At 68.1% G+C, this 55,631-nt stretch carries 56 protein-coding genes and 4 tRNA genes (2 of these 60 running past the window's edge); 17 read left to right on the forward strand and 43 right to left on the reverse strand.

The features are described from left to right. From ACQ3HE_RS06355 to ACQ3HE_RS06370, 4 genes are all read left to right on the forward strand, one after another. Positions 1-580 carry the end of an SDR family NAD(P)-dependent oxidoreductase gene (locus ACQ3HE_RS06355; RefSeq protein ID WP_064294305.1) on the forward strand. Its footprint begins 914 nt before the window's first position, so only the last 580 of its 1,494 coding nucleotides appear in the window; its start codon lies beyond the left edge, outside the window; its stop codon occupies positions 578-580. 16 nt (positions 581-596) lie between these two features. Next, on the forward strand, positions 597-866 hold the full coding sequence (locus ACQ3HE_RS06360; RefSeq protein ID WP_430891725.1) for a putative acetyltransferase: 270 nt from the start codon (positions 597-599) through the stop codon (positions 864-866). A gap of 9 nt (positions 867-875) precedes the next feature. Beyond that, positions 876-1,181 (forward strand): hypothetical protein, encoded by a 306-nt coding sequence (locus tag ACQ3HE_RS06365; RefSeq protein WP_159877855.1) that lies wholly within the window; start codon positions 876-878, stop codon positions 1,179-1,181. Positions 1,182-1,263: 82 nt separating this feature from the next. Next, the gene (locus tag ACQ3HE_RS06370; protein WP_430891727.1) at positions 1,264-1,926 is read left to right on the forward strand and encodes a pentapeptide repeat-containing protein; all 663 of its coding nucleotides are present in this window, start codon (positions 1,264-1,266) and stop codon (positions 1,924-1,926) included. Between the two features lie 242 nt (positions 1,927-2,168). Here ACQ3HE_RS06370 and ACQ3HE_RS06375 read toward each other — a convergent pair whose 3' ends face one another. Together ACQ3HE_RS06375 and ACQ3HE_RS06380 are read right to left on the reverse strand one after the other, a co-directional pair. Beyond that, positions 2,169-3,452 (reverse strand): FAD-binding protein, encoded by a 1,284-nt coding sequence (locus tag ACQ3HE_RS06375; protein ID WP_430891729.1) that lies wholly within the window; start codon positions 3,450-3,452, stop codon positions 2,169-2,171. A 56-nt stretch (positions 3,453-3,508) separates the two neighbouring features. After that, on the reverse strand, positions 3,509-3,859 hold the full coding sequence (locus ACQ3HE_RS06380) for a DUF6804 family protein (protein WP_138946469.1): 351 nt from the start codon (positions 3,857-3,859) through the stop codon (positions 3,509-3,511). A 71-nt stretch (positions 3,860-3,930) separates the two neighbouring features. Here ACQ3HE_RS06380 and ACQ3HE_RS06385 point away from each other — a divergent pair, with 71 nt between their 5' ends. Then, entirely contained in the window at positions 3,931-4,248 is a 318-nt protein-coding gene (locus tag ACQ3HE_RS06385; RefSeq protein ID WP_430891731.1) for a DUF7882 family protein, read from the forward strand. A gap of 13 nt (positions 4,249-4,261) precedes the next feature. On the opposite strand, the gene ACQ3HE_RS06390 is transcribed toward ACQ3HE_RS06385, so the two are convergent. Genes ACQ3HE_RS06390 through ACQ3HE_RS06405 form a run of 4 tightly spaced genes read right to left on the reverse strand, consistent with a single transcriptional unit; the run spans position 4,262 to position 6,418 of the window. Continuing rightward, positions 4,262-4,753 carry an SRPBCC family protein gene (locus ACQ3HE_RS06390; protein WP_430891733.1) on the reverse strand — a complete coding sequence of 164 codons (492 nt, stop codon included), beginning with the start codon at positions 4,751-4,753 and terminating at the stop codon, positions 4,262-4,264. Between the two features lie 17 nt (positions 4,754-4,770). Beyond that, entirely contained in the window at positions 4,771-5,034 is a 264-nt protein-coding gene (locus ACQ3HE_RS06395; protein WP_229939434.1) for a DUF1653 domain-containing protein, read from the reverse strand. A 9-nt stretch (positions 5,035-5,043) separates the two neighbouring features. Next, a complete protein-coding gene (locus ACQ3HE_RS06400; RefSeq protein ID WP_229939433.1) occupies positions 5,044-5,412 on the reverse strand; it encodes a nucleoside triphosphate pyrophosphohydrolase family protein in 369 nt (122 codons plus the stop codon). A 40-nt stretch (positions 5,413-5,452) separates the two neighbouring features. Continuing rightward, complete coding sequence (locus ACQ3HE_RS06405) at positions 5,453-6,418, reverse strand: nuclear transport factor 2 family protein (protein ID WP_430891735.1); 966 nt, start codon at positions 6,416-6,418, stop codon at positions 5,453-5,455. A gap of 181 nt (positions 6,419-6,599) precedes the next feature. Between ACQ3HE_RS06405 and ACQ3HE_RS06410 the strand changes: the two genes are divergently transcribed. Together ACQ3HE_RS06410 and ACQ3HE_RS06415 are read left to right on the forward strand one after the other, a co-directional pair. Continuing rightward, a complete protein-coding gene (locus tag ACQ3HE_RS06410; protein WP_430891736.1) occupies positions 6,600-6,842 on the forward strand; it encodes a hypothetical protein in 243 nt (80 codons plus the stop codon). A gap of 24 nt (positions 6,843-6,866) precedes the next feature. Then, on the forward strand, positions 6,867-7,154 hold the full coding sequence (locus ACQ3HE_RS06415; protein WP_430891737.1) for a hypothetical protein: 288 nt from the start codon (positions 6,867-6,869) through the stop codon (positions 7,152-7,154). Between the two features lie 91 nt (positions 7,155-7,245). Here the strand turns inward: ACQ3HE_RS06415 and ACQ3HE_RS06420 are convergent, their stop codons facing one another. Together ACQ3HE_RS06420 and ACQ3HE_RS06425 are read right to left on the reverse strand one after the other, a co-directional pair. Beyond that, complete coding sequence (locus ACQ3HE_RS06420; RefSeq protein WP_430891738.1) at positions 7,246-7,518, reverse strand: hypothetical protein; 273 nt, start codon at positions 7,516-7,518, stop codon at positions 7,246-7,248. Between the two features lie 99 nt (positions 7,519-7,617). Continuing rightward, positions 7,618-7,707 (reverse strand) — tRNA-Ser (locus ACQ3HE_RS06425). 109 nt (positions 7,708-7,816) lie between these two features. On the opposite strand from ACQ3HE_RS06425, the gene radA reads away from it, so the two are divergent. Continuing rightward, a complete protein-coding gene (gene radA, locus ACQ3HE_RS06430; protein ID WP_430891739.1) occupies positions 7,817-9,193 on the forward strand; it encodes a DNA repair protein RadA in 1,377 nt (458 codons plus the stop codon). A 171-nt stretch (positions 9,194-9,364) separates the two neighbouring features. Here the strand turns inward: radA and ACQ3HE_RS06435 are convergent, their stop codons facing one another. The 5 genes from ACQ3HE_RS06435 to ACQ3HE_RS06455 form a co-directional block, all read right to left on the reverse strand. Next, positions 9,365-9,772, reverse strand: a complete 408-nt coding sequence (locus tag ACQ3HE_RS06435; protein ID WP_079705172.1) for an SseB family protein — start codon at positions 9,770-9,772, stop codon at positions 9,365-9,367. Between the two features lie 133 nt (positions 9,773-9,905). Then, on the reverse strand, positions 9,906-10,571 hold the full coding sequence (locus tag ACQ3HE_RS06440; RefSeq protein WP_426739016.1) for a hypothetical protein: 666 nt from the start codon (positions 10,569-10,571) through the stop codon (positions 9,906-9,908). A 130-nt stretch (positions 10,572-10,701) separates the two neighbouring features. Further along, entirely contained in the window at positions 10,702-15,615 is a 4,914-nt protein-coding gene (locus ACQ3HE_RS06445) for an ExeM/NucH family extracellular endonuclease (protein ID WP_430891740.1), read from the reverse strand. 260 nt (positions 15,616-15,875) lie between these two features. Beyond that, entirely contained in the window at positions 15,876-16,394 is a 519-nt protein-coding gene (locus ACQ3HE_RS06450; RefSeq protein ID WP_124768749.1) for an amino-acid N-acetyltransferase, read from the reverse strand. Between the two features lie 248 nt (positions 16,395-16,642). Next, a complete protein-coding gene (locus tag ACQ3HE_RS06455; protein ID WP_430891741.1) occupies positions 16,643-18,019 on the reverse strand; it encodes a glucose-6-phosphate dehydrogenase in 1,377 nt (458 codons plus the stop codon). 283 nt (positions 18,020-18,302) lie between these two features. Between ACQ3HE_RS06455 and ACQ3HE_RS06460 the strand changes: the two genes are divergently transcribed. Beyond that, positions 18,303-19,229 carry a Ppx/GppA phosphatase family protein gene (locus ACQ3HE_RS06460; RefSeq protein ID WP_079705168.1) on the forward strand — a complete coding sequence of 309 codons (927 nt, stop codon included), beginning with the start codon at positions 18,303-18,305 and terminating at the stop codon, positions 19,227-19,229. A gap of 126 nt (positions 19,230-19,355) precedes the next feature. On the opposite strand, the gene ACQ3HE_RS06465 is transcribed toward ACQ3HE_RS06460, so the two are convergent. The 7 genes from ACQ3HE_RS06465 to lysS all read right to left on the reverse strand — a co-directional run bounded on the left by ACQ3HE_RS06465 (position 19,356) and on the right by lysS (position 30,637). After that, positions 19,356-21,884 (reverse strand): ATP-dependent Clp protease ATP-binding subunit, encoded by a 2,529-nt coding sequence (locus ACQ3HE_RS06465; RefSeq protein WP_064294324.1) that lies wholly within the window; start codon positions 21,882-21,884, stop codon positions 19,356-19,358. A 173-nt stretch (positions 21,885-22,057) separates the two neighbouring features. Then, entirely contained in the window at positions 22,058-23,191 is a 1,134-nt protein-coding gene (locus ACQ3HE_RS06470; protein ID WP_430891742.1) for a baeRF11 domain-containing protein, read from the reverse strand. Between the two features lie 179 nt (positions 23,192-23,370). Continuing rightward, on the reverse strand, positions 23,371-26,886 hold the full coding sequence (locus ACQ3HE_RS06475; RefSeq protein ID WP_430891743.1) for an SdrD B-like domain-containing protein: 3,516 nt from the start codon (positions 26,884-26,886) through the stop codon (positions 23,371-23,373). A gap of 196 nt (positions 26,887-27,082) precedes the next feature. Beyond that, positions 27,083-28,552 carry a cardiolipin synthase gene (cls, locus tag ACQ3HE_RS06480; RefSeq protein ID WP_137242235.1) on the reverse strand — a complete coding sequence of 490 codons (1,470 nt, stop codon included), beginning with the start codon at positions 28,550-28,552 and terminating at the stop codon, positions 27,083-27,085. 78 nt (positions 28,553-28,630) lie between these two features. Continuing rightward, entirely contained in the window at positions 28,631-28,828 is a 198-nt protein-coding gene (locus tag ACQ3HE_RS06485; RefSeq protein ID WP_430891744.1) for a hypothetical protein, read from the reverse strand. 100 nt (positions 28,829-28,928) lie between these two features. Next, a complete protein-coding gene (locus ACQ3HE_RS06490; protein WP_153303387.1) occupies positions 28,929-29,075 on the reverse strand; it encodes a hypothetical protein in 147 nt (48 codons plus the stop codon). Between the two features lie 41 nt (positions 29,076-29,116). Beyond that, positions 29,117-30,637 (reverse strand): lysine--tRNA ligase, encoded by a 1,521-nt coding sequence (gene lysS / locus ACQ3HE_RS06495; RefSeq protein WP_430891745.1) that lies wholly within the window; start codon positions 30,635-30,637, stop codon positions 29,117-29,119. Positions 30,638-30,854: 217 nt separating this feature from the next. Here lysS and ACQ3HE_RS06500 point away from each other — a divergent pair, with 217 nt between their 5' ends. Next, entirely contained in the window at positions 30,855-31,352 is a 498-nt protein-coding gene (locus ACQ3HE_RS06500) for a DoxX family protein (protein WP_430891746.1), read from the forward strand. Between the two features lie 71 nt (positions 31,353-31,423). Here the strand turns inward: ACQ3HE_RS06500 and ACQ3HE_RS06505 are convergent, their stop codons facing one another. From ACQ3HE_RS06505 to tilS, 11 genes are all read right to left on the reverse strand, one after another. Next, the gene (locus ACQ3HE_RS06505) at positions 31,424-32,137 is read right to left on the reverse strand and encodes a Rossmann-like and DUF2520 domain-containing protein (protein ID WP_079705162.1); all 714 of its coding nucleotides are present in this window, start codon (positions 32,135-32,137) and stop codon (positions 31,424-31,426) included. After that, the gene (locus tag ACQ3HE_RS06510; protein WP_430891747.1) at positions 32,134-33,954 is read right to left on the reverse strand and encodes a PH domain-containing protein; all 1,821 of its coding nucleotides are present in this window, start codon (positions 33,952-33,954) and stop codon (positions 32,134-32,136) included. Before ACQ3HE_RS06510 ends, ACQ3HE_RS06505 begins: the two co-directional genes overlap by 4 nt. Beyond that, positions 33,951-34,565 carry a PH domain-containing protein gene (locus tag ACQ3HE_RS06515; protein WP_374190802.1) on the reverse strand — a complete coding sequence of 205 codons (615 nt, stop codon included), beginning with the start codon at positions 34,563-34,565 and terminating at the stop codon, positions 33,951-33,953. The genes ACQ3HE_RS06510 and ACQ3HE_RS06515 overlap by 4 nt, the downstream gene beginning before the upstream one ends. Further along, positions 34,522-35,001 carry a DUF3180 domain-containing protein gene (locus ACQ3HE_RS06520; protein WP_079001580.1) on the reverse strand — a complete coding sequence of 160 codons (480 nt, stop codon included), beginning with the start codon at positions 34,999-35,001 and terminating at the stop codon, positions 34,522-34,524. The genes ACQ3HE_RS06515 and ACQ3HE_RS06520 overlap by 44 nt, the downstream gene beginning before the upstream one ends. After that, complete coding sequence (folK, locus tag ACQ3HE_RS06525; RefSeq protein ID WP_202939480.1) at positions 34,998-35,558, reverse strand: 2-amino-4-hydroxy-6-hydroxymethyldihydropteridine diphosphokinase; 561 nt, start codon at positions 35,556-35,558, stop codon at positions 34,998-35,000. Before folK ends, ACQ3HE_RS06520 begins: the two co-directional genes overlap by 4 nt. Continuing rightward, positions 35,558-35,947: a dihydroneopterin aldolase gene (gene folB, locus ACQ3HE_RS06530; RefSeq protein WP_079705157.1), complete on the reverse strand. Its 390-nt coding sequence runs from the start codon at positions 35,945-35,947 to the stop codon at positions 35,558-35,560. Before folB ends, folK begins: the two co-directional genes overlap by 1 nt. Then, a complete protein-coding gene (gene folP, locus ACQ3HE_RS06535) occupies positions 35,940-36,743 on the reverse strand; it encodes a dihydropteroate synthase (protein WP_430891748.1) in 804 nt (267 codons plus the stop codon). The genes folB and folP overlap by 8 nt, the downstream gene beginning before the upstream one ends. A 4-nt stretch (positions 36,744-36,747) precedes the next feature. Continuing rightward, positions 36,748-37,410 carry a GTP cyclohydrolase I FolE gene (gene folE, locus ACQ3HE_RS06540; protein ID WP_079705155.1) on the reverse strand — a complete coding sequence of 221 codons (663 nt, stop codon included), beginning with the start codon at positions 37,408-37,410 and terminating at the stop codon, positions 36,748-36,750. A 5-nt stretch (positions 37,411-37,415) separates the two neighbouring features. Beyond that, positions 37,416-39,440: an ATP-dependent zinc metalloprotease FtsH gene (gene ftsH, locus ACQ3HE_RS06545; protein WP_430891749.1), complete on the reverse strand. Its 2,025-nt coding sequence runs from the start codon at positions 39,438-39,440 to the stop codon at positions 37,416-37,418. Positions 39,441-39,594: 154 nt separating this feature from the next. Then, entirely contained in the window at positions 39,595-40,146 is a 552-nt protein-coding gene (hpt, locus tag ACQ3HE_RS06550) for a hypoxanthine phosphoribosyltransferase (RefSeq protein ID WP_064294334.1), read from the reverse strand. A 63-nt stretch (positions 40,147-40,209) separates the two neighbouring features. Continuing rightward, a complete protein-coding gene (gene tilS / locus ACQ3HE_RS06555) occupies positions 40,210-41,217 on the reverse strand; it encodes a tRNA lysidine(34) synthetase TilS (RefSeq protein ID WP_430891750.1) in 1,008 nt (335 codons plus the stop codon). A 129-nt stretch (positions 41,218-41,346) separates the two neighbouring features. On the opposite strand from tilS, the gene ACQ3HE_RS06560 reads away from it, so the two are divergent. Then, positions 41,347-41,838, forward strand: coding sequence for an inorganic diphosphatase (locus ACQ3HE_RS06560; RefSeq protein WP_064294335.1), 492 nt, complete (start codon positions 41,347-41,349; stop codon positions 41,836-41,838). 87 nt (positions 41,839-41,925) lie between these two features. Here the strand turns inward: ACQ3HE_RS06560 and ACQ3HE_RS06565 are convergent, their stop codons facing one another. Beyond that, a complete protein-coding gene (locus tag ACQ3HE_RS06565; RefSeq protein ID WP_430891751.1) occupies positions 41,926-43,221 on the reverse strand; it encodes a peptidoglycan DD-metalloendopeptidase family protein in 1,296 nt (431 codons plus the stop codon). A gap of 291 nt (positions 43,222-43,512) precedes the next feature. Between ACQ3HE_RS06565 and ACQ3HE_RS06570 the strand changes: the two genes are divergently transcribed. The 6 genes from ACQ3HE_RS06570 (at position 43,513) to ACQ3HE_RS06595 (ending at position 45,527) form a co-directional block, all read left to right on the forward strand. Next, positions 43,513-43,588, forward strand: a tRNA-Glu gene (locus tag ACQ3HE_RS06570). A gap of 117 nt (positions 43,589-43,705) precedes the next feature. Beyond that, positions 43,706-43,779, forward strand: a tRNA-Asp gene (locus ACQ3HE_RS06575). 78 nt (positions 43,780-43,857) lie between these two features. Beyond that, a tRNA-Phe gene (locus ACQ3HE_RS06580) sits at positions 43,858-43,930 on the forward strand. A 181-nt stretch (positions 43,931-44,111) separates the two neighbouring features. Continuing rightward, on the forward strand, positions 44,112-44,519 hold the full coding sequence (locus ACQ3HE_RS06585; protein WP_430891753.1) for a hypothetical protein: 408 nt from the start codon (positions 44,112-44,114) through the stop codon (positions 44,517-44,519). Next, on the forward strand, positions 44,489-44,806 hold the full coding sequence (locus ACQ3HE_RS06590) for a hypothetical protein (protein ID WP_430891755.1): 318 nt from the start codon (positions 44,489-44,491) through the stop codon (positions 44,804-44,806). Before ACQ3HE_RS06585 ends, ACQ3HE_RS06590 begins: the two co-directional genes overlap by 31 nt. A 37-nt stretch (positions 44,807-44,843) precedes the next feature. Beyond that, positions 44,844-45,527, forward strand: coding sequence for an SGNH/GDSL hydrolase family protein (locus tag ACQ3HE_RS06595; RefSeq protein ID WP_430891757.1), 684 nt, complete (start codon positions 44,844-44,846; stop codon positions 45,525-45,527). A 56-nt stretch (positions 45,528-45,583) separates the two neighbouring features. On the opposite strand, the gene ACQ3HE_RS06600 is transcribed toward ACQ3HE_RS06595, so the two are convergent. The 11 genes from ACQ3HE_RS06600 to ACQ3HE_RS06650 all read right to left on the reverse strand — a co-directional run. After that, on the reverse strand, positions 45,584-47,122 hold the full coding sequence (locus ACQ3HE_RS06600; protein WP_430891758.1) for a polysaccharide deacetylase family protein: 1,539 nt from the start codon (positions 47,120-47,122) through the stop codon (positions 45,584-45,586). Positions 47,123-47,155: 33 nt separating this feature from the next. Further along, a complete protein-coding gene (locus tag ACQ3HE_RS06605) occupies positions 47,156-47,491 on the reverse strand; it encodes a hypothetical protein (RefSeq protein ID WP_430891760.1) in 336 nt (111 codons plus the stop codon). A gap of 106 nt (positions 47,492-47,597) precedes the next feature. Beyond that, the gene (locus ACQ3HE_RS06610) at positions 47,598-47,969 is read right to left on the reverse strand and encodes a hypothetical protein (protein ID WP_430891762.1); all 372 of its coding nucleotides are present in this window, start codon (positions 47,967-47,969) and stop codon (positions 47,598-47,600) included. Beyond that, on the reverse strand, positions 47,966-48,418 hold the full coding sequence (locus ACQ3HE_RS06615) for a hypothetical protein (protein WP_430891764.1): 453 nt from the start codon (positions 48,416-48,418) through the stop codon (positions 47,966-47,968). Before ACQ3HE_RS06615 ends, ACQ3HE_RS06610 begins: the two co-directional genes overlap by 4 nt. Before the next feature lie 26 nt (positions 48,419-48,444). Continuing rightward, positions 48,445-49,128: a M23 family metallopeptidase gene (locus ACQ3HE_RS06620; protein WP_430891766.1), complete on the reverse strand. Its 684-nt coding sequence runs from the start codon at positions 49,126-49,128 to the stop codon at positions 48,445-48,447. A 4-nt stretch (positions 49,129-49,132) separates the two neighbouring features. After that, entirely contained in the window at positions 49,133-49,705 is a 573-nt protein-coding gene (locus tag ACQ3HE_RS06625) for a hypothetical protein (protein WP_430891767.1), read from the reverse strand. A gap of 55 nt (positions 49,706-49,760) precedes the next feature. Then, the gene (locus tag ACQ3HE_RS06630; RefSeq protein WP_430891769.1) at positions 49,761-50,570 is read right to left on the reverse strand and encodes a hypothetical protein; all 810 of its coding nucleotides are present in this window, start codon (positions 50,568-50,570) and stop codon (positions 49,761-49,763) included. 74 nt (positions 50,571-50,644) lie between these two features. Continuing rightward, positions 50,645-51,751 (reverse strand): hypothetical protein, encoded by a 1,107-nt coding sequence (locus tag ACQ3HE_RS06635; protein WP_430891771.1) that lies wholly within the window; start codon positions 51,749-51,751, stop codon positions 50,645-50,647. Continuing rightward, positions 51,751-52,659 carry a hypothetical protein gene (locus ACQ3HE_RS06640; protein ID WP_430891772.1) on the reverse strand — a complete coding sequence of 303 codons (909 nt, stop codon included), beginning with the start codon at positions 52,657-52,659 and terminating at the stop codon, positions 51,751-51,753. Before ACQ3HE_RS06640 ends, ACQ3HE_RS06635 begins: the two co-directional genes overlap by 1 nt. Further along, positions 52,659-55,442, reverse strand: a complete 2,784-nt coding sequence (locus ACQ3HE_RS06645) for a phage tail tape measure protein (RefSeq protein WP_430891774.1) — start codon at positions 55,440-55,442, stop codon at positions 52,659-52,661. The genes ACQ3HE_RS06640 and ACQ3HE_RS06645 overlap by 1 nt, the downstream gene beginning before the upstream one ends. Positions 55,443-55,467: 25 nt before the next feature. After that, positions 55,468-55,631: the 3' portion of a hypothetical protein gene (locus tag ACQ3HE_RS06650; RefSeq protein WP_430891776.1), read on the reverse strand. Its footprint extends 220 nt past the window's final position; only the last 164 of its 384 coding nucleotides appear in the window; the start codon falls outside the window, past its right edge; the stop codon is at positions 55,468-55,470.

Here is a 55,631-nt window from a genome sequence, read left to right on the forward strand (position 1 = left end):
CACCGAGGCGGCCATGACGGCCGGGTCGTCCTCGCTCGAACGCCTCGCCGCCGGCACCGCGATCGACGCCGGTGGACTCGTGCCCGACGTCGACCACAGCAACAGCTGGGTGCAGAACGTCGACCAGGTCGAGCCCATCGAGATGCTCGAGGTCCAGCTGGCGAACGCCACCGCCCCGTTCATCCTCATCAGTCGCCTGCGTGCCTCGATGGCCGCATCCGACTTCCCGCGCACCTACGTGGTCAACGTCTCCGCGATGGAGGGCGTCTTCGGTCGCGGGTACAAGGGCCCGGGCCACCCGCACACGAACATGGCGAAGGCCGCGCTGAACATGCTCACCCGGACGAGCGCGCGGGAGATGTTCGAGACCGACGGCATCCTGATGACGAGCGTCGACACCGGCTGGATCACCGACGAGCGCCCGCACCCGACCAAGGTGCGACTGGCGGAGGAGGGCTTCCACGCCCCGCTCGACCTCGTCGACGGCGCGGCGCGGGTGTACGACCCGATCGTCCGCGGTGAGGCCGGCGAAAACCTCTTCGGCGTCTTCCTCAAGGACTACCGCCCGAGCTCCTGGTGAGCTTGGACGCGCGGTCGTGGTCGAGGTCCAGGCGATGATCGGTCCGGACGCCGTCCGCTTCCTCCGGGAGGCACCGCTCGGTTCGCGGGTCGTCGTGCGGTTCGCGCTGCCCGAAGGCGCCGAGGCGGGTGCGACCGACGCCCTCGGCGAGCTCGTCGAGCGGTCGGACACGGGCTGCACGGTCGAGACCAAGCGCGGACCGGTCGTGATCGCCGACGCCGACGTCATCGCGGCGAAGCGCGTCCCGCTGGCACCGGCACCACGGGAACGCCGCCGCTCGCCCTAGGCTGGGCCGATGAGCAGCGAAGTCACCCAGGACCCGTCGCCGACGCAGCATCGCGTCGAAGTGACACTCCGACGTCCCTGGTACGGCGCTTTCCAGCGTCCGACGGTGGTGTTCGACGGGCGCGGCCAGCCGGCGCAGTGGGGTACGGGGAGCTGGCAGGTCGGCGGGACGGACGTCTCCTTCGAGGTCTTCCTCTTCAACCGGGTCTGGCGGTACGGCGCAGCCCGGACCACCTTGACCGCCGGCGTCGACACGTCGCTGATCTACCGCGCCCCGCTCCTGCCGTTCCTCCCCGGTCGGTTCACAGCGAGCTGAGCGGTGGCTCGGAAGCCCGTCGGCGGCCGCCCCTAGGCTGGCCCGATCACCCCTTCACGCACGGGCATCGGGAGAACACGGCATGGCGAAACGCACCGGAACGACGGCACCACGGCTCGACCCCGTCCGTCTCCTCGGATTGACCGACGGCGACGAGGGCGCCCTCGACGCACATGACAGTGTCGAAGGCCTGCGGTTCGCCGACCTCGACCTGTCGCACCGTGACCTCTCGGGCATCACGATCTCCGAGTCCTTGCTCGCGGGCATTCGAGCCGACCAGACCGACTTCCGGGCGGCGTCGTTCCTCGACTCCCGGCTCGAGCGGTGGGACGCGCCCATCCTCCTCGCCCCTCGGGTTCGGCTGCGCGACGTCGAGCTGGAGGGCTCACGGGTCGGTTCCGCCGACTGCTACGACGCGAACTGGCAGTCCGTGCGGATCACCGGGTGCAAGCTCGGGTTCGTCAACCTGCGGGGTGCTGTGCTGCAGGACGTCCTGTTCGAGGACTGCACGATCGACGAACTCGACCTCGCCGATGCGACGGCCACCCGGGTGCGGTTCGTCGACTGCACCCTCAACAGTCTCGACGTCACGCGGGCGAGGCTCACCGACGTCGACCTCCGGACACTCGAGCTGCGGCGCATCGCCGGCATCGAGCACCTTCGGGGTGCGACGATGACCCCGTTCCAGGTCGGCGAGCTCGCGGCGATGTTCGCCGAGCAGTTCGGCATCCGAGTCGAGGACTGACCTCCCGGGTTGCGCCAGCGCGGTGCGCTGACGTCACCGCGGGTTTGACGCGTGGGCGCGGGTCTCCGGAGACACGCGCCCACGCGTGTGCCTCGCGCCCACGCCGGTTCCCCAGCGCTCGCGCCAGCGCACCGCGCTGGCACCCCCGACTCCCCCGCGCTCACGCCAGCGCACCGCGCTGGCGCCCGATGACCCACGCTCACGCCAGCGCACCGCGCTGGCACCCGAGCCATCGGCACCCGCTACCGGGGCAGGCGGACCCCGATGCGCTCCAGGTGTGCGTTCGAGAAGGTCCCTGCCGGGTCCAACTCCTCGAAGAGGTCCCGCGCGTCGGCGAGCCGCGGCACGACCTCGGCGATGCGCTCGGCGGTCAGCAGGTTGAGCTTGCCCCAGTGCGGGCGGGCACCGAAGGGCGCGAGCGCCTCCTCGATCGCGGGCAGCACCGCCCGGACCTCCTCGGGCAGGTTGCGCCAGGTGAAGTGCACGGCGAGCATCTCCCGGTGGTACGCACCGCTCAGCCAGAGCTTGTCGGGCGCCGCCGTGCGCAGTTCGGTCACGAGCAGCAGTGGGGCGATGCGGTAGCCGAGCGCACGCAGGGCCGTGATCGCGGCGGGTCCGTCGGCGCGGTCGATGAAGTACTCGGTCTGGATCTCGTCGCCGTTGCTCGGCGTCGACTCGAGCCGGAAGTGCGGCAGCCGTTCCCACCAGTCACCGGGGACACCACCCTGGAGCGTGAGGTTGTCGGGGTCAGTCTCGACGAGGTTGCCGGCGGTCAGGGAGTCCCGCTGCACGCCGAGCCACGACTCCGGGACCACGGGCAGCTCGTCGTCACCGGCGGCCAGGCGGGTCTTCCACCAGATCTGCTCGACGGTGTCGCCGAGCCAGTTCGTGAAGATGCTGACGCTGTAGGCGCCGCCGGTGACGCCCTCGAAGTCGGCGAGGACGGCGTCCCACGGGACGTCGCGGTAGACGTCCTGACGCACGCGGTAGGCGGGCTGCACGTCGACCGTCACGCGCACCACGATGCCGTACGCGCCGAGCCCGACGACGAGTCCGTCGAAACCTGGGTCCCCACGACGGACGTGGACGAGCTCGCCCGTGGCGTCGACGTACTCGAGACTGCTGACGGCTGAGGACAGGATGCCGTTGTCGTTGCCGGATCCGTGGGTGCCGGTCGCGATCGCGCCGCCGATGGAGATGTGCGGGAGCGAGCCCATGTTGTGGAAGGCGAGGCCCCGTTCGGCGAGCCAGGCGGCGGCGATCCCGTATCGGGTCCCGGCTCCGATCGTCACCGAGCCGGCGGCCTCGTCGAACACCGGGTCGGCGGGGATGTCGAGCACCGTGATGAGCGTGCCGTCGGAGTCGGCGAGGTCGGTGAACGAGTGTCGGGTGCCGAGGGCTCGGATGCGCGTGCCCGTCCTGGCGGCCTCCGCGACGAGTGTGCGGACCTCGTCGATCGACGTGGCGTTCACGATCCGCGGCGCTGCGAAGGTGTGTGTACCGGCCCAGTTGCGTTCAAGCGTCATGAGCGCAAGCTTGCCAGAGCCGGGACGACCCGCAGGCGTTCCCGAAACATTTCCGATCAGGCGGGCGGGGCGGCGTGCTTGTTCTCGAGCAGGACACCGACGGAGACGAGCACGACCGCGCCGAGGAACTGCGCGATGATCCAGGGGATGCCGCTGAACGGGAGCGGGAGGACCGGGTTCCACACGATCGCGACGAGCAGCGTCGGGATCATCCAGAGCGGCTGCTTGGCCTGCCAGGCGAACACGGCCATGATGAGCGCGAGGATGCTCACCACGAACAGCACGATCGTGAAGGCGTCGAGCTCGAGCAGCGCGAGCCCGAGCATGAGCGCGACCGCACCCATGATGCCCGGGATGAGCGCCGGGCGAAGGGCGAAGGGTGCGGGTGCGGGGGTCGGACTCGGCATCCCACGAGTTTACGTGGAGCGGCGGGGCGTCGCCGAGCGGTGCGGCGGGGCAGATGCGGCACAATCACTGCATGGGCGTTCTCATCTACGGTGCCGGAAGTCACTACGACTTCGACGACCGCGTGCTCGCCCACCTCAGGGCCGCGATCGGGAACAAGTTGCGTCGTCGGGAGTCCTTCTTCGTCGAATGGACGAAGGGGGCTGTGGACGGCGGCGGGCGGGTGAGTCTCTGGATCACGAGCGACGTCCCGCTGCAGTTCCGGTTCGCGCAGCCGGAGCCCTCGGTCAACCAGGCGTGGGTGCGCGCCCTGCTCGACTCCTCCTACACGCCGGGCGGCATGATCCTGACGCCCGAACCCGACGCTGCGACCGCCCCGGAGACGGCCTGAGTGGAGGGCTTGCTCAGCGCTGCTCCACCAGCGCGGCGAGTTGCTCCGTGACGATCCCCCAGCCGGCGTGGAAGCCGAGTTCGAGGTGTTCGTCGCGCTGGGCGACCCCGCTGTGGAGCGCGGTCGCTCGGTAGCGGGTGCCGTCGGGGTGGTCAGCGAGGTCGATCACGGCGGTGATGAACGGCTGCTCGGCTGGCCGCCAGCCTGCGGTCAGCGCCGTCGTCCAGACGAGACGCTGCTCCGGAACGACCTCCAGCACGCATCCGGTGATCTGCGGCACGAAGTCGACGCCGTCCTCACTGAACTCGGTGCGGAAGGACCCGCCGGGTCGCAACTCGAACTCGACGACCCGACACACCGCCGGCGACGGCACCCACCACTGCCCGAGCGTCGCGGGGACGGTCCACGCCGCCCAGACGGCCGATCGCGGCGCGTGGATGATGCGCTCGACCAACAGGTCGCGTTCGTCGGCCGGTTCGGGCTGCGTGTGATCGGTGTCGGTCATGCGATGCTCCTCCGTGGTCAGTCGGCGTCGTCCTCGACGCGGGCGAATCGCGGTCCCTCGTAGCCGTCGCGCGAGACGGGCTCGACGAACATCGCGAGCGGTCGCACCCACGACGTCGGCGGGGTCGTGGTCGTCCGGTAGAAGACGTACGACTCCTCGGTCTCGCTGTGGCGTCCGACGCCGATGACCTCGTAGCGCGCACCCTTGAAGTGCCGGTAGGTGCCGGGCTCGACGCCGAAGGACTCGCCGTCGTCGGTGCTGGCCGTGCTGTCGTCGCTCATGTCGCGATTCTAGCCAGCGGGCGTCGCGGAGTCAGTGCTCGCTTCGTCGGCCCGGAGCTCGGACACATGCCGCACCAAGTCCTGCATCTGACGGGGGAACGCCTCGCCGATGTCGATGCCGAACCGGTCGGCGAGCACGAGACACGACCAGATGGCATCACACAGTTCGTGCTCGAGCTGTTCGAGTCCGATGCCGTCGATGCGACGCGTCCCGTCGAGCGTCATCACGATCTTGGCGAGGTCACCGACGTCGCCGACGAAGCCGAGGGCGACCTCCTGGTTCGTCCACGGGCGTCCGATCCGCTTCGTGCTGAGATCGTCGTAGGCGGCGGCGACCTCCATGGCGTGGGCGTTCAGCGTTGCGAAGTCCTGAGTCATCCCCAGAGCCTAATCAGCGCGCAGCGAGGACCCCAGGCACTCACCCGGCGGTCGGCACCACGTCCCAGTGCTCGCGGATGAGCTTGTCGTCGACCCGGAAGATGTCCGACGCCAGAACGGGGTCGTCGGCCTTCGCTCCAACGCTCTGTGAGAAGGTCCACACGAGGTCGCCGTCGCTCAGCGAGATGACCGACTCCTGCGGCGGGAAGGTCGCGGATCCCGAGAAGAAGGACTTGAGCGCCGCCGTTCCGTTCGGTGCGACCGGTTTGTGCTGGAGGTAGGCGGGGTCGAAGGCTTTGTCGAGGATCGAGACGTCCTGGTCGCGGAACAGCGTGTTGTACGCGCTCACCGCGAACGTCCGGTTCTGCTCCTCCTGCGACTCCGACGGCGCGACCGCGGGCTTCGCCGGGTTGTAGAGGTCGCTGAACATCGTGTTGGTGTTCCCACTCGCGGGCGTCCCGGTCGCGATCGGCTGATCGAACGCCCAGCGCTCCACGACGGCGCCGTCCCGCACCCGGAACAGGTCGACAGCGGCCTCGCCTGTCCGTTCGTCGGCCGGGTCGGAGGCGACCTGGTAGTGCACGGCGACGAGGTCGCCGTCAGCCGCGGTGTGCTTGACGACCGCCTGCGCCCCGGGGACCCGCGTCCGGTCGGCGGTGAACTCGGCGAGGACGCCGCTCGGACCGGACTTCTGCCCGGAACCGTGCGCGACGGCGTCGGCCGCGACGAGCTTGTCGGTCGTGGCCACCGCTTTCGAGGAGGCGGGGTCGGGGAAGGCGTCGGTGTAGAGCTTGAGCACGGCGGCGAGGTTCTTCTGCTCGGTCTTCGAGTCGCTGCGGTCGCCCGTCGAGCCGCCGTCGGCACTTCCCTTCCGCGCTGTCGAGACCGAGGACGACGGATCAGGCACGGCTGCCGAGGTGGCCTGGCACCCCGCAAGCAGTGAGACGCCGGCGAGGACGGCGGCGGTGCGGACGAGGGGAACGACGAAGGCACGTGATCTGGTCATGGAATCACTGTGCGACGGCGTTCTGAACCTCAGGTGAGGTGTCCCTGGGCTTCGCTGGGAATCCGTGTCTTTCAGTTCCGCTGCGGTTAAAACCACCCGCAGTCTGCTCTCGCAGCTCGCATCCGCTCGCACCGTTCTCTACCCTGGGTGCAACGACCGTGCCATCCGGGGGGGGTGCATCGTGGGCCTGATCCAAGACGTGGGCGGTGGGCTGCTGCTGGCGCTCGGACTCCTGCTCGCCGGGCTCGTGCTCTTCCTCGTCCTCGCCCTCGGCACCCAGTACGAGCGGATGCGCCGCCGTCGGCCGCAGGGCAAGCTGGCGCGCGCCGACGCCGAGCTCCGAGCGCAGTTGTTCGAGGACGGCTTCTCCGATCACGAGGTCGCGGACGCGATCCAGACATCCCGGCCCCGTGATGATGCCTGATCGCTTCGACGAAAGGCTCCGTGCATGCTGAACCGGTACGCGCTCGCTCGCACCCTCGGCGGTCTGCTGGGTCTCGGAGTCGGCTACCTCCTCTGGGAGGGGCTGCGGGACGCGATGCTGCGCGAGATCCCCGCTGGTTCGTGGGAAGCGGCGACGGCTTCCGACGCCTTCGTCTCGCTCATCGGCATCGCGGCGGTGGCACTGATCATGACGCCCGGGCTGGTGCTGTCCGCTGTCGCAGAGCAGGCGACGAAATGGGTGTCGCGCTCTTCATCTCGCCAGGCTGGCGTCGACGGGACTCGATCGTGGTGAACGAGCCGCGGCTCCGTTCGCTGACGCCGATCTGCAACGTGCTCGGGTGGAACCTTGCTCGCGTTCGAGACGAGGCGATCACTCAGCTCGGTCAGCGTGTAACCCGGCGCCCCTGGCCGGGATAGGGCCCGGGCTCGATCCGATGCCGGGAATCTCGACGTAGCCTTTCCACGATCTCATCGCGTCGGCCATTCATCCATGGTGCAGTGACCGCGTCCCACTCCTCTGGGAACGGGATGTAGAGCACGGGCGGATCCACGCCCCACCCGGCGTCGAAGACGAAGCCCTCGGCCCCCTCCCAGTAGACGACCTCTTCCTTCCAGCGAGGCTCGACCTCGAACTCCGCGTCTTCCCCCGTCTGCACGCTTCGATGCTATGCCGCCCGTGCCCGCCGACAAACGGGCATGACGACGAAAAGCCCCCTCCGTCCCGGTGTTGCTCGGGGATGGAGGGGGCTTCTTCTTGGCGGTACCGGTGGGATTTGAACCCACGGTGCTCTTTCAAGCACACAACTTTTCGAGAGTTGCACCTTCGGCCGCTCGGACACGGTACCGGGGTCGAGTGTAATAGAAGACGAGCGCCGACGCGAATTGAGCGATGCCGGTCATCCACAGGCGGCGCGGAGGGCCGGCGGTGTCGGCGGCCGCGCTTAGGCTGGCCGCATGGCCAAGGCACCCTCCCCCGCATTCCGCTGCACCGAATGCGGCTGGACCACCGCCAAATGGGCCGGCCGATGCGGTGAATGCCAGCAGTGGGGCACGGTCGTCGAAGCGTCGGCTCCCACCGGTGTCCTCGGCAAACTGACGCCGATCCGCGCCACCGACGAGCGCGCCGCACGCCCCATCACCCAGGCCAGCGCCGACGAGGCACCACGCTGGTCGAGCGGCATCGCCGAGTTCGACCGGGTGCTCGGCGGCGGCATCGTCCCCGGCGCCGCGATCCTCCTCTCCGGCGAGCCGGGCGTCGGCAAGTCGACCCTGCTGCTCGAGGTCGCGTCCCGCGCCGCGAAGACCGGCGCCCGCGTCCTCTACGTCAGCGCCGAGGAGTCGGTCAGCCAGGTCCGCCTCCGCGCCGAACGCACCGGGGCCCTCCACGACGACCTCTACCTCGCCTCCGAGACCGACCTCGCCACCATCCTCGGCCACATCGACCAGGTGCAGCCCAAGCTTCTCATCGTCGACTCCGTCCAGACCGTGTCCTCCTCGCAGTCCGACGGCCTCGCCGGTCAACCCGGCCAGGTCCGCGAAGTCTCAGCCGTCCTCACCCGCATCGCCAAGGAACGCGACCTCCCGATCCTGCTCGTCGGCCATGTCACGAAAGACGGCTCGATCGCCGGCCCCCGACTCCTCGAACACCTCGTCGACGTCGTGTGTCAGTTCGAGGGCGACCGCCACACCGCGCTCCGCTTCCTCCGCGCACAGAAGAACCGCTTCGGCGCCACCGACGAGGTCGGCTGCTTCGAGATGGCCGGCGACGGCATCGCCGAGGTCCCCGACCCGAGCGCCCTGTTCCTCAGCCAGAACGAACCCGTGGCCGGCACCTGCGTCACCATCGTCATGGAGGGACGCCGCGCCCTGCCCGTCGAGGTCCAGGCCCTCATCAACAAGACGCAGGCACCGAACCCCCGTCGCGTCACCAACGGCGTCGACCCCTCCCGTGTCGCGATGATCCTCGCGGTGCTGCACGGCCGCTACTCCTACGACCTCACCGACCACGACGTCTACATCTCCACCGTCGGCGGCGTGAAGATCAGCGAACCGGCAGCCGACCTCGCGATCGCCCTCGCCCTCGTCTCCGTCATCCGCGACCTCGCCCTCCCCCGCGACCTCGCGGCCTACGGCGAGATCAGCCTCAGCGGCGAAGTGCGTCCGGTGAGCGTGGCGAAGCAGCGCGGCTCGGAGGGCAACCGACTCGGCTACAAGCTGCTGCTCAACTCCGACGTCAGCAACGACCTCAAGTCGGTGCTGGGCATCGCGAAGACCGCAGCCGAGGCGGCGCAGCCCGCCCGACGCGAACGCGAGCTCGACGCCGCCTTCTGAGCGCACCCCACCTGCCTGCTCCAATCATCAGAGCAGGGGCGTGCTGTTCACAGCTCCTGCGGACTGGTCCCGCGGGGCCCCAGAACGGGACTTGCCCGTGTTCGGACGACGACCTGCAGGAGTTGTGAACCGCGGACGACGCCGAGAGCAGGACCTGCGGTCTGGGTCGGGCTATTCGGCGGCCGGCGCCTCGAGCTCGAGCACCCGCAGCAGTTCCTCCGGCGACGCCTGCAGCGAGTGCGGACCGGCGACGTCGAACAGCACCGTCTCGATGTCGTCGCCGTAGGTGCGGAGGAAGCTCGCCAGCCAGGTGCCGTCGTGCAGGCCGACGTAGGGCGGCAGAGCGGCTGGCTTGTTCTTCGCATCGGAGAAGAGGAGCAGCGCGAGCCTCGCGGTCTCGGGCTGACGGAACATCCAGACCTCACCGGTCTCGGTCGGCTTGTCGGGGTTACCCGGCTTCATGAGCGGGACGACGAACCGCCCGTTCCGCAGGGCGAGGGCCACGGCCACCATGTCGCCGGCGGCGAGGGCCGCGGCCAGGGGCTCGGAACGGAACTCGGGTCGCTTCTGCTTCGCCATGCGTCCATTGTCGCAGGCTGGTGCGGGGCTGCGGGTTGTGCACTTCGACAGGCTCAGTGACCGGGGCGGGAGCGGCTCAGTGACCGGGGGGGAGGCGGCTCAGTGACCGGAGCGGCTCAGCGAGCAGGTTCCGTCAGTTGAGCAGGAACTGCGCGCTGTCGGCGGAGGCGAACCCGCCAATCGACGTGTTCAGGTGGTAGGAGGCGCCACCGGCGGGCACCGGGTCGCGCGGCTGATCGCAGGTGTCGGGCGCCGACCGCGTGCGGTCCCAGGTGATCGGCGGGTTCGACGAGACCGTCTTCCCCGGCTCGAGGAGCACCTGCTGGTCGCTCGGTGCCGTCTGGCAGTCGGTCGACGTCCAGTAGGGCTCATCACCGCTCGAGACCGTGAAGACCTGCTGGCTCGTGCCGGCGTTCATCGTGCACGCGGCCGGCCCGGTGTTCGTCACGCTCAGCGACAGCTGCGGGAGTTCGTCCGCCGCGAAGCTCGTCCCGTTCACGACGGCCTCGACGCGGATCTGGTCGGCCGTGCACGCGGCCGCCGAACCGGGGTCGGTGGTCGCGGCCTCATCGATCGGTGCGGTGGTCGACGCCTCGGGAGCCGGGGTCGGCGCAGGGGTCGCTGTGGGCGTCGGGGTGGGCGTCGCGGCGGTGTTCTCGGTGCCCGGACCCGACGCGAGCCGGACGATGAGCACGATGACCAGGACGATGACGGCGAGCAGGACGCCGAACACGATCAACCTGCGTCGCCAGTAGACGGCGGGCCGCTCCGGTCCGCGGGGATTCGTGAGGCTCGACATGCTCACAGATTAAGTGCAGTGGCGCGGAAACACCCGATGCCCCGCCGTCGGTGCGGACCGTGGTCCGACCGATGACGAGGCATCGGGATGGTGCTGGGTGGTGCTCGGTGGTGCTGAGTGATGCGAGCGCCTAGAGCTGCTGCGCCGAGCGACGACGGGCGATCACGAGCGCGAGGCCACCGACGAGGAGCAGTGCGGCGAGCGCCGCGTTCCCCCACGGCTCGGCACCGGTCTTGCTCAGGCTGCCGTCCTGGCTGCCGCCGGCCGTTCCCGAACCGGTCCCGCCGCCCGCACCGGGCTGGGTGCCCGGGTCGGTGCCGGGGTCGACCGCCGCAGCCTGCACGACGATGTCCTGCCAGCCGATGACGTTGCCGTCGGCGTCCTGGACGACGAGGCGGTGGGCACCGACCGGCGCGTCCTCAGGAACCGTGACCTGCACGTTGCCGTCCGCGTCGACCTGCACGAGGCCGTCGCTGACGAGGATCGGGTCGGAGTGCAGCCAGACGCTGACCCAGGTGCCGGCGTACTCCTTGCCGACGTGGATCGTGGCGAGCTTGCCGATGATGAAGTCGGTGATCGCCTTGATCAGGTCCTTGAGCGCCTGGATGAGCGCGGACTCCGGTGCGGGCGTCGGCGGCGTGACCACCGGCGGCGTCGCGACCGTGAGCGGCACCGTGAGCGTCGTCCCCGACTCGAGTGCCGTGAGGCGCACCGTCGCCGCGCCGTCAGCGGTACCCGCCGGGACGGTGAACGAGACCGTCGCGGCCCCCGCGGTGACCGGGACCGTCCCGATCGGCGAGCCGTTGAGTTCGATCGCCAGCGAGGTGTTCACCGGGCTGCCGGTCGAGGTGAGGTCGAGCTTCGCGACGTCGAACGAGACCGTCTTCCCAGCGGCGACCGCTGCGGTCGGCGCGTTCGTGACCTGCACGCTCTGGCGGGCGAAGTCCGGGGACACCGGGCTGTTCGCCGTCAGGTAGGCGATCCACGCGTCGCGGTCGACGAGACCGGAGTCGCGCGTGTCCGTGCCGTTCGCGAACTCACGGAAGTTGTCGCCACCCTGCAGCAGGAAGCTGAAGGAGCCGATCCGGTAGCTCTTGCTCGGGTCGATCGGCGCACCGTTCACCGTGATGCTCGTGATGCGCTGCCCCTGGGCCTTCGTGGGGTCGAACGTGTACTGCACGTTCGACGACAATCCGAGCTGCAGGTACGGACGGGACGGGACGTTCCCGGCCGCGTCGAGCTGCCACTGCTGCTCGAGCACGGTCTTGAACTGCGCACCCGTGAGCGAGGTCGTCCACAGGTTGTTGAGGAACGGCAGCACCGCGTTCGCCTCGGCGTACGTGATGTCGCCCGCGAGGATCTCCTCACGCATGCCACCCGGGTTGACGATGCCGATGTCGGCTCCGCCCCGGTCGGCGCTCGAGAGCGAGGCGCGGAGCGAATCGGCGACGAGCGCACCGAGCGTCGACTCGGCGCCGCGGTCGTCCTTCACCCCGTTGTTGAACGCGCGGGTGATATCGGCCTTCGCCTCACCGATCTTCTGGTTGCCGATCTCCGCCGCGACCGCGAGGGCCTTGTCGGTGATCGTCTTGACCGTCGCGACCGCGGGGAACTGCTTGACCAGGTCGGCCTCGGCCACCGTGGTGCGTGCGACGTTCTTCGCCGTGTAGGCGGTGACGTCACCCGACGCGCGGTCGACGGTCAGCGTGATCTGACCGATGAACTCGCCATAGCTGCCGGTCTGGAGCACCGGGCGGGTCTTGCCGGTCACGCCGGGGATCGGAGCGTCCCACGCGTACTGCTTGTGCGTGTGGCCGGTGAAGATGGCGTCGACGTCCGCGCTCGTCGTGGTGACGATCTCGGTGAAGGCGCTCTCCTGGGCGAGCTCCTGCTCGAGGGTCGCGCCGTCCGGCGTGCCGGCCCCGGCACCCTCGTGGTACTCGGCGACGATGACGTCCGCCTCACCGTTGGACTCGTCGCCGTCGGTCAGCTGGGCAGCGACGCGGTTCACGGCCTCGACCGGGTCCCCGAAGTCGAGGTCCGCGATGCCGGCGGGCGACACGAGCGTCGGCGTCTCCTGCGTGATGGCGCCGACGACGGCGACCTTCACGCCGTCGATGTCGAGGATCGTGTACTCCTTGAGCGCCGGGTTCTTCGTGCCCTTCTGGTACACGTTGGCCCCGAGGTACGGCCAGGCCGCGTTCTTCCCGTCCGCCATGACGCGGTCGACGAGGTCGCCGTAGCCCTGGTCGAACTCGTGGTTGCCCACCGCGGAGGCCTTCAGACCGAGCGCGTTCAGCACGTCGATCGTCGGCTGGTCCTGCTGCGCCGACGAGGCGAAGAGCGAGGCGCCGATGTTGTCACCAGCGGAGATGAACGCCGTCTGGTCGGGCGCGAACATCGCCTTGAGCTGCTCGATCGTGCCCGCGAACTTCGTCGTGTTGGCGTCGATCCGACCGTGGAAGTCGTTGATGTTGAGCAGGTTGACGGTCGCGGACTCGCTCGCGTCGGCGCTGATGCCGACGATCACGGGGTCGTGGTCGCTCGAGCGGAACATGTCCGGCACGTTGAAGTCGGTCACGTTCGCGTTGTAGCGGGAGTACTCGAGGGCGATCGACTCGACGGAGTTGATGTTCCACACGTCGGCACCGGTGACGCTCTGGTCGGCTTCCGGCGACGCGAAGATGTGGTCGAGGGATCCGACCGCGCCTTCGTATGCGTAGGTGTACTCGCCGGTCTTGGCCTCCTGGCTGATGTAGCCGGCGTCGCGGAGCACGTCCAGCGGGTCCTCGGCGTCGTAGGAGTTGAAGTCTCCGACGAGGAAGACCTTCTTCGTGCCGACATCCTTCGAGACCGTGTCCGCGAAGGTCACGAGGGCCTTGGCCTGACGCGTGCGGTCGCCGGTGAAGGCGCCCTGCCCGGTGTTGGCGTTGTCACCGGTGGCCGCTGCCGAGGTGCTCTTCGACTTGAAGTGGTTGGCGATCACGAGGAACGTCGCGGCGTCGTCCGCACCCTTGGGCTTGAACGCCTGCGCGTCGGGCTCACGGGCGTTGTCGAAGGCGGGCGAGTCGAGCAGGATGCGCGATTCACCGACGGTCTCGACGGTGGCGGACTTGTAGATGAAGGCCGTGCGGATGACGTCCTCGTCCGTGGGGACCTTCGCGGGCGAGGGGACGAACGTCCAGGTGCCTGCACCGGCATCGGCGTTGAGCGCCGCGGTCAGCGTCTTGAGGGCGTCGTCGCGGTCGAGCCCGATCGAGGCGGAGTTCTGGATCTCCTCGAGCGAGACGACGTCGGCGTCCAGGGCGTTGATCGCGGAGACGATCTTCGCCTGCTGACGGGCGAGGCTCTCGGCCGTCGCCGCGCCCCGGACGCCACAACCGGCGGCGTCGGAGTTGTTCACCGTGGTCTTGCCGCCCTGACGGTCGGTGTAGAAGGTGCACCCGGTCCGGGAGTCGCCGGTGGTGGCGAAGTAGTTGAGGACGTTGAAGGTCGCGAGGGACACGTCGCCACCCACACCGCGAGGCGAGGTGGAGCGCGTGTTCTCGAACGTCGCCGGCTGCACGGTCGCCGTGTTGGCACCGGTCAACTGCTGCGTGGGCTGGAACTTCCAGTTGCTGTTGCGGAAGTCGAAGACGACCGGAGCGGTGAAGTCGACGGCGGCACCGACGCGGACGGGCGCGGTGGTCGAGAGGTACGGCAGCGGGGTGCCGGTGTTCTCCGCCTTCGAGAAGTCGACGGTCGCGCCGTCGTCGAGGACGACCTTCTCCGCCGGGACCCGTGCCGCGGCGGCGAGCGCCTCAGCGGAACCGGGCTTACCGAGGACCGTCGGCGTGACGAACGGCGTCGTCGACGCCGCGAGCGCGATCTCGCCGTAGCGGTTCGTGCTGTAGTTGTCGGTGACCGTGTAGTCGCCGGCGGGGGCGAGCAGCATGCCCTCGAGGCGCTCGCGCTCCTCGTCGGTCGCCGGGAAGGCGACACTCGCGGCGGTCGGTGCGGTGACGCCGGTGGCGTCCAGTGCCGTGACGGCGGCCGCGTCCGTGACCTTCAGCTGCGTCAGGCCGTAGTACTCGTCCACGACGCCGGTGACCTGCAGGTACTGGCCGACGGTGACGGAACCGACGGTGGCCGGCGAGTAGACGAAGACACCGTCGGACGCGAGGTGCGTCGCGGGGTCGATCGCTCCACCGGTGCCCGCGGTCTGCAGGTAGTAGCCGTTGAAGCCACCGGTCGGGAAGCTCGCGGTGACGAAGCCCGTGGTGGTGACCGTCTGGCCGACCATCGTGCTCGCGGCGCCGGTGCCCTGGATCTCCGCGATCGTCGCCGTACCTGGCTCGACCGGGGTGGTCGGGTCGGTGGGCTCGGGGGTCGGCTCCGGCGTGGGCTCGGGGTCGACCGGGGTGTCGCCGGCGCTGTTCTGCGGCGTGACCGTGTCGCTGAGCGTGAAGTCGGCGGCGTTGCTGTCGGTGTCGGCGAAGGTGGTGCGCACGATCGACTGCGGAACGGTGTTGCCCGACGGGGACGGCGACGCGGCCGTCTCGAAGGTGTTCGACGTGCCGTAGCCGAGGAGGTCGACGACAGCCGGGTCGCCGACGACGGAGCCGGCCGTGAGGGTCACTGGGGAGGTCGAGGCGACGAGGGCGATCGTGCCCTTGGAGCCCGACGCGTTCAGCTCGCTGGCCACGTCGGGTGTCGGCAGAGCCGCGCCGACCGCGCCGTTGCTGCTGCCCGAGACGAGGAAGTAGCCGCCGGCCGCGATCTTCCCGGTGAGCGGAACCGTCGTCGACGACGCCGCGGTGCTGGTCGACGAGCGGTACTGGACCGACCAGCCGCTGACGTCGACTGCCGCGTCGCTCGGGTTGTAGAGCTCGACGAACTTGTTCAGGTAGGGCGCGTTCGCGCTCCCGCCCGAGAGGTAGGCCTCGTTGATGACGACACCGAGGCCGTCGGTCGAGGCGACGGCTGGTGTCGCCACGAGGGGTGCGGCGACGAGCCCGGCAAGGGCGGCGAAGGCGGACAGCCTCCACGGGTGTTTGAACGACATGTGGCTCCGAATCGAGGGCCGTCCCCGTTCGGAGCGCGCGACAACGCACCCCCCATTCGAGGCACAGACGATGGGTAGTGCCTCACAAGCTAACCGACATGCGTGACGGAAGACCACCGCGAATGTGAACGGCACGTAAATCCGGGCCTGCTCATCTGAGCACGGGCTTCGCGTTGGAAACGTGCGAAATCGCTGATCAGCGAGGTATTGTGAACGGTCTCATCGGTCACTCCGACGAGCGCCAACCTTCAAGCTGTGGTTCAGAGCAGCTTGAGCATGCGGGTGTTACCGAGCGTATTCGGCTTGACCCGCGCGAGGTCGAGGAACTCCGCGACACCTTCGTCCGACGAGCGCACGAGCTGTGCGTAGACCTCGGGTGGGACGATCTCCTCGCCGATCTCCTGGTAGCCGTGCCTCGTGAAGAAGCCGGTTTCGAAGGTCAGGCAGAACAGGCGACGCAGGCCGAGCTCGACCGCGTCGTGCTCGAGGCGCTCGACGAGCGCGTGGCCGACCCCGGTGCCGAGGTGGTCTGCGGAGACGGCGAGCGTGCGGACCTCACCGAGGTCCTCCCAGATGACGTGCAGCGCGCCGCAGCCGATGAGTTCGCCGTCGGGTGTCTCGGCGACGCGGAACTCCTGGACCGCTTCGTAGAACACGACGTCGTCCTTGCCGAGGAGGATGCGCTGCTGCACGAGTGGTTCCACGAGCGCCTGGATGCGGCGGACGTCGCTCGTACGGGCGCGACGGACCACATACCCCTGCTGAGCCTGCTCGACCATCCCGCCTCCTCCTGTCAGAACCTCCGAGAAGTCTACTGACGCCAGCGCGGTGCTCCCGACCGAGCGCGGATTGGTGGGCGCCAGCGCGGTGCGCTCGAGCGAGCGCTGCCGAAGCGGCGTGAGCGCTACCCAGCCGCGCGAGCGCGGGCCTCCAGAGGGGCGCGCTCGGTCCGGCGGGGCGCGCTCACGTCAGCGCACCGCGCTGGCGCCGGACACCGGAGTGGCGGCACCGGATCACGAGGGGCGGATCAGTGCCACGCCCTCGGGCCCGCGGTGCCGGCCGGGTAGGTGTCGATGGACACCTCGTCCTTGCGCCACGCCTTGAGCACGGGCGCGACGATCCGCCAGCATTGCTCGGCCACGTCACCGCGCACCGACAGGGTCGGGTCTCCCTCGAGGATGCTCGACAGGACCTCGCCGTAGGCACTGAGCTGCCCCGCCTGGAGTTCTGCGTGGAGGGCGACCGGGTCCAGTTCGAAGGGGTCGTCCTCGCCGTTGATCATCAGGTCGAGGTCGAGCGACGCCGGCTTCAGGCCGATACGGAGCCGCGCCGGGGTCTTCATGCCGTGCAGGCCGGACGGGAGGTGCGGCACCGGCTTGAAGGTGAAGACGATCTCCTGACGGGTGTCCGCCAGCGCCTTCCCGGACCGCAGCACGAACGGGACACCGGCCCAACGCCAGTTGTCGATCGCGAGGGTCATCTCGGCGAGCGTCTCCGTGTGGTGCGACGGGTCCACGCCCTGCTCGTCGATGTAGGCGGGCAGCTTGCGGTCGCCGATCGTCCCGGCGCCGTAGCGTGCACGACGACTCTCCGTGCCGTTCGCCTTCCACGGACGGGTCGCCCGCAGCACCTGGGCCATGCCGCCACGCAGATCCTCGGCGTCGACGCTCGCCGGTGGCTCCATGGCCGCGAATGCAAGGACGAGGAGCAGGTGACTCTGGATCATGTCGATCAGGGCGCCCGCACGGTCGTAGTACCCGGCGCGACCCTCGAGGGCTAGCTGCTCGTCGAAGACGATGTCGACGCGTTCGACGTTGTCGGCGGAGAGGAGCGGTTCGAAGATGCGGTTCGCGAAGCGGAGGCCCAGCAGGTTGAGGACCGTCGACTTGCCGAGAAAGTGGTCGACGCGGAACACCTGCTCCTCCGGCACCAGGTGCTGGAGCAGGCGGTTGAGCGAGCGGGCGGAGGCGTAGTCGGTGCCGAACGGCTTTTCGAGGGCGAGCATGATGCCCTTGGGGAGCTCCAGCTTCCGCAGAGCCTTGCACGCGAGCAGGGTGACGGCGGGCGGCAGGGCGAAGTAGAGGGCGACGTTCGGTCCGGCTGCCGCGAGGACGCGTTCGAGCGACGCCGGATCGGAGACGTCGGCCTGCACGTAGGTGGTCTCGGCGACGATCGCCTCGGCGAGCTTCGACGGGGCGTCCGCGAACGCGGTCTCGACGCGCTTCCGCCAGGCCTCGTCGCTCGACTCGGAGCGGTCGACCCCGATGAGGCGCACCGCCTCGCCACGCGGGGAGGCGAGGAGCGACGCGAGTCCGGGCAGTAGGAGTCGGGCCGTGAGATCGCCCCCGGCACCGAGGATCACGAGGGTTCGAGGGGCGGAGGGTTCCGAGGTGGCGGCGGTCATGCGGCGATCCTACGCGGTGCGCCGACGAGGTCGCGCGGCCTTGCGCCCTCCCGAGGTCCGCCCCACCCCGGCCCAGTGCGGTGCGCTGACGCGAGCGCGAGGGTGTGGGCGTCAGCGCGGTGCGCTGGCGCGAGTGGCGCGGTATAGGCCTCGCCGCGGGTCAGGGACGTGGGCGCGCCCCTCCGGAGACCCGCGCTCACGCGCTGGACCCGCGCTCATGTCAGCGCACCGCGCTGGCGACCGACCACAGCACACCCAGGCAGGCAGGCAGTACTGTGAGCGCATGCGACTCGGAGTCCTCGACGTGGGATCGAACACCGTCCACCTGCTCATCGTCGATGCCCACCCGGGAGCACGGCCGATCCCCCAGTCGTCGCACAAGTCGGTGCTGCGACTCATGCGATACCTCACGCCGGATGGATCGATCAGCGATGAGGGCGTCGCGGTCATCCTCGAGTCGATCGGTGCAGCGGCAGCGATCGCCCGCGAGAGCGGCCTCGACGAGCTCCTTTCGATGGCGACCTCGGCCATCCGTGAGGCGACGAACGGGCCGGAGGTCCTCGCCCTCGTCGAGGAGCGGACCGGCATCGCCCTGCAGGTCCTCTCCGGTGACGACGAGGCGAAGCTCACCTTCCTCGCCGTCCGCCGCTGGTACGGCTGGTCGGCCGGCGAGATGCTCCTCCTCGACATCGGCGGCGGCTCACTCGAGATCGCGGCCGGCGGCGACGAGTACCCCGATGTCGCGATCTCCCTCCCGCTCGGCGCCGGACGCTCCACCGTCGGCTTCCTCCACGACGACCCACCGACCGCCGCACAGCAGGAGGCGCTCCGCCTGCACGCCCGCGAGGTGCTCGCCGCGGCACTCCCCGCGTTCGCCGAGGAGCCCGACGCCCATCACGTCGTCGGGTCGTCCAAGACCATCCGCTCCCTCGCACGCCTCGCAGGATCGGTGGCAGACGGGATCGGTGGCACCGAACGATCGCTGCTCCGGCGCAGCCAGCTCGACGACTGGATCCCCCGGCTCGCCCGCATTCCGGCTGAGGCCCGCCCCGCGCTCCCCGGGATCACCGCCGACCGCACGTTCCAGATCGTCGCCGGCGGCATCGTCCTGTCCGAGGCGATGGCCGCCTTCCGCGTCCGCGAGCTCGACGTCTCCCCCTGGGCGCTCCGCGAGGGCATCATCCTCCGGTACCTCGACCGCCTCGGCTGACCGCCACCGTTCGCTCGCCCAGGTTCGGGCGCTCCAGTGCTCGCGCGCCCGGAGATGGGCGAACGAACACCCCTGACACGACGAAGGCCCCCACTCCGCGGAGTGGGGGCCTTCGGTGACTCGGGACTACTCGCCCGTGATGGCGAGGTCCGGCGTGGCCGAACCCGTACCGAGCGACGCCTGCGCGTTGACGCCGGCACCGACCGACTCACCGCGAGCCGAGGTCGTGAAGGCGAACGCACCGTTCACGAAGTCGACGTGCACGTGATCGCCGGCGTTGAGCTCGCCGTGGAGGATCTGCTCGCTGAGCTGGTCCTCGACCTCGCGCTGCATCGCACGACGCAGCGGACGAGCACCGAGGGTCGGGTCGAAGCCGACCTCGATGAGGCGCTCCTTCGCCGGCAGCGTGAGCTCGATCGTCATGTCGCGGTCGAGCAGACGCTCCGAGAGACGCTTCGTGAACAGGTCCACGATCTGCAGCAGCTCCGGCTTCGACAGCTGCGGGAACACGATGATGTCGTCGACACGGTTCAGGAACTCGGGCTTGAAGTGCTTCTTCAGCTCCTCGTTCACCTTGCCGCGCATGATGTCGTACCCCGTCGAGGCGTTGCCCTCGATCTGGAAGCCGACCGGACCACCGGCGATGTCACGAGCACCGAGGTTGGTGGTCATGATGATGACGGTGTTCTTGAAGTCGACGACGCGACCCTGACCATCCGTCAACCGGCCCTCTTCCAGGATCTGGAGGAGCGAGTTGAAGATGTCGGGGTGGGCCTTCTCGATCTCGTCGAAGAGCACGACGCTGAACGGCTTGCGACGCACCTTCTCGGTGAGCTGGCCGCCCTCTTCGAAGCCGACGAATCCGGGAGGAGCACCGAACAGTCGCGAGACCGTGTGCTTCTCGCCGTACTCCGACATGTCGAGGGAGATCAGCGCGCCTTCGTCGTCGAACAGGAACTCGGCGAGCGCCTTCGCGAGCTCGGTCTTACCGACACCCGTGGGGCCGGCGAAGATGAACGAGCCCGAGGGACGCTTCGGGTCCTTGAGGCCGGCACGCGTGCGGCGGATGGTCTTGGAGAGCGCCGAGATGGCCTCCTCCTGACCGATGACCCGCTGGTGCAGCGCCTTCTCCATGAAGACGAGTCGCGAGGACTCCTCTTCCGTGAGCTTGAAGACGGGGATGCCGGTCGCCTGGGCGAGGACCTCGGCGATCAGGCCCTCGTCGACCTCGGCGGTCGTCTTGACGTCGCCTGAGCGCCACTGCTTCTCGAGGCGAAGACGCTCGCCGAGCAGGTTCTTCTCCTCGTCGCGGAGCGACGCCGCCTTCTCGAAGTCCTGCTCCTCGATGGCCGTCTCCTTGGCCTCGCGGACGCCGGCGATCTTGTCGTCGAACTCGCGCAGCTCCGGGGGGCTCGAGAGGATCGACAGACGCAGGCGTGCACCGGCCTCGTCGATCAAGTCGATGGCCTTGTCGGGCAGGAAGCGGTCGGAGATGTACCGGTCGGCGAGGTTCGCCGCCGAGACGAGCGCGCCGTCGGTGATGGACACCTTGTGGTGTGCCTCGTACCGGTCGCGCAGCCCCTTGAGGATGTTGATCGTGTGGGGCAGCGACGGCTCCATGACCTGGATCGGCTGGAAGCGACGCTCGAGTGCGGCGTCCTTCTCGAAGTGCTTGCGGTACTCGTCGAGCGTGGTGGCACCGATGGTCTGGAGCTCACCGCGAGCGAGCAGCGGCTTGAGGATGGAGGCCGCGTCAATCGCGCCTTCGGCGGCACCGGCACCCACGAGGGTGTGGATCTCGTCGATGAAGACGATGATGTCGCCGCGGGTGCGGATCTCCTTGGTGACCTTCTTCAGGCGCTCCTCGAAGTCACCGCGGTAGCGGCTGCCGGCGATGAGCGAGCCGAGGTCGAGCGAGTACAGCTGCTTGTCCTTCAGCGTCTCCGGGACATCGCCCTTGACGATCGCCTGGGCGAGACCCTCGACGACGGCGGTCTTGCCGACGCCGGGCTCACCGATGAGGACCGGGTTGTTCTTCGAGCGACGGGAGAGGATCTGCATGACCCGCTCCATCTCCTTGTCACGACCGATGACCGGGTCGAGCTTGTTGTCGCGCGCGGCCTGCGTGAGGTTGCGGCCGAACTGGTCGAGGATCTGCGACCCGCCCTGTGCCTGCTGCTCACTCTGGTTGCCGCCGACCGGGGCTGCTTCCTTGCCCTGGTAGCCGGACAGCAGCTGGATGACCTGCTGGCGCACGCGGTTGAGGTCGGCACCCAGCTTCACGAGGACCTGGGCTGCGACGCCCTCGCCCTCGCGGATGAGGCCGAGCAGGATGTGCTCCGTGCCGATGTAGTTGTGGCCGAGCTGCAGCGCTTCGCGCAGGCTCAGCTCCAGCACCTTCTTGGCGCGCGGCGTGAACGGGATGTGTCCCGTCGGCTGCTGCTGGCCGGTGCCGATGATGTCGGTGACCTGCTCGCGCACGGCATCGAGGGAGATCCCGAGGGACTCGAGTGCCTTGGCGGCGACTCCTTCTCCCTCGTGGATGAGGCCGAGCAGGATGTGCTCGGTCCCGATGTAGTTGTGGTTGAGCATCTTGGCCTCTTCCTGGGCCAGGACGACGACACGACGCGCACGGTCGGTGAATCTCTCGAACATGATCACTCTCCTCCGGCACCGGGCAGGGTGGTGATGCCGTTAGTAGGAGCGTAACGACCGCCGCAGCTCTCTTCGCCCCTGTTCGCCGTGGGCGTGATGCGCGGCCACCGGGAACGCCGCAGCGCACGTGCACCGGGCACGTGCGCTGCGGGTGTCGGAGGATCGCGGCTCGGTCAGACCGGGAACCGGACGGTCGCCGCGAGGGCGCCCCCACCGGGGACGTCGTCGGCGCGGACGGCGAGAATCCGGGCGTCGGAGAGCAGCGCCCGGCGGAGGATCTCGTCGATCACGCCGTAGTTCGTCGCGTCGGCGTCGTCGGCGAGGGTGACGACACCGGTGGTCTCGTCGACCGTGCCCGGCAGGTTGCTGTCGATGTCGACGAACAGGGTGTCGACCGCGTTCGCCGTCGCGGCGCGTGCCACGTCGCCGAGGTCGGTCACGGCACGGCCGTTCGACGCGCGGGTGCCGAACTCCTCGCACAGCGCGCGCAGTTCGGCGGCGTACAGCTCGTCGAGGATCGGGCGGGCCGCCGCGGCGAGCTGCTCGTCCGAGCGCTCCTGCTGATTGCCCTCGATCTCGGGCTTCACCAACTGCTTCGAGGTGCACACCGATCGGAAGATTCCGGTCATCGGCTCGGCTCCGGCGAGGATCAACGGCTCCTTCGAATTCGCGAGGATAGGGGCGAGCGCCTTGTCGATCACCTGCGCATACTCCTGCATCCGGATCTTCTGGCCCTCCGACCCCTGGATGCGTCCGAGCTGCTCCCGACCGTTCGATCCACGCCCACGGATGGAGTCCACGTGGGCGGCCGCCGCAACGTCGTCGGGGATGTCCAGTTCGATGCTCGTCGCCGGGAGGTCCCGTGCCACGGCGACGAGCCGCACGCCGCTCTGCGCCAGGGCGAGCACGTAGGCGGATTGCGGGAACGTGAGGGCGCGCATGAGCGGCTTGATGTAGAAGCGGTCGGAGACCTCGTTGCACGAGCGCAGGACGTTGGGCACGCGGAAGTACCTGGTCGTCGACGGGCTCACGAAGATCGCGAGGCTCGACGACAGGTACCGCAGGAAGTCGGGGTCTTCGAGGAGCCGATCGATCTCGTCGGTGAACCGGCTGACGTCGGTGCGGTCCGCCCCGGCCGACGCCAACTGTTCGACGGCCTGTTTCACCTGGTTCTTCAGGTCGAGCCGGATGTGGCTCGTGTCCGCGGGGTTGGTGCTCGTCTCGAGGTAGATCGACACGCTCGACGCTTCTCGGGCGGTCGCGAGCTCGACGATGTCGGAGCGGGTCGGAATATCGGTGTGGTGCACTGATGCCTCCTTCGATCGCGTCAGGCGAAGGGTCGACCGGGAGCAGGCGACGCCGTCGTGGGCCTGACTTGACCCCAGTATAGGGAGCACCCACCCCTCGATCCGGGGTCGATTCTGCGGACATTCGGAGCCGGGTCGGGCCGCGGGACCTCGATCCCGCGGCCCGACTCACGGCCTCGTCACTCGGTCGTGACCGGGCCGTCCGTCGGCTGCTCCGGTGCGACGAGGCGTCGCGTCCGCCGCAGCGCGAGGACGAGCAGACCGGCGACGACGAGCAGGCCGGCCGCGAGGAGCGCGCCGGTCGTGAGCCCGGCGCCGGTGACGGCGAGCGGACTCGCGGTGTCCCGGCCGGTCGTGGCCTCCGGCGCACCCGGCGTCGCGCCCGGTCCCTCCGGAGCCGGGCCGGTCCCGGGCTCGGTCGCGATGAGACCGCCGTTCCAACGGAGGTCCTCTCCGTCGGCTCCACTCGGCGACGGGTCCGCGATCACGATGTCCGCCATGACCCACTCCGCCGGGTCGATCGCGGAGTTCCGGAGATCGTCGTCGCCGACCCGAGGCGACGTGGCGTCGGCCATCAGGTCGTCTGGGAGTCGCACGTCGATCCGGTAGGCACCGGAACGGAGCGCCTCGAACCGGTACTGCCCGTCGGCGTCGGTCGTGACAGTCCGGGTGACCGGCTCCCCGCGCTTGTCGGTGCCGGTCAGTTCGAGCTCGACGTCTGCGACACCAGGCCCCGGCGTCCCGTCGAGCCCGTCGTCGTCGAGCCCGTTCGCGTCGAGATCCCACCAGATGCGTTCGCCGAGCGCCGAGCTCACCAGCTGAGCCGCGACCTGAGGCGATTGTGCGCCGAGCGATTGCGTCGCGGAGTGCACGACGGCGTCGTTCACGAACCGGGCGTCGACCGCGGCACCGGTGGTCGTCAGCTCGTAGTCGACGACCACCGGCGCGAACGGCGCGAGCTCGGCGACGGTGGCCTCGATCGCGGTCGCCTCTGCGATGGACGCCGGGCACCCGGTCATGCCGAATTCGTCCGCCGCGCACCACCGCGCTCCGTCCGGCAGGGTGCCGAAGCCGTCGTCGACGACGGGGTCGACGTTGCTCGCGACCGCATCACCGGGGGCCGCCGTGTAGCGGAGGTCCGCTCCGTCCGACGAGGCCGGACCCGCCAGGACGCCCTGCCCGGTCGATCCACGTTCGTCGCCCGGGTACGGGAGGACGTCGATCATCCGCACCTCGCGCTGCACGGCCCCGGCGCTCATGTTCCCGAAGACGACGTCGACCTCGACCGCGTCGCCGAACTCGACGACGGACCGGGCCACGTGCTTGTCGATCTGCAGTCCGGATGGGGTGGTGACCACCATCGACTGCCAGGAGTAGTGGGAGTCGAGTCGTCCTGGCTCCGCGGGGAAGTCCGTCAGGGACCCCGGGTCGTCCGGACTCGCGACGATCGCACGATTGAGGAACTGTCCGACGGAGAACCGGTCCGAGACCGCGGTGTAGGCGATCACCGGCTCGGCTCCCTGTCGGATCCGCCCGAGGTCCCAGGTGAGGAGCGTGCTGCCGTCCGCCTGCTGGACCACGGTCGTGGCCGCCGGGGTCGCCGAACCCTCGTCGAAGAGGAATCCGGCCGGCAGGGAGTCCGTGACCGTCACGGCGTCGGCTCGATCGGCCACCCCGTCGGGGGTGATGATCTGCGGACGCACCTCGAAGGTGATGGGTGAGCCAGCCGCGATCGGTGCCGGCGCGCCAGGCGCGACCTCCGGCGAGGTGGCCCGCTTGTTGAGCGTGACCGCCGCGTTCGCGGCGACCAGCTGATCGCCACGGGGGTACTGTGCGTTGCCCTCGGCCGCGCGGTACCGGCCGTGCCACCATCCGTCCTCGACCCAGGCGGTCGCCGACTCCCGGTCCGGACCGTTGCCGGAGGACTTGATGCTGTAGGTCTCGGTGATCATGGTGCCCACGTCGAGGCCCTGTTCGGCCTGCAGTTGCACCCATAGGGTCACGCTCGTGCGGGGAGGGAGCTCGCCGTCGACGGGACGAAGACGGACCTTCGTGATGTCGTCGGTGTCGACGAGTGACGGGTCGGAGATCCACGTGTCGTCGGCGTCGTCGCAGGTGGTCGCATCCATCTGCGCCTGGCGGGTCTCGGTGTCGGCCGCGGCGTCGACGCTGGGCGTCGTCCCGTACTCGACGATCACGGCTCCGGCGGTTGAGCGGAACTCCGCAGGGTCTCCACCGCCGGGACGCTCACCGACCTGCTGGGTGGCCGGGTCGAACACCGCGCAGAGCACGGCGCCGGTCAGGGGGCTCGTCGTGGTGTTGTTCCAGGCGACGGTCTGCTCGAACCGCTGGCCGCCGGCGACAGGCCCGTCGCCGGAGCCCGCCGTGCTCTGTCCGGGCACCATGCGGTTGTCGGTCCGGCGGTCCGAGTACCGGCTCGCGTGGTCTCCGCCGCCGGTGCGCTGCGCGATGGTCGCCGTGGCGCCGTTGTCCGCCAGCGGCTCCGGAGCGTTCGGCAGAGGCGTCCCGTCCGAGGCGACACCCGTCACGCGGAGATCGGCGAGGTCCAGCCGCACGGGCAGGGCGCCGTTCGCCGGGACGTCGTCCTCGGGCACGAACACGCCGAATCGTCCAATGGCGAGGTAGCCCTGCGCCGTGATCGCGGAACCGGAAGCGGACCGCGAGGGGATGTGGTCGCCGCTCAGGTCGGCCCCACTGACCGTGACGAGGACGGAACGGCCGTCGGCTGCCGGCTCGCAGGTCCAGGTCCCGGAATCCGAGACCGCGTCGTCGCCTCCGCCCGCCGCCTTCGGGAAGACCGCGGAGTCGAAGGCCCCGGTGAGACAGCTCTGCGGCACTGGCCTCCCCTCAGGGTTGACGGTCGCGAGCCGCGCGCCGGCTGGATACCCGTTGAGATCGATGACGAAGGTGACGTCGCCCACGACGTTCCCGGATCCGCGAGCGCCGCGTCCCTCATCGGTGCCGAAATCGGTGATCGAGAGGTAGGTGTCGTGTGCGATGTACCAACCCACGGTGCCGTCCTGCTCCTGCACGCCGTCGACGACCGGCCCCCGTCGGACGCCGACGTTGACGCGCGGGCCGCTGCTCACCACCAGATCCGGTGCGGTCGTGCTGGCCCGGATCTCGGACCCGTCGGCGGCTTCGGCGGCGATGATCTCGATACCGTCCTGCGGCGCGCTGATGACGGTGCCGTTCGCCGGCGCGGTGGTGAGCATCGCAGTGAGCTCGATGGCGCTCACGGAGTTCGGGAGGACGTCGGAGCGGACGCAGTCGAGGACGGCGCGGTCGGGACTGACCGTCGATCCGGCGACGCAGTACCCCGGCAACTGATCGACGGTGGGCCACTGCAACCCTTCGGGCAGCCGCTGTCGGACGACAACCCGGTTGTCGCGGGCGGCCCCGCGCAGCTGCGCCTCGATCGTGTATGTCACGGCGTCGTGGGACCGCAGCACCGCGTCGTCGGGTGAGACGTCGAGCCCCGGACCGGGCGCCTGATCGAAGGGAACACTCCCGGTGGCGGTCCGCTGCAGCGAGGTGTTGAGGCCGAGCGCCTGGGTCGCGGCGGCAGCGGGAGTCGAGGTGGTGTCCGGTGCCGTGACCGGCAACATGGCGCCGCCGGTGACGGCGACGACGGACAGGGCGCCGAGCGCCCTGCGGAAGAGGATGGTGTTCACGTGGGTCCGACCTTCTGGAGGAGAGGGGGCCGTCACACGATACACAAATTGGTCGACTGATATGTGGAATACGCAAGAATCCCGACGATGTAAGACGGGTGTTGGGGCCGGGTCATGTGCGATGGACCGGCGGAGGAGGGCGTCCGCGGCGCGGACGGCTCCTTCGGTCGGATCGCCCGGCCGCGGGCGCCAGCGTCTACTGCAACGCGGACGTCAATCTGGCGAGGTTGTCGAGCACCGTCGACCGGAGGGGCTGCTTCAACCATTCCGCGAGCGTCAGTTCCTTGCTGATCTCCCGGTACCCGTCCTCGACGCCGCGCATCTCCTGGACGAACTCGCGCCCGCGGACCATGAGCGAGACCTCCAGGTTGAGACCGAAGGAACGCATGTCCATGTTGCTCGACCCGATGACGGCGACGTCGTCGTCGATCGTGAAGTGCTTCGCGTGGAGGATGTACGGCGCCGGGTACTGGAAGATCCGCACGCCGGCTCGCAGGAGCGCCTCGTAGTAGGAGCGCTGCGCGTGCCAGACCATCGCCTGGTCGCCGATCTCCGAGACGAACAGGTCGACCGGCACACCACGCTGGACCGCCGTCGTGACCGCTGCGAGCAACGACTCGTCAGGCACGAAGTACGGACTCGTGATGACGATGCGCCGCTGCGCCGCGTAGATGAGCGTGAGGAACAGCTTGAGGTTGTTGTCGCCGTCGAACCCCGGCCCGCTCGGCACGACCTGCAGTTCGAGGTCCCCAACCGGTCGGGCCTCGAGCAGGCCGACCTCGTGGGAGAGCACGTCGCCCGTCTCGCTGTACCAGTCGCTCAGGAAGATCGTGTTGATCCCCGCGACCCCGGGGCCCTCCACCCGTGTCATGAGCTCCTGCCACTGGAGACCCCGCTTGATGTTGCCCGGCTTGTTGTAACTCCGGTCGATCATGTTCTGCGAGCCCATGAACGCGACCGCGCCGTCGACGATCACCATCTTGCGGTGGTTCCGGAGGTCGGGACGTTGGAACTTGCCCTTGAACGGTTGGAGCGGCAGCATGAGCGCCCACTGGGCACCCATCGCGGTGAGGCGTTTCAGCGTGTGCTTGTAGTCGGGGGTCCGCCAGCTCGCGAAATGGTCGAGCAGCACCCGGACCGTGACGCCGCGAGCCACCGCGCGCTCGAGCGCGTCGAAGAACGGCTTCGTCGTGCGGTCGCAAGTGAGGATGTAGAACTCGACGTGCACGAACTGCTCGGCACGGTCGACCTCGTCGGCCATGGCGTGGAGCGAGGCCTCGTAGTCGCCGATGAGACTCGCGGTGTTCCCGCCCTGCAGCGGCATCGACCCGAGGTTGCGGTTGAGCGTCACGACGGACCGGAACCAGGCCGGCGCGTTCGAGGTCAGGTTCGCCTTGACGAGGTCGCGGGTCGTCTGGCGGATGTAGACGTTGATGTCGTACTGCTTCCGCCGGCGCACCCGTGGGAGTTTCGGGTTGCCGATGAGGAGGAAGGCGATGACACCGACGTACGGGATGAGGAAGATCGCGAGCAGCCAGGCCATCCCCGCGGTCGGGCGCCGGTTGCGCGGGACGACGATCACCGCGATGACACGGATGATGAAGTCCAGGACGAGGGCCGTGATGCCCAGCCAGTTCCAGGAGAACTCGATCGTCATGTCGCCCATCCGCTCAGCTGCCGAGGCTCCAGCCTACTGACCATGCCGGACAGCTGTGGGGCGACATCGCCACGTGATACGGGCGGGTCAGACCTCGCGAGGGCTGGAGGGCTCGACCGGCGGGAGACCGAGCTTCGCGCGCTGCTCCGCCTCGACCTGCGCGTACGCCTTGCGCTCGTTGCGGTCGGACCGCAGGATGGCGCGCATGACGACCCAGAAGATGATGCCGACGACCACGGTGGGCAGCAGCGACCAGAGCGCGTTGAGCCAGTAGTCTTCGATCACTCGTCAATCGTACCGCCCTTCGACAGGCTCAGGGACCGGAGGGTTCGCTCAGGGACCGGAACGAAGTGGTGGCGCGATCCCGAACGGGCGCGCAGCCGGCTCAGGAGCCTCCGGCGAGGGCGCCCCACAAGCCGCTGACGACGAGGTACAGGCCGATCCCGCCGACCACGATCCAGATGGTGATGCGCGCCGTCGTCGGCCCCTGTTTCTTCGGGTCCTGGTGGTCGCCGGGGTCCATCATGCTCATCGTCGCGCCTGACTGTCGGTGGTCGTGCTGCCGGGTGGCCGCTACTTGACCAGGGGGAAGAGGATCGTCTCGCGGATGCCGAGACCGGTCAGCGCCATGAGGAGTCGGTCGATGCCCATCCCCATGCCTCCGGACGGCGGCATCCCGAACTCGAGCGCCCGCAGGAACTCCTCGTCGAGACGCATGGCCTCGACGTCGCCCTGTGCGGCGAGCTTCGCCTGCTCGATGAAGCGTTCGCGCTGCACGACCGGGTCGACGAGCTCGGAGTAGCCGGTGGCGAGCTCGAAGCCGCGGACGTAGAGGTCCCACTTCTCGACCGCGCCATCGATGGAGCGGTGAGCGCGCACGAGCGGGCTCGTGTCGACCGGGAAGTCCATGACGAAGGTCGGGCGCTCGAGGCCACCCTTGACGAAGTGCTCCCACAGCTCCTCGACGTACTTGCCGTGGATGGGGTGCGGGACCTCGACGCCCTCACGCTCGGCCAGCGCCTTGAGTTCCTCGATCGGCGTCTGCGGTGTGATCTCCACTCTCGCGGCGGCCGACAGGCTCTCGAACATCGAGATGCGGTCCCACTCGCCACCGAGGTCGAACTCCGTGCCGTCGGCCCAGGTGACGACGTGGCTCCCGCTCGTCGCGAGCGCGGCGTTCTGGATCAGGGTCTGTGTGAGGTCGGCCATGGTGCCGTAGTCGCCGTAGGCCTCGTACGCCTCGAGCATGGCGAACTCGGGGCTGTGCGTGGAGTCGGCGCCCTCGTTGCGGAAGTTGCGGTTGATCTCGTAGACGTGGTCGATGCCGCCGACGACGGCGCGCTTCAGGTACAGCTCGGGCGCGATGCGCAGGTAGAGCTCGGTGTCGAACGCGTTCGAGTGGGTGACGAAGGGGCGGGCCGAGGCTCCACCGTGCATGACCTGGAGCATCGGCGTCTCGACCTCGACGAAGTCGCGCTCCGTGAAGGTCTGGCGGAGGCTGGCCACCGTCTTGGCCCGGTCGAGCACGTTCTTGCGCGCCTGGTCGCGGGCGATGAGGTCGAGGTACCGGCTGCGGACCCGCGTCTCCTCGTTCAGCTCGTTGTGGAGGTTCGGCAGGGGCAGGATCGCCTTCGCCGCGATGGTCCACTCGGCCACCATGATCGACAGTTCGCCGCGGCGGCTGGAGATGACCTCGCCGGAGACGAAGACGTGGTCGCCGAGGTCGACGAGTTCCTTCCAAGCGGCGAGCTGTTCGTCGCCGACGCTGGCGAGGCTCACCATCGCCTGGATGCGGCTGCCGTCGCCCGACTGCAGGCTGGCGAAGCAGAGCTTGCCGGTGTTGCGCAGGTGCACGACGCGGCCTGCGACGCCGACCGTGACGCCCGTCGCCTCGTCGGGCTGGAGCTCACCGAAGCGGGCGCGCACCGCCGGGATCGTGTCGGTGATGGGGAGGGTGACGGGGTAGGCGCCACCGGCACCCGACGTCGCCTCGTCGATGAGGCGCTGGCGCTTCGCGAGCCGGACGGCCTTCTGCTCGGAGAGCTCTGCCTGCTCTGCTGCGTCGTCGATCGGCTCTGGCGTCGTGTCAGTCATGCGGTGGGATTCTCCTCGTGCGGTCACTGGAGTTTACCGGGGACCGTGCAGGCCGCGCGCACGGCCGGCTTCCTATGAGCCGGCTATCGACGGCCTGACAAGGGTCTGCGAACAACCATTCGGAGGACACCGCCGGGTACCCGGGCCGTGCTTGGCTCGAAGGACAGGAGTCCCGATCGGGGGCACCGACGCCGGAAACGAACTCGAAAGGCTCGTCATGACGACGCTCTCCGACCACCAGCACACCGACCACCGTGACGCCACCACCGTCCCACCGGTCCCGGCCTCCCCCGCCGCGCCGCGCGGACAGGCGGGGATCGACGCCGGTCTCCTCCTCCTGCGCCTGGCCCTCGGCGTGGTCTTCATCGCGCACGGGCTCCAGAAGTTCCTCGTCGACTCCATCCCGGGCGTCGCCTCCGGGTTCGCCGGGCTGGGCATCCCGGCTCCAGAGGTCGCGGCGGTCGTCGTCGCCGGTCTCGAGGTGGTCGGTGGCCTGCTGCTCATCGTCGGCCTCGGCACGCGCATCGTGGGCGCCCTGCTCGCGGTGACGATGGCCGTGGCGATGGTGCTCGTGCACCTGCCGGCGGGGTTCTACGCCGCCGACGGTGGCTTCGAGTACGTCATGCTGCTCGCGCTCGCGTCGCTCGCGCTCACGCTCGCCGGCCCGGGCCGACTCGCCGTGGACGCGCTGATCCGTCGCCGCCGCAGCCGCTGACACGGGTCCGCTGACTCGGATCCGCCCGCCTGCCCGGACTCGGGTGGGCGGGCGGCGGTCCGTCCACCCGGCTAGAGCAGCTCGTCGACGTCGGGCGTGGTCGCCCCGCGCAGCGCCTCGTCGACCGACGACCGCACGAGCGACGACAGGAAGCCGCCGGCGTTCTCCACGCCGATCTCCTGGAGCAGAGCCGTCGACTGCTGCACGACCGCGCGGGAGAAGCTCGCGGCCGTCTCCACCGCTTCGGCGTAGGCCGCACGATCGGCCTCGGCGATGATCACGGGCTCCGCGCCCATCTCGACCACGAGCGCCTGCCCGATCGGTTGGACGGGGGCCGGTGCGGTCACGGCGAACGACGTCTCGTGGAGCCGGGCGAGGTCGAGGCTCGTCCCGGTGAACACCATCGCGGGGTGCAACGCCAACGGGATGGCGCCGGCGCGCGCGGCCGGAGCGAGCACGGCTGTCCCGAACCGAGCCGAGGTGTGCGCGACGAGCTGACCCGGCTGCCACGCACCGACCGCCGCGAGCCCTTCGACCAACGACGCGAGTTGCGCATCGGGTACGGCGATGACGACGAGTTCGCTCCGCTCGACCACCTCGGTCGGATCGAGCACCGGCACATCCGGCAACAGCGCGTTCGCCCGTTCGAGGCTCTCCTCCGACACCGCGGTGATGCCGACGATCGCGTGTCCGGCTCCCCCGAGCGCCGCTCCGATGACCGGGCCGACGCGACCACTCCCGATGATCCCGACGCCGAGCCTGGCGCTCCGTCGTTCCGCGCTCACGTGGTCCTCCGGTCCTGGTCGGTCGTCGGGAGCGGCACGGACGGTGCCGGGCTCTGCTCCTGCCACGGCTCGGTGTCCGCCTGCGTCGTCGGCTGGGTATCCGACTGCGCCACCGGCTCATCGAGGTAGGGCGCCGTCGCCTGCGCCTCGGACGGCTGGTGCTCGGGGTCGAAGCTCGCCCACCGGTGACTGCGGTCGGTCGACTGCGCGACCACGATCGCCGCCGACGCCGCGTCGAACATCCGCACCGCCTCGTCGCGGGCCATGGCCGGGAGCTTGGCGATCACCGGGCCAGGGACCGTGTGCGCGGTCGCGGAGGCGAGGTCGAGCGCGCGCAGGAGCGGCCCCTGGTCGACCCGGATGCTCTGCAGGCGTGCGAGCGGGAGGATGTGGAGTTTGCGCCAGACCACCCCCTGCCGGAACAGCAGCATCCCGTCGCGCAGGGCGTAGCCGGTACGACGCCACGAGAACCAGTTGATCCATCGCGAGCGGCGGGGCGAACCCACGAAACCGACGCCGTCGCGCGTGGCGAGGGCCGACTGCACGGGCGCCCAGGCGCTGCCGTCGATGCGGCCCGCGAGCATCAACTCCACGACCTGGGCGGCGTCCACGAGCGACCCGACCGGCAACACCGTGTTGCTCGTCGCACCCCGAGCAGCCTGCTCCAGTGACAGGCCGGCCTTGTTGATCCGGACCCGCCACCAGCCGAACGGGCGCCAGATGATGGGCTGTGACACCTCGATCGCGTGGATCCGTCCGGGCGGGACGGTGTCGTTCGTCGTCGAGAAGAGCCCGAAGCCGATGCGGACGCCCGAGGGCGTCGCGGCGATGCTGTAGCGCAGCGACTTCGTCACGCTCGACCAGACGAAGGCCCCGAGACTCAGCACCATCGGGACGAGCCAGAACCAGGCCCAGTCCAGCCCGTTGACGAGGAGCACGACGCCGGCCACGACCGAGATCAGGACGATCACGGTGAACGGGCTGAGCAGCGTGGACCCGACCAGGCGTCCGAGCGTCAGGCGCACGACGGAGTCCGGCACCGCCTCGTCCGGGTCGAGTTCGGGCGAGATGAAGTCGTCGACGCGCTCGGTGACGAACCGGGACACCCCGCCGGCACCGTCGGGCGCCGATTGCGGCGGCAGGACCGGGTCGACCGGGTCGCCGGCTGCGGTGGTCTGCCGGCGTTCGGCGAGCTTCACCCCGCTCGCGAGCGTGAGGACGTCCCGGCGGAGGCCGTCGGCGTCGGCACCGTACAGGTACTCGAGTTTGACGTTCGCGTCCTGGCCAGCGACGCTCACGTTGATGCGCGAGGCCCCGATGAGCCTGGCGAGGAGCGGCTTCTCGATGGAGACGCCCTGGATGCGGTCGAGCTTGGCTTTGCGGTTCGTGCGGAACAGGATCCCGCTCCGCACCTCCACCGCCTCGTCGGTGACCCGGAAGGTGTGCATGCGCCATGAGAACCAGAACACTGCGATGACCACGATGAGCCCGACGGCGATCGCGAGGAGCACCCACCCGACGAAACCGTGGTTGAGGATGTAGTCGATCGGGTCGGTCGGCTGCTCCATCCCCGGGGCGGGGATGAAGAACTCGATGAGGCGCTCGCGGAGGTTCGCGATGACGATGCCGAGGATGGCGACGAACGCGATCCCGCCTCGGAGCAACGGCGTCGCCGGATGCAGCCGGTGCCACTGCCCGTCGACGAGACTCTGTCCGGCCACCCGTGGGACGATCGCCTCGGCCGTCGGCTTCACCCGAGGACCCGCGGCCGGAGCTTCGAACCGCTCCGGCGGTCCTGCCGCCTGGTGCTCGCTCACAGTCCGGTCCGCCGGCTCTCCGCCACGGCGACCAGATGGTCGCGCAGCCCCTCGGCTTCGGCTTCCGGCAACCCGTTGATCACCACTCCGGTCGAGGCGGAGGCGGTCACGAACTTGAGGTCGGCGAGGCCGAACGCCCGCGAGAGGGGTCCGCGGTTGATGTCGACGAGCTGCATGCGCCCGTACGGCACGGCGACGAAGCGCTGCCACATGATCCCCCGGCGGAACAACAGATCGTCCGCGCGCAGCTGATACCCGATCGATCGGATGCGGCGCGGGATGAACGCGGCGGCGATCAGGGAGATCACGGCGAAGGCGGCGAACGGCCACCAGATCCAGGTCCAGTCCCAGACGAGCGCGACGAAGACCACGGCCGCCGTGACGAGCACGAGGCCGGCGCCCTCGGAGATGAACTCGACGGCGATGAGCTTGCGACTCACGCGGCGCCACTCGGCATCAGGCAGTTCGAGCCGCTTGCCGCTCTGCTCCGCGGGGCCGGCGTGGACCGTCTCCGGCGACGACAGCTCCTCCAGCGGCGTCTCGATCAGCGGCCGTTCAGCGGGCTGATCAGGTGTGGGACGGGGCTCCCCCGGGTGCGGCGTCGTCATCATCATCCTTCGGAACGGTGCAGAACCACTCGGCCACCAAGGCGGCGACGACGAGTGCGACGGATCCCACGATGGACGCGATCACCAGCCACAACGAGCCTATCGCGGGCAGGATCGGGCGGGTCAGGACGAAGAGCAGGATCCCGACGGTCGCCCCGGCCACCAGGGAGCCGGCATGGCTCGAGGCCTTCGCGAGCGCGGCGACCCGCATGGCGCGGAACGGATCGATCCGCCGGGTGGCGCGACCGGTCGTGCTGCGGCGGATCGGCCAGGACAGGGCGATGAGGATGATCGCGACCGCCACGAGCGAGACCGCGAGGGTGACGGGCGGGATGATCGACGCGCGTCCACCGGAGACCATCGCGACTTCGACGAGGAAGCCGACGACGACGCCCACCCCGGCGAGGACGATGAGCGGTGTCGCGGTGGTGCGGGTCACGGCTGCGTGCCGTCGTCCGGGACCACGGAGCCGTCCTTGGCGGCCGCGAGGGTGTCGAGGCGGCCGACGCCGGGCAGCGTCGCGTCGGGGTCGAGGAGCAGCCAGGGCACGACGACGAACCCGCGCTCGGCGGCTCGCGGGTGCGGGACCGTCAGGCGTTCGTCGTCGATCGTCTCGTCGTCGTAGGCGATGAGGTCGAGGTCGAGCGTCCGATCGCCCCAGCGCTCCTCGCGGACGCGGCCGTGCGCGAGTTCGATCCGCTGGAGTTCGTCGAGGAGCGCGTGCGGCTGGAGGCGGGTGCGGACGGCCGCGACACCATTGAGGTAGGCGGGAGCCGACTCGTCGACGCCGGACAGCTTGACGGCCGCGCTCGAGACGAGCGGCGACGGCCGCACCTCGAGCACCCCGTCGACGGCGGCGAGGTCGTCCACCGCCTGTGCGATCGTCGCGCGGCGGTCCCCCAGGTTGGCCCCGATGGCCACGACGGCCCAGACGGCGCGCGGCTTCGGTGGTCCGGGCCGACGGGCTGGGTCGTGGATCGGTGTGCGCGAGACCATCAGACGGCCCGCCCGGCCTGCGTGCGGTCGGCCTGGGTGCGCTCGATCGTCACCGCCACGTCCGCGAAGGGCACCGTGATGGGGGCGCTCGGCTTGTGCACGGTGACCCGGACCGCCTCCGCGCGCTCGTTCGCGAGCACCACGTCGGCGATGCGCTCGGCCACCGTTTCAATGAGGTCGACCGGGTCGCGCTCCACGGCCGCGACGACCGCCTCGGCGAGCTCGCCGTAATGCATGGTCGCGCCGAGCTCGTCGCCGCCGGCGGCCGGGCGGAGGTCCAGCGACACGGTGACGTCGATGACGAACTCCTGTCCGGCCTCGCGCTCGAAGTCGAAGACGCCGTGGTGCGCGAACGCACGCAGGCCCGTGAGGGTGATCGAATCAGTCATCGGCTCCACCTTGCCATGCATCGAGGGTATCGAGAGCGAGTCTGGTTGCGGCGACGTCGTGGACGCGCACACCCCAGGCTCCGGCCTGCGCGGCCAGCACGCTCACCACGGCGCTCGGCAGGTCGCGCGCCTCCATCGGGGCGTCCTCGGGGAGGAGCGCTCCGATGAACCGCTTGCGGGACGCACCCACCAGCACCGGGTACCCGAGCTCGCGCAGCAGGTCGAGTCGGGCGAGGATGCGCCAGTTGTGCTCGGCGTGCTTGGAGAACCCCAGGCCGGGATCGACGACGATCCGGCCGGGGTCGACGCCCTGACCGCGGAGGGTCGTCACCCGGTCGTCGAGTTCCCGAGCGACGTCGACCGCCGCGTCGGTGTAGATGGCGCGGCTCGCCATGTCGGCCGAGTGCCCGCGCCAATGGCTGATGACGCAATCGAGACCGGACGCCGCCATGACGCCCGGCATGCGATCGTCGGCGAGGCCACCGGAGACGTCGTTGATGATCGAGGCACCGGCATCGGCCGCGGCACGGGCGGTCTCCGCGTTCATCGTGTCGATACTCACTCGCGCACCAGCGGCGGCCAGTGCGGCGATGACAGGTGCGACCCGGTGCTGCTCCTCGCGGGTGTCGACCCGGGCGGCACCGGGCCGGGTCGATTCGCCGCCGACGTCGATGATGGTCGCGCCGGCCGCGATGAGCTCGAGCCCGTGGGCGACGGCGTCGTCGACGTCCAGGTACCGGCCGCCGTCGCTGAACGAGTCGGGTGTGACGTTGACGACGCCCATGATCTGGAACATGCGATCAACCCGCCTGGTCGGCGGACGCGCCGATCAGGACCATCAGCTCGGCCCGTGCAGCCGGATCGGCCAGGGCTCCACGGCTGGCGATGGTGACGGTGGTGCTCGTCAGCTGGCGTGACCCGCGCATCGAGACGCAGCCGTGTGCGGCCTGGAGCACGACGAGGACGCCGCGGGGCGCGAGCCGTTCGACGAGGGTGTCGGCGATCTGCTCGCTGAGGCGCTCCTGGACCTGTGGGCGCGAGGCGAGTGTGTCGACGAGCTTCGGCAGGGCACCGAGTCCGATGACGAGTTCGTCGGGCAGGTAGGCGATGTGCGCCGTGCCGAGGAACGGGAGCAGGTGGTGCTCGCAGACGGAACGGAAGGCGATGTCGCGGACGAGCACGACGTCGCTGGTCGCGCCCTCCTCGATCGGGATGGGGCGCGCCAGGTGCACACCGGCGTCCTGACCGACGCCACCGAAGAACTCGGCGTACGCATCGGCGACACGCGTCGGGGTGTCGGCGAGGCCGTCGCGGGAGGGGTCCTCGCCGATCGCCTCGAGGATCTCGAGGACCGCTGCGGCGATCCGCTCGCGGTCCACGGACGACCGCGAGGCCGAGCCCTGATCGGGCTCGGCCTGCGCGGCTGCGACCGCGTCGTCCGCGGTGTGCTCGCCGTGGGTCATGCGGGCTAGGCGGTCGCCGGTCGCGGCTTCGTCGCGCGGGTGCGCTTGGGCTTCACGGGAGCCTCGGGCTCGGGCTCGGGCTCCGAGCTCACACCGCCGTCTGCCGCACCGGAGTCGATGGGTGCGGTGAAGGACGCGGAACCGACGGCCGAACCCGACCCGACGGGACGCTTCTTGCTGGACAGCCAGACGGGGCGCGGCGGGAGCTTCTTGACGTCCTTGAAGATCTCGGCCAGCTGGTTGTGGTCGAGGGTCTCCTTCTCCATCAGCTCGGCGGCGAGGCGGTCGAGCACGGCCCGGTTGGTCGTGATGACCTGCCAGGCTTCGTCGTGTGCGGCCTCGATGAGCTCGCGGACCTGGGCGTCGACCCGCTGCGCGATCTCCTCCGAGTAGTCGCGCTGGTGACCCATGTCGCGGCCGAGGAACATCTCGCCCGAGGACTGCCCGAGCTTGACGGCACCGACGTCGGTGGTCATGCCGTACTCGGTGACCATCTTGCGAGCGATGCCCGTGGCCTTCTCGATGTCGTTCGACGCACCCGTGGTCGGGTCGTGGAACACGAGCTCCTCAGCGACGCGGCCGCCCATCGCGTAGGCGAGCTGGTCGAGCAGCTCGTTGCGCGTGACGGAGTACTTGTCTTCGAGGGGCAGGACCATCGTGTAGCCGAGGGCACGGCCGCGCGGGAGGATCGTGACCTTCGTGACCGGGTCGGTGTTGTTCATCGCCGCCGCAGCGAGCGCGTGCCCGCCCTCGTGGTAGGCGGTGATGAGCTTCTCCTGCTCGCGCATGACGCGCGTGCGGCGCTGCGGGCCGGCGATGACGCGGTCGATGGCCTCGTCGAGAGCGCGGTTGTCGATCAGCTGGGCGTTGGAGCGCGCCGTGAGCAGCGCGGCCTCGTTGAGGACGTTGGCGAGGTCGGCACCGGTGAAGCCGGGCGACTTGCGGGCGACGACCTCGAGGTCGACGCTCGCGGCGAGCGGCTTGCCCTTGCCGTGCACCTCGAGGATCTTCTTTCGGCCGGCGAGGTCGGGGGCGTCGACGCCGATCTGGCGGTCGAAGCGGCCCGGGCGCAGCAGCGCGGGGTCGAGGATGTCGGGGCGGTTGGTCGCGGCGATCAGGATGACGTTCGTCTTGACGTCGAAGCCGTCCATCTCGACGAGGAGCTGGTTGAGGGTCTGCTCGCGCTCGTCGTGACCGCCGCCCATGCCGGCACCACGGTGACGACCGACGGCGTCGATCTCGTCGACGAAGATGATCGCGGGCGAGTTCTCCTTGGCCTGCTGGAAGAGGTCGCGGACGCGGCTCGCACCGACACCGACGAACATCTCGACGAAGTCGGAACCGGAGATCGAGTAGAACGGCACGCCGGCTTCACCGGCGACGGCGCGGGCGAGGAGCGTCTTGCCCGTTCCGGGAGGGCCGTACAGCAGGACGCCCTTCGGGATGCGCGCACCGACGGCCTGGAACTTCGCGGGCTCCTTGAGGAAGTCCTTGATCTCCTCGAGCTCCTCGATCGCCTCGTCGGCACCGGCGACGTCGTCGAAGGTCACCTTCGGCGACTCCTTCGAGACGAGCTTCGCCTTCGACTTGCCGAACTGCATGACCTTGTTGCCGCCGCCCTGCATGCCGGAGAGCATCAGCCAGAAGAAGACACCGATGAGGAGCAGCGGGAGGAGGAGTCCGAGCATCGACAGGAGCCAGCTCGGCTGGGGAACCTTGTCGTTGTAGCCACCGGACGGGTCTGCGGCGTCGACGGCCTCGACCACGTCGGCCGCACGGGCGCCGACGTAGTAGAACTGCACCTGCTTGCCGAACTCGTCGTCCGCCTTCGTCAGCGTGAGGTCGACTCGCTGGTCGCCGTCGGTGATGACGGCCTCCTTGACCTGACCCTTCTCGAGGAAGGCGAGCCCCTCTTGCGTGGAGACCTCACGGAAGCCGTTCATGCTCATCAGGCTGATGCCGATCCAGAAGACCAGGGCGGCGATGATGAGGTACGGGATGGGACCCTTGAAGAGACGCTTGACGTTCATAAGTTGAGAGGCCGGGGCTGGCCCGTTCCCTTTCTGCAGGAGGGGTCGACGGGCGGAGCCGCGTCGGAAATCAGGCTACCCCCTCGCCGCTGGATGCCTCCCCTGTGTTTGCCGTGGGCTTAACGGGGGTGCGGTGTGAGGTCGGTGGAGTGGTTCAGGCGTAGACGTGCGGGGCGAGGACGCCGACGTCGCGGAGGTTACGGTACTTCTCGTCGAAGTCGAGACCGTACCCGACGACGAAGTCGTTCGGGATGTCGAAACCGACGTACTTGCACTCGACGTGCACCTTGGCGGCCTCGGGCTTGCGGAGGAGCGCGCAGACCTCGATGGACGCGGCTCCGCGCGAGGCGAAGTTCTCGAGGAGCCAGGAGAGCGTGAGGCCGGAGTCGATGATGTCCTCGACGATCAGGACGTGGCGGCCCGTGAGGTCGGCGTCGAGGTCCTTGCGGATCTGGACGACACCGCTCGACTTCGTGCCGGCGCCGTACGAGCTGACGGCCATCCAGTCCATCGAGAGCGGGATGCGGAGTTCGCGCGCGAGGTCGGCCATGACCATGACCGCACCCTTCAGCACGCCGACGAGCAGGACGTCCTTCCCGGCGTAGTCGGTCTCGATCTGCCGGGCGAGTTCGGCGAGCTTGTCGCGGATCTCCTGCTCGGTGACGAGGATGGTCGTGAGGTCGTCGGAAATGTCGCTCTGCTCCATGCGTCGAGTGTATGCGAGATGACCCGGACGCCCGTGCGCCTCCTGCTCGGGGAGCCCCGGTGGTCAGCGGGCCGCGAAGACGATGCGTCCCGCGTGCCGGGACGCCGTCAGGCCGGGCAGGTCGATCGGACCCTGGCCCACCCAATCGGTGACGAGCCGCGCGACCTCGATCGTCTGCGACCTCGTGAGCGAGACGCCGAACTCGCTCTGCACGATGTACCGGATGATCCGCTGGCGGAGTGCCGCCGGATTGGCGGCGAGTGCCCCGGCACTGACGGAGATCCCGGCCTCGGCGTGCTCGACGAGCTCCTCGATGGTCTCCTCGATCATCTCCTCGAACGCTTCCGCGTCCTCCCGGGCGGCGTCGGCGGTGCGGGCGAGGGCCTCGGCGATCCCCGGCCCGAGCTCCGCCTCGAGCACCGGCAGGACCCGTTCCCGGACCCGGACCCGCGCGTAGGCGTCGTCGGTGTTGTGCGGGTCGTGCCACGGTTCGAGTCCTTCGGCAGCGCACGCCTCGCGGGTCTGGGAACGCCGGATCCCGAGCAGCGGTCGGAGGAGCGCACCGGAGACGGGCGCCATCCCCTGGAGGCTGCCGGTTCCGGACCCGCGAGCGAGGCCGAGGAGCACGGTCTCCGCCTGGTCGTCGAGGGTGTGCGCGAGCAGCACCAGGGACGCGCCGACCTCGACTCGTGCGGCGTCGAGTGCGGTGTACCGGGCCGCCCGTGCCGCGGCCTCCGGTCCGCCCTCGGAACCCACCTCGACGACCCGGACGAGGACGGGGTCGAGTCCGAGGGCACGCGCCTGGTCCGCGGCACGCGCCGCGACGTCGGCTGAACCCGGTTGCAGTCCGTGGTCGACGATCACGGCACCGGCCCGCAGGCCGAGCTTTCCGGCTTCGAACGCGGTCGCGGCGGCGAGCGCGAGCGAGTCGGCGCCACCGCTCAGTGCGACGAGCAGGTCGGCACCGGCGACGTCACGCGACGCCGTGGGCGCCGTGCCCGCGATCGCGTCGCGCACCGCCTTCCGGAGGGCGGCGACGGACGGGTGGAGCGGGGGTCGGACGTCGTTCACGCGGACCACGCTATTGCACCGCGACGAGCGCCTCCCCACACCGTTCGCTCCGGGACGCATCGGTTATGGTTGGTCCTCGTCGGCGACCGCGCCGACTCAACGTCATCCAACCGCGCAAGGAGCAGGCTTATGGCCGAGTACGACGCCGTCATCGAGATCCCGCGGGGCAGCCGCAACAAGTACGAGATCGACCACGAGACCGGTCGGGTCTTCCTGGACCGCGTCCTGTTCACGAGCTTCGTCTACCCCGCCGACTACGGCTTCTTCGAGAACACCCTCGGCGAGGACGGCGACCCGGTCGACGTCCTGGTCCTGCTCGACTTCCCGACCTTCCCGGGCGTCGGCATCAAGGTCCGCCCCGTCGGCGTCCTGCACATGACGGACGACGGCGGCGGCGACGACAAGGTCATCGCCGTGCAGTACAAGGACCCGCGCTGGTCGCACATCCAGGACCTGAACGACATCCCGCAGGCGACGCGCGACGAGATCGAGCACTTCTTCGTCCACTACAAGGACACCGAGCCCGGCAAGTGGGCGCGGATCGACGGCTGGGGCGACGCCGCTGCGGCCGAGAAGATCATCCTCGCGGGCTTCGACAAGCTCAAGGCGGAGGGGCACTGACCCCCTGCGGACCTCCGCACACCGCATGACGAAGCGGCCGGCACCCTCGGGTGCCGGCCGCTTCGTCGTGCGGGTCGCTGCACTCGATCAGCCGAGCGGCGCCCCGCGGTCGGCCATGAACGGCTGCGCGTCGATCGCACTGCCGTTGATGCGGACCTCGAAGTGCAGGTGGCAGCCGGTGGAGGCACCGGTCGTGCCGACGTAGGCGATGACCTGTCCGGCGGAGACCTGGTAGCCGACGCCGACCTGGATGCCACCGTTCACGATGTGCGCGTAGCCGGTCGAGACGCCGGAGCCGTGGTCGATGAGGATGAAGTTGCCGTAGGTGCCGTACCAACCGGCGTAGGTCACGGTGCCGGAGGTCGCCGCGTAGATCGGGATCCCGCAGCCGCCCGCGATGTCGGTGCCGCGGTGGAAGCTGCCTGAGCTGCCGCCGCCCGTGGAGATCGGATCGCGGTAGCCGTAGGTGCCCGAGATGCTGCCGGAGGCCGGGATCGCCCAGCCCTGGCTGCTGAGCTGACCGCCGTCGGCGCTCTCGCCACGCGCCGCCGCTGCCGCAGCCTCGGCGGCCTTCCGCGCGGCCTCACCCGCTTCGAACTCCTTGACCGTCTTCGCCGTCGTGTCCTGCAACGCGGTCAGCTGCGCGTTGAGCGTGACGATCAGCTCCTGGTTCTTCTCGAGCTTCGCCGCCGCCGCGGACGCCGCCGCCTGTGCGGCCTCCATGGCCGCCTGCGCCGCCTGCCGGAGCGACTCGCGCTCGTCGCGGGCGACACCGGCCTGTTCACCGAGCGCAGCCGCGGTGTTGCGTGCGGCGACCGCCTGCTCGTAGACGCCGTTGCTGTGCTCGGCGACCTGGTTCATGTTGCCGAGCTTCGACAGGAGGTCGGTCGCGCCCTTGCTCTCGCCGTCGAGGAAGAGGCTCAGGCTGAGGTCGGCGCCGCCGGAGCGGTAGAGCTGCGAGGCGACCCGGCCGGCCTGCTTCGTCGCGGTGTCGGCCTCGGCCGTCTTGGCATCGGCCTGCGACTGGATCGCGGTGGCTCGGGCGTCGGCCTCGAAGAAGGCCTCCTCAGCGGCCTGGAACTCCGTACCGCGCTTCTCGGCCTCGTCCTGGGCGACCTGCAGCTCGTCCTGCAACTGGACGATGAAGTTCTTGATGTTCGTGACCTCGGCGGCCTTGGCGGCCTCATTGCCCTTCGCGGCCTGGACGTCGTCCCACGAGGGGTAGTCGGCTGCCGACGCCGGGCCGGCGACACCGAAGGAGCCGACGATCGCGAGCGACATGACGATGGCGGCGGTGAGGCGTCCTCGCCACCGCACGGAGGACGCCGATCCGGCGTTGGTCGTCCGGCTTCGGCGCCAAGCGCCGGCAAGCTTCTTGCTCATGAAGTAGGGGCCCATCTCGGTTCGCTGCAGTCACATCGGTCACATCGGTACCACTGTCCACGCTAGCCCGACGGGGGTCGGGACCGGCTGTGGACACTCCCGTCGGCCGCGGCATCCGGGAGTGGTCCACGCCAGAGGCTAACCCCGGCCGGGGGCCGTGGAGTGGTCATTCGGCGCCTGTCGTCACATCCGGCATGGAGCGCAGATCGCTGCTTTGCGAAGTCGATTTTGGATTCGGGGGTTTCATCCGTATGCTTGTCGCTCGGTAGTCATGAAGCTTCAGGGCTTCGCGGCCCTATCGTTTAGCGGCCTAGGACACCGCCCTTTCACGGCGGCAGCACGGGTTCGAATCCCGTTGGGGTCACCACCGACTACTGGAAAAACAGCCGCTCGGATTCAGGTATAGTGAGTCTGCGCGACTGCGAGAAGCACCGAGTAACGCCAGCATCACCGCAGTTCGCATCACCAGCAATTCAACATGTATGGCCCTGTAGCGCAGTTGGTTAGCGTGCCGCCCTGTCACGGCGGAGGTCGCGGGTTCAAGTCCCGTCAGGGTCGCAAAAGGTCGGAAGCCCTCTCGCAAGGGAGGGCTTCTGCTTTTGAGACATCGTCGCCATTCGTGCAGCTGATGTACTCGGCTCTGTAGCTCAGTTGGTAGAGCGCACGACTGAAAATCGTGAGGTCACGGGATCGACGCCCGTCGGAGCCACTGGCCCCACTCCCTAGCTTCTACATGGGATGTGGGGCCTCCTTCATTCTCCCAGATGAACCGGCAAAAAGCGTCTGGTGTAGCCGTATGTGTAGCCGATTCGAAAAACCCCCTCACGATCCGTAGACCGTGAGGGGTTTCCCCGTGTTGCGTGTCGGGGGTGCGTGGTTATGCTTCGGGGATGACGAACTACCTCGCGCAGCCACCAGCACAGAAGCGTCGCGTCCGGTGGTGGTGGATCGCGGCACCAGTTGCCGCAGCGCTCCTCTCAACGTCCGTCATCTTTGGTGCGATCACGCTCATCCCGAACGACACGAAGACGGCAACCGAGAAGTGCAAGGCAGATGTGCTCGAGCAGTTGAAGTCACCATCGACAGCGAACTTCGCGGACGTGGACCGTATGTCCGAGGAGGATGAGCGCGAGTTCGTCCGGGACCTCCCCATTCGAGACGGCGAGAACCCAGTGTTTGTGATCGAGGGGGCTGTGGACTCTCAGAACAGCTTCGGTGCCGTTGTCCGGTCGACGTTCACCTGTAGGGCGCAGAAGTTCGGCCCGGTGTGGACGACGAACACGGCACTATCGGAGTGACCGGTCGTCCGAAGCCGATCCGTTACGACCAGGACACATGGTTGGTGATGCGCAACGACCCGGTGAATCCGAAGGCGATCATCGAACGCCGCCGTGACGGTGCCGGTGAGGATGTGTTCTTCGTCTCGCGTTGGAACGTTGACCCGGGTGCGCGTGTCCTCATGGGGACGAAAGGGTCCTTGGTGGAAGCGGATGAGTTCGTCCGTTACGACCTGCCGACGAAGCGCGACGGGCGGGATGGGCCGCCGAACGGGATCGACGGCGACGGGGTACAGCGACGGCGGTAAGCAAGGCACCTGACCAACTGCGTCTAGGATGACGATCATGCAGCGTCGCCGGCTCCTCATCGCGTCTATCGCGTCCACCGCTCTCGTCTTGGGCGGAGGAGCCGCCTACGCGATCCTGCCGAAGCACTTTGCCCGGATCGCGGCATGCGAGTCCATCCGGGCAGTGATCGACGAACGCGGCGATGTCGTGCACGCACAGGACGGTGGAACGCACGTGTTCGTGCTCGGAGACTCCTACACCTCAGGTGACACCCTCGAAGAGCGCACCGACGCATGGGTCTACCAGCTGCCAGCTAGCCTCGACTGGTCCATCGATTTCAGTGGCGTCGGCATGACCGGCTTCACGAACGGCGGCTACTGCGAAGACGGATCCTACCCCGACCGCCTCGCGTCGCTCACGATCCCGGAAGCTTCTCTGTTCGTGATCGAGGGCGGCTTGAACGACACCGCCGTGTCGGAAGAGGAGCTGCGCGCCGGCCTAGCGGACACGCTGCGCGCAGTCCCGGCAGGCATGCCGGTCGTCATCATCGGCCCGGTCGCCGCTCCCAACTCCCCGAACGCTCCGAAGGTCGACCGAATTCTCGCCGATGAAGCCACAGAGCTCGGGGCTACCTACGTGAGCGCGATCAACTGGGATCTCGAGTTCGGTCCCGACGGCCTCCACCTCACGCCCGCCGGTCACTCGGCGTACGCTCGGCAGCTTTCCGCGGCGCTCGCGTAACGCAGAAAAAGCCCCCTCTCGCGCCGGTCGGAACCGGTACGAGAGGGGACTTCTGACTAGAGGGCGCCAGTGCGTTTCAGGAGTTCGTTGAAAGTCATGATCGGCACGCCTTGTGCGACACAGGCATCAACTGCGGCTTGGAAGTTCGCGATCGTGTAGTCGGTCCCGACCGGACCCGAGCTGACGAGACGGTGAATGACGAACACCGCGACACCCTTGCTCGCCTTGGCCTTCGCAACGTTGTTCGAGAGTGTCGCGTCTCCGACTCCCTTGATGCGCATCGCGTTGGTGAAGGTGGCCGGTTGTATGCCGGTCGCTGTGCCTCGAGCGATCGACCAGTAACGGCGGCCGACGGTCTCCGCGAGCAGGTCCGAGTCTCCGTTCGGCCAGGCGAAGTTGTCCGCGGTGAACCCGAGCGCTGCGGTGGTCGACTTCAGGTAGTCGTACTTCGAGATGAGCTGAGCCTCCGTGAGACCGGCAAACCCCGCGGTGTGCTCGGCGGTGTCCTTGGCGTGCGCGCCGATCTCCCAACCGGAGAGATCCCGCATGGCCTTGAGCTGCGCCGCCGAGAGCCCCCCGCCTCCGATGGAAGAGAGGATCGGGAACGCCACCCCGGGCGCACCAATGCGGTCGAGGTACGGCTTCGCGACTGTCCAGTGCGTCGGGTCTGCATCATCGAAGGTGAAGATCGCAGCGCCGTTCGGCAGAGCAGCCGGATCGGCGACGCCGCCTACACTGTTGATCTGCACCGTCGCCGGTGTCGCGTTCTTATCGGTGAAGTACACGCGAGCGAGCTGGATCGTTCCCCACGACGGCGACCCAGACCCGACGGTGAAGTCCGACCGGGCGATGTCGAGGACGATCCACTCACCGACCTTCGAGAACCGCTGTGTGTCGCGTGCAGCGAGCTCTGCGAGGTTGGCCTTGAAGTAGTTCGTCATCGCCGTGTCGCCGAGGTAGATGCTCAGCTCATTCATATTCGTGTAGTCCGGCACCTTGAAGATGATGCGGGGCGTGAGCGCGGTGAAGTCTGTCACGGCCGTCGCGATCTGCCAGAACCGGTAGCTGCCGGTTCCGCCGGACGTCAGCCGCACGGAGGAAGAACCGACAGCGAAGTCGGAAGTGTCGGTCGCGTTAATCGTCCCAGTCCCCGATGCCGCGGTTCCCGTCGCGAGGACGGTCGTCGTCGCCTGAGTTCGCCGGACCAGCGGCCGGACCACCGACCCGGCTGTGGCGAAGACCTGGGCCAGGCTGGCCTCTGAGAGACGGCCGTTGATCGTGGTTTGGATCGGCGATACGGCCGCCGCGGCTGCAGAAGTTGCCACGCCTTCCGCAATACCCTCAACCGCCTCGATCGCGTTCGCGTCTGTCTGGATGACGTTGACGACCGCTGCCGCAGTCGGGACCGTGTTAGGGCCAGCAGGACCAGTGAAGTCCCCGAGAGGAATCTCCTCCTCGTTGTCCTTGATGAGGAACACGCTGCCATCATCAACACGCGCGTCGACAACGGTCTGTGGGTTGAAGGGCAGCGCGTCCTTGACGCTATCGGGCAGCTCCTTCGTTTCGGAGTCGACGGATACGAGATAGTTGACCATGCTGCCCCCTTCAAGGGATACGAGTGGTGGGGGTTAGACGGTGGGCTTGCTGGTGTCTGCATGACGGCCGGAGCCCTGCACAACAGCAGTCGCACCAGTCGGACGCCAGATGCCGTAGTGGATGCCCACCGCGACGATGAACGACGTGAACGCGAGCACCACACCAGTGCCCAGGTCATACGCGGTGCCGGATGTCAGCGAGGACAGGAACTCCGTGCCGAGACCCGTGATCGCCGCCAGGGCTGCGAGGAGAACTGCCTTCAACGCCGGATCGGTGACAACCTTCGTCACCAGGCCAACGATCAGCGGGAGAACCGTTGACACCAGAAGGCCAACGATGAGAACAGGGGGAACGCCGAACGTGATCATGAAGGGTTGTCTCCTATATCGGTGTGTCTTTTAAGTGGGTAAGCTCGCGCTCACCCTCCTGCAGGGGGTCAGGACTTCGGGGTGGTAACAACACTCCGAAGTCCGCTCAGTCAGAGTGCAGATCCTCGATCTCGAGCTGCGTCATGTCCTCAGCGGACGGCATCGGCATCTGACCCTGACGGCCATTCCGATCCCACGTGATCAGCTGCCGGAAGAACCGGCGGATGATCGCGTTCGTGGACTTCTTCCACTCCTTGAACGCGTCAAGCTCCGCCTGAACAGGCTGCAACGCGATCGCGATGCGCTTGTCCACGTACTCGGCGAGCTCAATGTTGTTGTCGAACAGCTGCGACCCGGCGTCCACCTGGTTGCGGGTCTCAGCGGTGCGGTTGGAACGCTTGCTGTTGATGTACACGCCCAGCCCGAGGAGCGCTGTGACGATGAGGCCGGCAGCGGAGATCATCTCCGCGCCGGTCACTTCCGCACCGCCTTGCTCTTACGCAGCTGAATGCCAAGGTCGAGGACGCGCCAGATGGGGAGCACGACCAGCGCGGACATGAGTCCCGCGGTGGCTTGCGAGCCGGGTACCTCGAAGCTGCGTGCCGTCAGCACTGCCACGTACGAACCGACCAGGCCGATGAGGACGAGCTTCGCCCCCAGCTCAAGCCTCCCCAACTTCGGGAACGACACCCCCACCAGACAGGCCAGCGATGTCAACGCGATCGCACCAGACCAGAACGCCGCGTACGTGGTGTTTGTCGCATCCGTCACAGACCCCACCCCGCGTGCGAACCCGACCACCCCGAAGTACAGGAAGATGAGGTTACCCACCGGGAGGACGACCCGGAAGATCCCACGGAACCGCCAATCCTCAGGCCGGATATTGCCCGACGCCCAGATGGACGCGGCGAAGAGACGATTGAACATGAACCCTCCCCGGGGTTGAGAGGAAGTCAGGACGCCGCGGGCTTCGGGTAGTCCTTCTCGAGCTCTGCCTGGATCTGGTCGAGCTTCAACCGCAGCTGCTGGTTCGGCTCGTTGCCGATGATCGCGAACCGCAGCTGGTCGATGACACTGTGAACGTGCCATGCGTGGTCCTCGACCCGCTTCTGCGAGTTGAGCACGAGGTTCAGTGCGTACCGGTCTTCGTCGTTGAACATGTCGTCCTCCTGGGCTGGTGTCGGTCGGCCGGCGGATGCCGAACCGGATGCTGCTGCGATGCGTGGTGCCGGGTCCTCGAGAGGCGTGTTGCCGAGAGCCGCAGCACGTGAGGACGATTCGACGGGGGTGAGGGTGGTGTGGATGTGTGCGCCGTCCCACAGCGACCCGGGGTTGTCGCCGCGCCCTGCGACCTCAGCGAACTTCGTCCCGGCAGGAACCCACCCGTTCGTGAACGACTGCACACCGCGAAGGTGCGCCCACCCGGCGTGCTTGCCGTCCGCAGCGAGACGTGCGCCGACGACGAGACCAAGCCCGGAAGACGACCCGACGTACTCGATGACCATGTCCTCGTACGCCACAACAGCGTCACCAGCGGAGGCGTAGAAGTCGACGCCTCGGTGACCGATCGTCGGATCGTAGAACGGGCCCTTAGCGCCGAACGGTGTCCCCTGTCGGGAATATGCGGGGTACGTCATGTCGTCACCAGCTCACGTCAGTGCGGAACGCGATGTTCACTCGCGCCGCAGTCGAAGTGGTGTTGGACACTGCCTGCGTGACGACCGTGCCGTCCGTGTTCACAACACCAGAGAAGAAACCCGTCGAACCACCCGACACAAGCACCCCGTTGAACCCAACAGGCTGCGACGGGCGGGCACCGACCGGGAGCGTGCAGATCACCACAAGGGCGGTGATGCCCGCCGCACGGGAGAACAGGGCGTCCAAACGGATCTCGTCCAGACGGCGAGTCAGAGAAGACCCGGCACCCCACGTCCACGCTGGGGCGGAAGTGTTCATCGTCGGAGCAACGAACGTTCCCCTGATACCTGCCGTGTTCACCCAACCCGTGTTCGTCCACGTGTACTTCTGGGCGACACCCGAAACCCACAGTTCCCGTCCTTCCCAGTTCCCCGACGACGGAAGGTCCATGACCATATCCACAGACGGGTCGAGACGATCCGACGCCGCATCGGACACCTTCGTCAGGTCAACGGCGAAGTTCGCAGCATCCGTGTTCGCGAACGTCGGCATGCCCTTCGCATCAGTACCAGCCATGCTTCCTCCAAAGAAAAACGCCCCCAAAGTTGGGAGCGTGGATGAGTGGGGCGGATCAGGCCCAAGAGATCGACAGGGCACCAGATGTTGAGGCGGGTTGCCATTCCATCCACCCCGAAGCGGACGCCTGCACAGACCCGATACCGAACGCGGTGCCCGACTTCATCGCGGCACCCCATGCGAGAGGAAGCTGCTTGTACCCCGACCCCTGCGACACCACGAACGTGTCCAGTGCGGAAGGTGGCGCACCTGCACGGCCACCGTCGGCGTGCAACGTCAACGTGACGTTCGACGACGGGGCTTGGTTCGCTGCCACCTGGATCCCGAACCCGGTGACCGTTGCGCCGGCCGGAACCGAATCGCGCACCTGAGTGCCGTACCAGTAGAACCCCGACCTGGTGTCCGACACGGAGAACGTGTTGTCCGACCAGCCGCCGGAACGCCAGGTTGCGGAGTCCGTAGCAAAGAACGATCGCGCCCCTGAGCCGCCGCCTGGGGTCACAGGAACCTCAGGGGTGGTACCTGTCTCATCAGCGGACGAAACACCCAGCACGACCCCGTTGGCAGCCCAGTGGAGCATCACCCTGGATGATGCGATAGGCGGTTCGCCCATGTAGGGGACGATGTACTCGCGCCCATCATCAGCAGCGACCGTCACACGACCAGAAGTCGCATCACCCACCGTGGTACCCGTCGCCGCGTTCGGGACCATCCCCAAACAAATCGGCTGACCACCGAGGAAACCAACCCACACCGCTTGCCCCGGGAACGGTGCTGCGTTGACCATCGGCATTGCCAGGCCCGCAGCACCACCGGCACCACCAACGTTGACCATCGCCAACCGGTTCGGCCAGTCAATGGACACACACACGCCCTGCGACAGCGACGAAGCGCCAGCATCAGAAGATGCCCGGTCGTTGGCCTGAGATTCCCCCAGCCCTACCATGTGTCCGAAGCAATCAGCTCGAGCGTCATCGAAGCAGTCGGGTCGAAGCTGTACCGCATCGCAGTCACCTCACCCTTCACCACACGACCCGACGCCGGATCCGTCACCTGCCCGAAATCACCGAGCTCGATATGCGGTTGCGGCAGACACGTGATCTTCGTGGTCTTCGACTGACGGGTGGACACACGCGCCAACACTGTCGCCGCCGCCTCATCCACCTTCGCCTGCGTGTCCAACAGTGGAGACGAATATCGGTACGTGCGGCCACCGATCGGACGTGTCACCGCAAGAGGATTCGACTCGTCCAGGATCTGCCGGAAAGCGACCAGGTCGTTGCCGCCGATCGACGACTTCACCTGCACCTGGTTGTAGAAGTTGTTCGACATTGAATCGTCCATGTCGATGACACCGTTGATCTCGAACACTGGTGTGGTCGACGTCAACCATGCATCCTTCACCCGGGCCGTCAACGCACCCTGACGGGTCATGTGCGGCACCCCACCGATCGAATCCAACAGTTCGGTGATCGCATCCAACCGGGACCGGTACGTCACCCCCGCAGGCACGGCACGGTCGGTGAGTGTCTGTACGATCGGGATCGGAGACAGCCGCCGGATCTCATCCCACACCGAGTTCCCGGCGACCGGACCCTCAGCTTTCAGGAAATCATCGGCGTCGATCTGCTCGAACCGGTCCGACAGTTTCAGCTCAGCAGACCAACCCACGACACCCAACTGCGACGGGTAACGCCGGAAATACTCTCGAGCGGACGGGATCTCCGTGATACGGAACCGTCCCATCGGGATCGACCACACCTTCGGGCCAACAGTCACCGTCCGCTCAAGCACGATCTCCTGACCGAACGGCGCCAACGGATCCGTCTTCCCCTTCGGCACAAACGAAGCCCCGTCGTTCGACAGGTACATGGACCCCTGCCCCTGGATCTTCGCGTCACCGTTGAACGACAACGACCCCGACTTCCAATCCGCCGGCACACTCTCAATCGTCGTCTTCGCACCGTACACAGCCGAAGCACGCCACCCAGGATCGTGACCCTCGTTCAACGCCTCCAACAGTTCAGGCTCAAGAGCAAGCACCATCAGACACCTCCCGGCGGGTTCCGCAAAGCATCCAGATACGTCAGGTAGGCGGCGTTGAAGTCCCCATAGGTGGGGAACGCGTCGTTGTACATCTGGTACGTGATGATCGGCACCTGCACATCAAGCGGCGAAGAATCCGTCTCGTCACCCTCAATGTCCCAACGCACCCACTCGCCACCCCACTGCACATCCTGAGGAACCTGCTTCACCGTCCCCACAACCGCATAGAACAGCGGAGGCAACCGTGACGGTGGCGCAGAACGCACCAACACCAGCGTTGCGTCGAGGATGCCGTCGAGCTCATCAGCCGCTTCGATCGTGCGCGTGTTGCATACCAGCGGGATGCCCTCGAGCTTCCCCGCCAACCCCATCAACGTGATGATGCGGCCCGACACGTTGTGCTGCTCATACGGGCGCTTCCGAGTCAGCACGCCACCGAATTCAGAATGCCCATCCACAGCGATCGACGAAGCCGGTGCCAATGGGTCACTGATGACCACCTGATCGCCGGGCCAAGCAATCGTCACCGTCGCCTCATTGGTGATACCCAACGACTCGCCCGAAACGTCGTACAGTTCCGCCCGGTACGTCACCGGGATACCCAACGGCACCTCATAGTCGACGACCACGAACGCCCCAGACGCAGGCTCACGCAACGCACCCCGCACCGTCGTCTGGTACTTCCCAAACAGACGGAACAGGGTGATCGTCGCATCCTCCGGGACAGCCGACACAGTGACCTGCACTCGAGGTCGAGACAGGTCACCGAACGGAATCGCCGTCAACAGGTTCACGGGGATCTCGTACAACCCCGGGATCGACGTCTCACTCAACCCGACCGTCGAATACAGGCCCGGCTCCATCTCAACCAACCCTGCAGGAACATCTACCAGACCCTCATCGGGCATCAGATCCTCCTAGCGCCGGCACGAGACCGATCGGATTCTTGAGCGAGACGGAACTCGACCGTCTCCCCAGCGACACCCTGGATCATGCCGATCAGGGTTCCGTTAGACGTGACGATCGGCGCGTTGAAACTGACCTGCGGTGCGGCGACCATGTACGGCGCAGCCTGAGACCCAGGCCCGTTCACATATCCGCCCTCAGCGAACCCAGGGACACCGAGACGACGACCGGTCTCCCCCCAAATGTCCAGCGACCTCGAGCGCTTGGACGGCGCCAGAGGAATGTACGACTCACCGCCCGTCTCCGGCTCGCCCCACACCCGCCACGAACCAGCCGGGGCGATCTGCGCCACATGGTTCTCGCGCATCCCGCCATTCGCGTAGAAGTCCAGAACGCCACCATTCGCCTGAGCAACCGAAGCGCGGCCATCCTGCGACCCGCCTGAGCTTCCGCCAAAGAGCGGCATTCTGCCAACCAGTTCGATCACTTCACGCATTGCCTGCTTCACGCGATCCAAGTTCGCCACTGCCGCATCAGCGCCAGTCAACGTCACCGCGGTAGTAACCGCCGCCGGGGTGGCAATGAGCTGATTCGCGTACCGCTCAGCCGCCTCGCGCGACTCACCCAACGCCATACGCGCATCGATGATCCGCTGCCGGCCAGCATCCAAAGCACCAGCAATCTGCTCTGTCGTCCCACCAACCGCGGCAATAGCTGCCGCATTCTCATTCGCCGCACGAGCGGCAGACAGAAGCGAGTTGGCAGTGTCGCTGCCAGCCTGAGTCGTCACGTCGAGCGACGCGGAACCCGAGTCCAGGTTCTCTTGCAGATCACGGAGCGCATCGTACAGAGCGACCGTGGTCTCCTCGAGATCGAACTGAGCCGAACCGAAGTTGCGGATCTCCTCTGCCAGCTCCGAGATTGAATCGGTGGTATCGGACGCGACCCCAGCGAGCTCCTCGAGGGACTGCGCCTGAGCTTCGGCCGACTCGGTTGCCCCCTCGTCTGCCTCCTGCTTCTGCTTCGCCGCCTCAGTAGCATCCTCAATCGACGATGCGCTGCCCTTCACTGTGTCGTTCAACAGCTTCGCAGCCGTCTCGTACTCGTACGTGTTCAGGCCAGTGCGCTTCAGTGCATCAGCGAGCTCGGCGTTCGACATCTTCGTGACAAGAGTCTGCTTGGAAACCTCTTCGAGAGCGTCAGCATTTCCCAACGCCGCCGCGGTAGCGACATCGAGGCTGATTCCCAGTTTCTCGGCAGCGTCGTACGCGGACCCATTGTTCATCCAGAGGAAGGACTGCTGCGCTGCCAGGTTGCCCTTCACCATGTCGCGTGTTGCGTCAGTGATCCGCCCGGAAGCTGAATCCATCGTCCCCGCAAGAGCTTCCGTCCGTGCGGCAGCCTCAGCCTGGGATGCTCCGAACATGGTCAGAGCGGCAATGGCGATACCGATCGCGATACCCCAAGGCCCAGCGAGGACGCCCATCACGCCACGAGCAGCGCCAGCAACAGCCGGGAACGCCGTGTTCAGCGTCGCAAGCGCCAGACGGAACTCGACAACCTTCGGGACCGCGAGCAGGAATGCCCCGCCCGCCAGACCGATAACCGCAACAAGTGCACCTACCGCGAGAAGACCGCTCTGCACTGGGGCAGGCAAGGCGTTGTAGCCATCGATCAGGCCAGTGAGTGCCTGGATCATGTCGCGGAGCACATCATTGCCGCCCGAACCCGTCTGGATCAGAGCAGTGTCGAACGCGCCGCCGAGCGCTTCGACGTCACCGGACAGGTTGTCGAGACGCATCGCAGCAGTCTCGGCCGCGTAGCCGGTGTCATCAACCTTGTCTGTCCAGTCTGCGATACCTTCAGCGCCCTGGTTGTAGATGACGGAAGCAGCGCGGACAGCGTCTGAGCCGAAGATGACACCGAGAGCAGAGTTGCGTGCCTCGGGGGTCAGGTCCTTCAACGACTGCTGAAGGTTCCCGGCAAACTTTTCCATACCGATGAACTGGCCCTGCGCGTCGTACGCGGAGATGCCAAGCTCGTCCATCTTCTCTTTGGCCTCGGCGGACTGCGGGGTGAGGCGCTGCAACATCGATTTGAACGACGTGCCGGCATCAGAACCGATCAGGCCGGCCGATGCGAACGCCGCCAGGGTTCCCGTGGTCTCCTCAATAGAGAGGCCAGTCTGAGACGCAACAAGGCCACCCTGGTTGAGGGCGCCGGCAAGCTCCTCAACAGAACCCTGCGCCTTACCCGCACCAGCAGCAAGAAGATCCGCAATGTGGGGGACGTCGGAACCGGCGACACCGAACTGTGTCATAGCAGTAGCGGCGATCGCTGCGGCATCGGCAACACCGAGACCGCCAGCAGCGGCAAGGTCGAGCGCGCCGGTCAAGCCGCCACCCATGATCTCAGCGGTCGAGATACCAGCCTTCGCCAGCTCCTCGATCGCGTTCGCCGATTCAGTTGCGGAGAACACGGTCGTAGCGCCAGCCTCGATCGCCGCGTCACGCAGCAGGCCCATGTTCGCGGCAGACTCGTGCGTTGCCGCCTGCACATACGACATCGACTGGTCGAACTCAGCGAACTTCGCAATCGCCACACCAACACCCGCAGCAGCAGCGAGGCCGATCCCCGTAAGTCCGCGTCCAACGGTCTCCGACTCGCCACGGAACTGGGTTCCGAGACGCGTCGTGGCGGCCTGAGCCTGAGACATTCCCGCAGTGAAACCCTGAACATTCGCGAGCAACCGCACCATTACTGTTCTGTCGGCGATGATCACCACCCCCAACTAGTCAGTGTTCGATTGGTTACCGGTCCTCGCGGCGCACCGACCACATGCGGCCGGCGTCAGCGTTCTCGCCCGAATACGCAGGCGCGGACTGCGCCTGCTTCAACGCCTCGCATGCGAAGCAACGCGACGGCGGGTCGACGACGTAACGGATCGACCCGTCACGGTTGTCAGGGTTCGCGT

The sequence above is a fragment of the Plantibacter auratus genome (genome assembly GCF_050587365.1).
GTDB classification, from domain to species: Bacteria; Actinomycetota; Actinomycetes; order Actinomycetales; family Microbacteriaceae; genus Plantibacter; species Plantibacter auratus.

Coding starts and splice junctions, on each gene's coding strand:
- ACQ3HE_RS06445 (WP_430891740.1), bottom strand. CDS start 15,615: ATGTCGTTCAAACACCCGTGGAGGCTGTCCGCCTTCGCCGCCCTTGCC.
- ACQ3HE_RS06450 (WP_124768749.1), bottom strand. CDS start 16,394: ATGGTCGAGCAGGCTCAGCAGGGGTATGTGGTCCGTCGCGCCCGTACG.
- ACQ3HE_RS06380 (WP_138946469.1), bottom strand. CDS start 3,859: ATGCCGAGTCCGACCCCCGCACCCGCACCCTTCGCCCTTCGCCCGGCG.
- ACQ3HE_RS06620 (WP_430891766.1), bottom strand. CDS start 49,128: ATGACGTACCCCGCATATTCCCGACAGGGGACACCGTTCGGCGCTAAG.
- ACQ3HE_RS06375 (WP_430891729.1), bottom strand. CDS start 3,452: ATGACGCTTGAACGCAACTGGGCCGGTACACACACCTTCGCAGCGCCG.
- ACQ3HE_RS06490 (WP_153303387.1), bottom strand. CDS start 29,075: ATGAGCATGATGGACCCCGGCGACCACCAGGACCCGAAGAAACAGGGG.
- ACQ3HE_RS06500 (WP_430891746.1), top strand. CDS start 30,855: ATGACGACGCTCTCCGACCACCAGCACACCGACCACCGTGACGCCACC.
- ACQ3HE_RS06435 (WP_079705172.1), bottom strand. CDS start 9,772: ATGGCGAAGCAGAAGCGACCCGAGTTCCGTTCCGAGCCCCTGGCCGCG.
- ACQ3HE_RS06395 (WP_229939434.1), bottom strand. CDS start 5,034: ATGAGCGACGACAGCACGGCCAGCACCGACGACGGCGAGTCCTTCGGC.
- ACQ3HE_RS06415 (WP_430891737.1), top strand. CDS start 6,867: ATGCTGAACCGGTACGCGCTCGCTCGCACCCTCGGCGGTCTGCTGGGT.
- ACQ3HE_RS06565 (WP_430891751.1), bottom strand. CDS start 43,221: ATGAGCAAGAAGCTTGCCGGCGCTTGGCGCCGAAGCCGGACGACCAAC.
- ACQ3HE_RS06625 (WP_430891767.1), bottom strand. CDS start 49,705: ATGGCTGGTACTGATGCGAAGGGCATGCCGACGTTCGCGAACACGGAT.
- lysS (WP_430891745.1), bottom strand. CDS start 30,637: ATGACTGACACGACGCCAGAGCCGATCGACGACGCAGCAGAGCAGGCA.
- ACQ3HE_RS06405 (WP_430891735.1), bottom strand. CDS start 6,418: ATGACCAGATCACGTGCCTTCGTCGTTCCCCTCGTCCGCACCGCCGCC.
- ACQ3HE_RS06615 (WP_430891764.1), bottom strand. CDS start 48,418: ATGTTCAATCGTCTCTTCGCCGCGTCCATCTGGGCGTCGGGCAATATC.
- ACQ3HE_RS06515 (WP_374190802.1), bottom strand. CDS start 34,565: ATGATGACGACGCCGCACCCGGGGGAGCCCCGTCCCACACCTGATCAG.
- ACQ3HE_RS06635 (WP_430891771.1), bottom strand. CDS start 51,751: ATGGTGCTTGCTCTTGAGCCTGAACTGTTGGAGGCGTTGAACGAGGGT.
- folK (WP_202939480.1), bottom strand. CDS start 35,558: ATGGTCTCGCGCACACCGATCCACGACCCAGCCCGTCGGCCCGGACCA.
- ftsH (WP_430891749.1), bottom strand. CDS start 39,440: ATGAACGTCAAGCGTCTCTTCAAGGGTCCCATCCCGTACCTCATCATC.
- ACQ3HE_RS06460 (WP_079705168.1), top strand. CDS start 18,303: ATGCGACTCGGAGTCCTCGACGTGGGATCGAACACCGTCCACCTGCTC.
- hpt (WP_064294334.1), bottom strand. CDS start 40,146: ATGGAGCAGAGCGACATTTCCGACGACCTCACGACCATCCTCGTCACC.
- ACQ3HE_RS06365 (WP_159877855.1), top strand. CDS start 876: ATGAGCAGCGAAGTCACCCAGGACCCGTCGCCGACGCAGCATCGCGTC.
- ACQ3HE_RS06465 (WP_064294324.1), bottom strand. CDS start 21,884: ATGTTCGAGAGATTCACCGACCGTGCGCGTCGTGTCGTCGTCCTGGCC.
- ACQ3HE_RS06455 (WP_430891741.1), bottom strand. CDS start 18,019: ATGACCGCCGCCACCTCGGAACCCTCCGCCCCTCGAACCCTCGTGATC.
- ACQ3HE_RS06385 (WP_430891731.1), top strand. CDS start 3,931: ATGGGCGTTCTCATCTACGGTGCCGGAAGTCACTACGACTTCGACGAC.
- folP (WP_430891748.1), bottom strand. CDS start 36,743: ATGTTCCAGATCATGGGCGTCGTCAACGTCACACCCGACTCGTTCAGC.
- radA (WP_430891739.1), top strand. CDS start 7,817: ATGGCCAAGGCACCCTCCCCCGCATTCCGCTGCACCGAATGCGGCTGG.
- ACQ3HE_RS06560 (WP_064294335.1), top strand. CDS start 41,347: ATGGCCGAGTACGACGCCGTCATCGAGATCCCGCGGGGCAGCCGCAAC.
- ACQ3HE_RS06600 (WP_430891758.1), bottom strand. CDS start 47,122: ATGGTCAACTATCTCGTATCCGTCGACTCCGAAACGAAGGAGCTGCCC.
- ACQ3HE_RS06595 (WP_430891757.1), top strand. CDS start 44,844: ATGCAGCGTCGCCGGCTCCTCATCGCGTCTATCGCGTCCACCGCTCTC.
- folE (WP_079705155.1), bottom strand. CDS start 37,410: ATGACCCACGGCGAGCACACCGCGGACGACGCGGTCGCAGCCGCGCAG.
- ACQ3HE_RS06440 (WP_426739016.1), bottom strand. CDS start 10,571: ATGTCGAGCCTCACGAATCCCCGCGGACCGGAGCGGCCCGCCGTCTAC.
- ACQ3HE_RS06390 (WP_430891733.1), bottom strand. CDS start 4,753: ATGACCGACACCGATCACACGCAGCCCGAACCGGCCGACGAACGCGAC.
- cls (WP_137242235.1), bottom strand. CDS start 28,552: ATGGGCGACATGACGATCGAGTTCTCCTGGAACTGGCTGGGCATCACG.
- ACQ3HE_RS06585 (WP_430891753.1), top strand. CDS start 44,112: ATGACGAACTACCTCGCGCAGCCACCAGCACAGAAGCGTCGCGTCCGG.
- ACQ3HE_RS06370 (WP_430891727.1), top strand. CDS start 1,264: ATGGCGAAACGCACCGGAACGACGGCACCACGGCTCGACCCCGTCCGT.
- folB (WP_079705157.1), bottom strand. CDS start 35,947: ATGACTGATTCGATCACCCTCACGGGCCTGCGTGCGTTCGCGCACCAC.
- ACQ3HE_RS06605 (WP_430891760.1), bottom strand. CDS start 47,491: ATGATCACGTTCGGCGTTCCCCCTGTTCTCATCGTTGGCCTTCTGGTG.
- ACQ3HE_RS06400 (WP_229939433.1), bottom strand. CDS start 5,412: ATGACTCAGGACTTCGCAACGCTGAACGCCCACGCCATGGAGGTCGCC.
- ACQ3HE_RS06640 (WP_430891772.1), bottom strand. CDS start 52,659: ATGCCCGATGAGGGTCTGGTAGATGTTCCTGCAGGGTTGGTTGAGATG.